This window comes from Brevundimonas sp. NPDC055812, from assembly GCF_053616535.1.
In genome coordinates, this window is record NZ_JBSHDX010000001.1 from 1 (window position 1) to 54769 (window position 54769).

Annotated in this window: 57 protein-coding genes (1 of these 57 cut by a window edge); 15 read left to right on the forward strand and 42 right to left on the reverse strand. The window is 67.9% G+C overall.

Going from position 1 to position 54769, the window contains the following annotated elements; genetic code table 11:
* Positions 1 to 168 precede the first annotated feature (168 nt).
* Together ACWGL1_RS00005 and ACWGL1_RS00010 are read right to left on the reverse strand one after the other, a co-directional pair.
* Positions 169 to 597 (reverse strand): CBS domain-containing protein, encoded by a 429-nt coding sequence (locus ACWGL1_RS00005; protein ID WP_291778386.1) that lies wholly within the window; start codon positions 595 to 597, stop codon positions 169 to 171.
* A gap of 73 nt (positions 598 to 670) precedes the next feature.
* The gene (locus tag ACWGL1_RS00010) at positions 671 to 1339 is read right to left on the reverse strand and encodes a rhomboid family intramembrane serine protease (RefSeq protein ID WP_338576240.1); all 669 of its coding nucleotides are present in this window, start codon (positions 1337 to 1339) and stop codon (positions 671 to 673) included.
* A 143-nt stretch (positions 1340 to 1482) separates the two neighbouring features.
* On the opposite strand from ACWGL1_RS00010, the gene hfaA reads away from it, so the two are divergent.
* The 4 genes from hfaA to ACWGL1_RS00030 all read left to right on the forward strand — a co-directional run bounded on the left by hfaA (position 1483) and on the right by ACWGL1_RS00030 (position 7138).
* Positions 1483 to 1893 (forward strand): holdfast anchoring protein HfaA, encoded by a 411-nt coding sequence (gene hfaA, locus ACWGL1_RS00015; RefSeq protein ID WP_291778381.1) that lies wholly within the window; start codon positions 1483 to 1485, stop codon positions 1891 to 1893.
* A complete protein-coding gene (gene hfaB / locus ACWGL1_RS00020) occupies positions 1890 to 2912 on the forward strand; it encodes a holdfast anchoring protein HfaB (RefSeq protein ID WP_452110813.1) in 1023 nt (340 codons plus the stop codon). Before hfaA ends, hfaB begins: the two co-directional genes overlap by 4 nt.
* A complete protein-coding gene (gene hfaD, locus ACWGL1_RS00025; protein WP_452110814.1) occupies positions 2839 to 4101 on the forward strand; it encodes a holdfast anchor protein HfaD in 1263 nt (420 codons plus the stop codon). The genes hfaB and hfaD overlap by 74 nt, the downstream gene beginning before the upstream one ends.
* Positions 4102 to 4258: 157 nt before the next feature.
* Positions 4259 to 7138, forward strand: coding sequence for a M16 family metallopeptidase (locus ACWGL1_RS00030; protein WP_452110815.1), 2880 nt, complete (start codon positions 4259 to 4261; stop codon positions 7136 to 7138).
* Between the two features lie 113 nt (positions 7139 to 7251).
* Here the strand turns inward: ACWGL1_RS00030 and ACWGL1_RS00035 are convergent, their stop codons facing one another.
* Together ACWGL1_RS00035 and ACWGL1_RS00040 are read right to left on the reverse strand one after the other, a co-directional pair.
* Positions 7252 to 8184 (reverse strand): hypothetical protein, encoded by a 933-nt coding sequence (locus ACWGL1_RS00035; RefSeq protein WP_338576245.1) that lies wholly within the window; start codon positions 8182 to 8184, stop codon positions 7252 to 7254.
* 168 nt (positions 8185 to 8352) lie between these two features.
* Positions 8353 to 8883: a gamma carbonic anhydrase family protein gene (locus ACWGL1_RS00040; RefSeq protein WP_452110816.1), complete on the reverse strand. Its 531-nt coding sequence runs from the start codon at positions 8881 to 8883 to the stop codon at positions 8353 to 8355.
* Between the two features lie 299 nt (positions 8884 to 9182).
* Between ACWGL1_RS00040 and ACWGL1_RS00045 the strand changes: the two genes are divergently transcribed.
* Positions 9183 to 9962 carry a PhoH family protein gene (locus ACWGL1_RS00045; protein ID WP_191744417.1) on the forward strand — a complete coding sequence of 260 codons (780 nt, stop codon included), beginning with the start codon at positions 9183 to 9185 and terminating at the stop codon, positions 9960 to 9962.
* A gap of 281 nt (positions 9963 to 10243) precedes the next feature.
* Here ACWGL1_RS00045 and dxs read toward each other — a convergent pair whose 3' ends face one another.
* The 5 genes from dxs to ACWGL1_RS00070 form a co-directional block, all read right to left on the reverse strand.
* The gene (gene dxs / locus ACWGL1_RS00050) at positions 10244 to 12154 is read right to left on the reverse strand and encodes a 1-deoxy-D-xylulose-5-phosphate synthase (RefSeq protein WP_452110817.1); all 1911 of its coding nucleotides are present in this window, start codon (positions 12152 to 12154) and stop codon (positions 10244 to 10246) included.
* A 67-nt stretch (positions 12155 to 12221) separates the two neighbouring features.
* Positions 12222 to 13127: a polyprenyl synthetase family protein gene (locus tag ACWGL1_RS00055; protein ID WP_338578630.1), complete on the reverse strand. Its 906-nt coding sequence runs from the start codon at positions 13125 to 13127 to the stop codon at positions 12222 to 12224.
* A gap of 2 nt (positions 13128 to 13129) precedes the next feature.
* Positions 13130 to 13495, reverse strand: coding sequence for a tRNA-binding protein (locus ACWGL1_RS00060; RefSeq protein WP_452110818.1), 366 nt, complete (start codon positions 13493 to 13495; stop codon positions 13130 to 13132).
* Entirely contained in the window at positions 13495 to 13752 is a 258-nt protein-coding gene (locus ACWGL1_RS00065) for an exodeoxyribonuclease VII small subunit (RefSeq protein ID WP_452110819.1), read from the reverse strand. Before ACWGL1_RS00065 ends, ACWGL1_RS00060 begins: the two co-directional genes overlap by 1 nt.
* Before the next feature lie 60 nt (positions 13753 to 13812).
* Positions 13813 to 14451, reverse strand: a complete 639-nt coding sequence (locus ACWGL1_RS00070) for a histidine phosphatase family protein (protein WP_291778351.1) — start codon at positions 14449 to 14451, stop codon at positions 13813 to 13815.
* 235 nt (positions 14452 to 14686) lie between these two features.
* Between ACWGL1_RS00070 and ACWGL1_RS00075 the strand changes: the two genes are divergently transcribed.
* Positions 14687 to 15214 carry a GNAT family N-acetyltransferase gene (locus ACWGL1_RS00075; RefSeq protein WP_338576253.1) on the forward strand — a complete coding sequence of 176 codons (528 nt, stop codon included), beginning with the start codon at positions 14687 to 14689 and terminating at the stop codon, positions 15212 to 15214.
* Positions 15215 to 15234: 20 nt separating this feature from the next.
* Positions 15235 to 16413, forward strand: a complete 1179-nt coding sequence (locus ACWGL1_RS00080; RefSeq protein WP_452110820.1) for a vWA domain-containing protein — start codon at positions 15235 to 15237, stop codon at positions 16411 to 16413.
* A gap of 43 nt (positions 16414 to 16456) precedes the next feature.
* Here the strand turns inward: ACWGL1_RS00080 and ACWGL1_RS00085 are convergent, their stop codons facing one another.
* The 18 genes from ACWGL1_RS00085 to ACWGL1_RS00170 form a co-directional block, all read right to left on the reverse strand.
* On the reverse strand, positions 16457 to 16639 hold the full coding sequence (locus tag ACWGL1_RS00085) for a CsbD family protein (RefSeq protein WP_087141890.1): 183 nt from the start codon (positions 16637 to 16639) through the stop codon (positions 16457 to 16459).
* Between the two features lie 64 nt (positions 16640 to 16703).
* Positions 16704 to 17174, reverse strand: coding sequence for an NUDIX domain-containing protein (locus tag ACWGL1_RS00090; protein WP_452110821.1), 471 nt, complete (start codon positions 17172 to 17174; stop codon positions 16704 to 16706).
* A gap of 53 nt (positions 17175 to 17227) precedes the next feature.
* On the reverse strand, positions 17228 to 18241 hold the full coding sequence (locus tag ACWGL1_RS00095) for a histidine kinase dimerization/phosphoacceptor domain -containing protein (protein WP_338576261.1): 1014 nt from the start codon (positions 18239 to 18241) through the stop codon (positions 17228 to 17230).
* Between the two features lie 34 nt (positions 18242 to 18275).
* Positions 18276 to 18674 (reverse strand): response regulator, encoded by a 399-nt coding sequence (locus tag ACWGL1_RS00100; RefSeq protein WP_291778440.1) that lies wholly within the window; start codon positions 18672 to 18674, stop codon positions 18276 to 18278.
* 20 nt (positions 18675 to 18694) lie between these two features.
* Positions 18695 to 20230: a sensor histidine kinase gene (locus ACWGL1_RS00105; protein ID WP_346485674.1), complete on the reverse strand. Its 1536-nt coding sequence runs from the start codon at positions 20228 to 20230 to the stop codon at positions 18695 to 18697.
* A 51-nt stretch (positions 20231 to 20281) separates the two neighbouring features.
* Positions 20282 to 22381 carry a flagellar biosynthesis protein FlhA gene (gene flhA, locus ACWGL1_RS00110; RefSeq protein ID WP_291778332.1) on the reverse strand — a complete coding sequence of 700 codons (2100 nt, stop codon included), beginning with the start codon at positions 22379 to 22381 and terminating at the stop codon, positions 20282 to 20284.
* Positions 22382 to 22428: 47 nt separating this feature from the next.
* Positions 22429 to 23313, reverse strand: a complete 885-nt coding sequence (gene bla, locus ACWGL1_RS00115; RefSeq protein ID WP_452110822.1) for a class A beta-lactamase — start codon at positions 23311 to 23313, stop codon at positions 22429 to 22431.
* A 4-nt stretch (positions 23314 to 23317) separates the two neighbouring features.
* A complete protein-coding gene (gene flbD, locus ACWGL1_RS00120; protein ID WP_452110823.1) occupies positions 23318 to 24730 on the reverse strand; it encodes a sigma-54-dependent transcriptional regulator FlbD in 1413 nt (470 codons plus the stop codon).
* Between the two features lie 42 nt (positions 24731 to 24772).
* Positions 24773 to 25105 carry a flagellar motor switch protein FliN gene (fliN, locus tag ACWGL1_RS00125; RefSeq protein ID WP_087141885.1) on the reverse strand — a complete coding sequence of 111 codons (333 nt, stop codon included), beginning with the start codon at positions 25103 to 25105 and terminating at the stop codon, positions 24773 to 24775.
* On the reverse strand, positions 25105 to 25779 hold the full coding sequence (locus ACWGL1_RS00130; RefSeq protein WP_291778322.1) for a FliH/SctL family protein: 675 nt from the start codon (positions 25777 to 25779) through the stop codon (positions 25105 to 25107). Before ACWGL1_RS00130 ends, fliN begins: the two co-directional genes overlap by 1 nt.
* 1 nt (position 25780) lies before the next feature.
* Positions 25781 to 26818 (reverse strand): flagellar motor switch protein FliG, encoded by a 1038-nt coding sequence (fliG, locus tag ACWGL1_RS00135; protein WP_291778319.1) that lies wholly within the window; start codon positions 26816 to 26818, stop codon positions 25781 to 25783.
* The gene (gene fliF / locus ACWGL1_RS00140; RefSeq protein ID WP_291778316.1) at positions 26818 to 28461 is read right to left on the reverse strand and encodes a flagellar basal-body MS-ring/collar protein FliF; all 1644 of its coding nucleotides are present in this window, start codon (positions 28459 to 28461) and stop codon (positions 26818 to 26820) included. The genes fliG and fliF overlap by 1 nt, the downstream gene beginning before the upstream one ends.
* A gap of 248 nt (positions 28462 to 28709) precedes the next feature.
* On the reverse strand, positions 28710 to 29798 hold the full coding sequence (locus ACWGL1_RS00145; protein WP_291778437.1) for a Glu/Leu/Phe/Val family dehydrogenase: 1089 nt from the start codon (positions 29796 to 29798) through the stop codon (positions 28710 to 28712).
* A 142-nt stretch (positions 29799 to 29940) separates the two neighbouring features.
* A complete protein-coding gene (locus ACWGL1_RS00150; protein ID WP_291778313.1) occupies positions 29941 to 31062 on the reverse strand; it encodes an acyltransferase family protein in 1122 nt (373 codons plus the stop codon).
* On the reverse strand, positions 31059 to 31724 hold the full coding sequence (locus ACWGL1_RS00155; RefSeq protein WP_452110824.1) for a glycoside hydrolase family 16 protein: 666 nt from the start codon (positions 31722 to 31724) through the stop codon (positions 31059 to 31061). The genes ACWGL1_RS00150 and ACWGL1_RS00155 overlap by 4 nt, the downstream gene beginning before the upstream one ends.
* Positions 31725 to 31788: 64 nt before the next feature.
* On the reverse strand, positions 31789 to 32682 hold the full coding sequence (locus ACWGL1_RS00160) for an alpha/beta fold hydrolase (protein ID WP_452110825.1): 894 nt from the start codon (positions 32680 to 32682) through the stop codon (positions 31789 to 31791).
* Between the two features lie 299 nt (positions 32683 to 32981).
* Positions 32982 to 33599 carry a uracil-DNA glycosylase family protein gene (locus tag ACWGL1_RS00165; RefSeq protein WP_452110826.1) on the reverse strand — a complete coding sequence of 206 codons (618 nt, stop codon included), beginning with the start codon at positions 33597 to 33599 and terminating at the stop codon, positions 32982 to 32984.
* Positions 33583 to 33903, reverse strand: coding sequence for a DUF3253 domain-containing protein (locus ACWGL1_RS00170; protein WP_004370794.1), 321 nt, complete (start codon positions 33901 to 33903; stop codon positions 33583 to 33585). Before ACWGL1_RS00170 ends, ACWGL1_RS00165 begins: the two co-directional genes overlap by 17 nt.
* Positions 33904 to 33949: 46 nt before the next feature.
* Here ACWGL1_RS00170 and ACWGL1_RS00175 point away from each other — a divergent pair, with 46 nt between their 5' ends.
* Entirely contained in the window at positions 33950 to 34387 is a 438-nt protein-coding gene (locus ACWGL1_RS00175; RefSeq protein WP_338576287.1) for a PaaI family thioesterase, read from the forward strand.
* Here ACWGL1_RS00175 and ACWGL1_RS00180 read toward each other — a convergent pair.
* From ACWGL1_RS00180 to ACWGL1_RS00195, 4 genes are all read right to left on the reverse strand, one after another.
* The gene (locus ACWGL1_RS00180; protein WP_452110827.1) at positions 34371 to 35009 is read right to left on the reverse strand and encodes a YoaK family protein; all 639 of its coding nucleotides are present in this window, start codon (positions 35007 to 35009) and stop codon (positions 34371 to 34373) included. The two genes, ACWGL1_RS00175 and ACWGL1_RS00180, sit on opposite strands and share 17 nt — an antisense overlap.
* Positions 35010 to 35016: 7 nt before the next feature.
* Positions 35017 to 35634, reverse strand: a complete 618-nt coding sequence (locus ACWGL1_RS00185; protein WP_125901494.1) for a glutathione S-transferase family protein — start codon at positions 35632 to 35634, stop codon at positions 35017 to 35019.
* A 34-nt stretch (positions 35635 to 35668) separates the two neighbouring features.
* The gene (locus tag ACWGL1_RS00190; RefSeq protein WP_312220061.1) at positions 35669 to 36940 is read right to left on the reverse strand and encodes a NupC/NupG family nucleoside CNT transporter; all 1272 of its coding nucleotides are present in this window, start codon (positions 36938 to 36940) and stop codon (positions 35669 to 35671) included.
* Positions 36941 to 37244: 304 nt separating this feature from the next.
* On the reverse strand, positions 37245 to 38123 hold the full coding sequence (locus ACWGL1_RS00195; protein WP_452110828.1) for a branched-chain amino acid aminotransferase: 879 nt from the start codon (positions 38121 to 38123) through the stop codon (positions 37245 to 37247).
* An 88-nt stretch (positions 38124 to 38211) separates the two neighbouring features.
* Here ACWGL1_RS00195 and ACWGL1_RS00200 point away from each other — a divergent pair, with 88 nt between their 5' ends.
* The 3 genes from ACWGL1_RS00200 to ACWGL1_RS00210 all read left to right on the forward strand — a co-directional run bounded on the left by ACWGL1_RS00200 (position 38212) and on the right by ACWGL1_RS00210 (position 40920).
* Entirely contained in the window at positions 38212 to 38943 is a 732-nt protein-coding gene (locus tag ACWGL1_RS00200; protein WP_291778434.1) for a response regulator, read from the forward strand.
* Positions 38944 to 38966: 23 nt separating this feature from the next.
* Positions 38967 to 40325, forward strand: a complete 1359-nt coding sequence (locus tag ACWGL1_RS00205) for an ATP-binding protein (protein WP_312218026.1) — start codon at positions 38967 to 38969, stop codon at positions 40323 to 40325.
* Positions 40326 to 40428: 103 nt separating this feature from the next.
* The gene (locus ACWGL1_RS00210) at positions 40429 to 40920 is read left to right on the forward strand and encodes a hypothetical protein (RefSeq protein ID WP_291778278.1); all 492 of its coding nucleotides are present in this window, start codon (positions 40429 to 40431) and stop codon (positions 40918 to 40920) included.
* Between the two features lie 12 nt (positions 40921 to 40932).
* Here ACWGL1_RS00210 and ACWGL1_RS00215 read toward each other — a convergent pair whose 3' ends face one another.
* The 3 genes from ACWGL1_RS00215 to ACWGL1_RS00225 all read right to left on the reverse strand — a co-directional run bounded on the left by ACWGL1_RS00215 (position 40933) and on the right by ACWGL1_RS00225 (position 42606).
* Entirely contained in the window at positions 40933 to 41736 is an 804-nt protein-coding gene (locus ACWGL1_RS00215; protein WP_291778275.1) for a pyrroline-5-carboxylate reductase family protein, read from the reverse strand.
* Entirely contained in the window at positions 41736 to 42239 is a 504-nt protein-coding gene (locus tag ACWGL1_RS00220; RefSeq protein ID WP_004370784.1) for a type III secretion system chaperone family protein, read from the reverse strand. The genes ACWGL1_RS00215 and ACWGL1_RS00220 overlap by 1 nt, the downstream gene beginning before the upstream one ends.
* Before the next feature lie 79 nt (positions 42240 to 42318).
* Positions 42319 to 42606 (reverse strand): accessory factor UbiK family protein, encoded by a 288-nt coding sequence (locus tag ACWGL1_RS00225; RefSeq protein ID WP_291778266.1) that lies wholly within the window; start codon positions 42604 to 42606, stop codon positions 42319 to 42321.
* 179 nt (positions 42607 to 42785) lie between these two features.
* On the opposite strand from ACWGL1_RS00225, the gene lgt reads away from it, so the two are divergent.
* From lgt to pgeF, 4 genes are read left to right on the forward strand one after another with little or no spacing between them, the layout of a single operon-like run.
* On the forward strand, positions 42786 to 43658 hold the full coding sequence (gene lgt / locus ACWGL1_RS00230) for a prolipoprotein diacylglyceryl transferase (protein ID WP_452110829.1): 873 nt from the start codon (positions 42786 to 42788) through the stop codon (positions 43656 to 43658).
* A 7-nt stretch (positions 43659 to 43665) separates the two neighbouring features.
* Entirely contained in the window at positions 43666 to 44739 is a 1074-nt protein-coding gene (locus tag ACWGL1_RS00235; RefSeq protein WP_452110830.1) for a class I SAM-dependent methyltransferase, read from the forward strand.
* Positions 44740 to 44752: 13 nt separating this feature from the next.
* Positions 44753 to 45022 carry a helix-hairpin-helix domain-containing protein gene (locus tag ACWGL1_RS00240; protein ID WP_291778257.1) on the forward strand — a complete coding sequence of 90 codons (270 nt, stop codon included), beginning with the start codon at positions 44753 to 44755 and terminating at the stop codon, positions 45020 to 45022.
* Positions 45019 to 45789: a peptidoglycan editing factor PgeF gene (gene pgeF, locus ACWGL1_RS00245; RefSeq protein WP_452110831.1), complete on the forward strand. Its 771-nt coding sequence runs from the start codon at positions 45019 to 45021 to the stop codon at positions 45787 to 45789. The genes ACWGL1_RS00240 and pgeF overlap by 4 nt, the downstream gene beginning before the upstream one ends.
* Before the next feature lie 176 nt (positions 45790 to 45965).
* Here pgeF and lpxC read toward each other — a convergent pair whose 3' ends face one another.
* The 8 genes from lpxC to murC form a co-directional block, all read right to left on the reverse strand.
* On the reverse strand, positions 45966 to 46865 hold the full coding sequence (gene lpxC / locus ACWGL1_RS00250; RefSeq protein ID WP_452110832.1) for a UDP-3-O-acyl-N-acetylglucosamine deacetylase: 900 nt from the start codon (positions 46863 to 46865) through the stop codon (positions 45966 to 45968).
* Positions 46866 to 47068: 203 nt separating this feature from the next.
* On the reverse strand, positions 47069 to 48664 hold the full coding sequence (ftsZ, locus tag ACWGL1_RS00255) for a cell division protein FtsZ (RefSeq protein ID WP_343831015.1): 1596 nt from the start codon (positions 48662 to 48664) through the stop codon (positions 47069 to 47071).
* 241 nt (positions 48665 to 48905) lie between these two features.
* Entirely contained in the window at positions 48906 to 50231 is a 1326-nt protein-coding gene (ftsA, locus tag ACWGL1_RS00260; RefSeq protein WP_291778244.1) for a cell division protein FtsA, read from the reverse strand.
* A gap of 27 nt (positions 50232 to 50258) precedes the next feature.
* Positions 50259 to 51098 (reverse strand): cell division protein FtsQ/DivIB, encoded by an 840-nt coding sequence (locus tag ACWGL1_RS00265; protein WP_452110833.1) that lies wholly within the window; start codon positions 51096 to 51098, stop codon positions 50259 to 50261.
* Positions 51086 to 52024 carry a D-alanine--D-alanine ligase gene (locus tag ACWGL1_RS00270; protein WP_291778237.1) on the reverse strand — a complete coding sequence of 313 codons (939 nt, stop codon included), beginning with the start codon at positions 52022 to 52024 and terminating at the stop codon, positions 51086 to 51088. The genes ACWGL1_RS00265 and ACWGL1_RS00270 overlap by 13 nt, the downstream gene beginning before the upstream one ends.
* Positions 52025 to 52141: 117 nt before the next feature.
* Positions 52142 to 53053, reverse strand: coding sequence for a UDP-N-acetylmuramate dehydrogenase (murB, locus tag ACWGL1_RS00275; protein ID WP_452110834.1), 912 nt, complete (start codon positions 53051 to 53053; stop codon positions 52142 to 52144).
* Positions 53050 to 53472: a GFA family protein gene (locus ACWGL1_RS00280; protein WP_452110835.1), complete on the reverse strand. Its 423-nt coding sequence runs from the start codon at positions 53470 to 53472 to the stop codon at positions 53050 to 53052. Before ACWGL1_RS00280 ends, murB begins: the two co-directional genes overlap by 4 nt.
* A protein-coding gene (gene murC / locus ACWGL1_RS00285) for a UDP-N-acetylmuramate--L-alanine ligase (RefSeq protein WP_452110836.1) crosses the window boundary here: on the reverse strand, positions 53469 to 54769 show its 3' portion. Its footprint extends 145 nt past the window's final position; only the last 1301 of its 1446 coding nucleotides appear in the window; the start codon falls outside the window, past its right edge; its stop codon occupies positions 53469 to 53471. The genes ACWGL1_RS00280 and murC overlap by 4 nt, the downstream gene beginning before the upstream one ends.

Sequence of the window (54769 nt, forward strand, 5' to 3'; positions counted from 1 at the left end):
CCCTCGCCCCAGACAAAACCCCGAAAAACCAGTCTCCGAAGCCCGTCGGGCCAGCCCGTCTCCGAGCGAGGCGGCGATATACGTCCCGATTTTCCCGGTGGCAATAGGCAAAGGCGGCTTTCCCGATCTATCCACAGATCGGACGCTTATGCACAGGATGGAGCCGCCCTACCCCGCCGCTATATAGGTGCGCAGGCTTTCGGCTTCCTGCGTGGCCTGGGCGATCTGGCATTTGACCACGTCTCCGATCGAGACGACGCCGGCCAGCCGCCTGTCCAACAGTACGGGCAAATGCCGGACTCGCCGGTCCGTCATGCGCGCCATCAGCGCCTCGACCGTTTCGGCCGGATCGGCGAAGACCACTTCGCTGGTCATGTAATGAGAGACGGGCCGCTTCAGCGCCTCGGGACCGTCGCGGGATATGGCCCGCACGATGTCGCGCTCGGACAAAACGCCCGCCACGCCGTCGCCTTCACAGACGATCAGCGCCCCGACCTGGCGGCGCTCCAGTTCGGCGCAGGCGTCATTCAGCGAGGCGTCAGGCGCCAGGGTGAAGACCGCGTCTCCCTTGCCCTTGAGAATCTCGGCGACCAGCATGGCGACTTCCTCCTTATGGGCAGGCCGTCGTCCGCGTGTCGCGGACCGGCCGCAAGATGGAAGACAGGTTCGCTCAGACTCCGCCGATAGGCAAATCACGGCGTGCGGCGAACCACCCGCCGATGGGGCCGATGGCGACGATGCCGAACAGGAAGCCGACCGCGTGCGCCTCCCAGGCGATGCGGGCGCCGTCCGCGCCGGGCGCCAGACCGATCAGACCCACAATGAGATTCACCGCCATCCAGGCCGCCGAGGCCCGCAACACCATGGGGTGGAACAGAGGCAGGACGCGTCCATGCCCGCCCATCAGCCGGGTCGCGGCGCCGATCAGACCGAAAACCGCGCCCGAAGCCCCGACCAGCGGCGCCATGCTATGCGGATGCACCAGCCCATAGCCCAGCGCCGCCACGGCGCCCGCCGCTATATAGAAGAGAATGAAGACCAGCGGCCCCGGCCCGCGCTCCATCAGCCGGCCGACCGGCGCGCCGAAGGCCAGGGCGCCCACCGCATTCATGGTCACATGGGCCCAGCCGCCGTGCAGCAGCATGGAGGTGAACAGGCCCGCCCACTGTCCGCGCCACAGGTCCGCAGGGACGAAGGCCATGGAGAGTCCCTGATCGGGAAGCCGCTCCTGCAGATAGAAGAGCACCGGCATGGAAGCTGCGATCAGCAGGGGCAGGAAGGGCGCGTTGAAGATCTTTTCACGCGGCGGCCGCGGCGAACGGGCGTCAGATTGGGACATTCGCCCTTGATGGGGCCAGTCGCATCCGATCTCAAGACGCCGTTTTGCGCCAATACGACACTGAAATCGTATGGCACGGTCATTGCGTGAGCCGTTCCAGAAGATTTCGGGAGCGCCTTATGTCGTCTCATAGCCTGACACTCATGACCGTAGCGGCCGCCGCCGTGCTGGCGGCCCTGCCCGCCGGTTCGGCTGTCGCACAGTCGACCGGCTCGGCCGGCGCAGGCCAGTTCCAGGCCGGCTACGGCGCCTCGCGCTACACCACGGCGCAGGCCAGTCGCGGCACCACCCGCGACGCCAACGGCAACCGCCTGGTCGTCGACGGCATCATCCAGCAGAACGGCAGCGCCTATTCACGCAGCGACAGCAGCTCCTCGTCCAGCCATTTCAGCGGCGGCGTCGGCTCCGGCACGAACATCGGCGGCTCCACCGCCATCGGCAACAACCTGAATGTGGTCGTCCAGGGCAACCGCAACACGGTCGTCGTCAACTCCACCCAGACCAACACCGGCGACATCAACGCCGGCACCACCCTGAACGGGCCGCGTCCATGAAGATCTCCGCCATCCGCCGTTCGCCCGTCCGAGCCCTGGGCTGCGTCGCCGCCGCCGCCGCCCTGCTGGGCGGTTGCGTCAGCACCACCGCCGGTCCGTCGGGCCAGTACGCCAAGCCGATCGGCAACGCGCCGGTGACGTCGAACCCGACGCCCTATTCGACCGCGCTGTACTGCCTGGCCGACTATGCGCGCCGCTACAACCTGCCCTCGCCGCGCATGGCCGTGGGTCGGATCAGCGACTACACCGGTTCCATCTCCTCGGACGGCGGTCGCCAGATCACCCAGGGCGCGTCCCTGATGGCCAACACCGCCCTGGCCAAGGCCGGCGCCCGCATCGTCGAGCGCTATGACACCTCGGTGTCCGAGCTTGAGCTGCGCTACGCCAACAACAAGCTGATCGGCGACGACGTGCCGAACGGCGCGCCCCAGGACGCCGCCTTCCGCCGCATCCTGGCCGGCCAGGTGCCGGGCTCCGACTTCTATGTGGTCGGCGGCATCACCGAGGTGAACTACAACATCCGCTCGGGCGGCTTCGACGTCGCCGGCGGCGAGGTGGAGCAGAACGGCGGCTCGGGCCTGATCACCGGGAAGGTGTTCGTGATGAACGTCGCGATCGACCTGCGCCTGGTGCAGACCACCACCCTGGAGGTCGTGGACGTCGTCTCCTATCAGAAGCAGATCGTCGGCCGCGAAGTGTCGGCGGGCGTGTTCGACTTCCTGAACGGCAACGTCTTCGACATCTCGGCCGGGTCCAGCGGCCTGGAGCCGGTCCAGCTGGCGGTTCGCGCCCTGGTCGAACGCGCCACGGTCGAGTTCATGGCCAACCTCTACGGCGCCCCCGGCCCGGAAATCTGCCTCAACCCCGCCAACGACCCGCTGGCCGACAGCCCTGTGGGCCCGACCGGCGGCTACTATCCCGCTTACGCAAACACGGACACGAACAATGGCCAAACTCGCGCCGACCCGTCTCGCTGGCACGATCGCCGCGACAGCGCTGTGCGTCGCGGCGGCCGCTGAGGCCCCCTTCGCTCAAGCTCAAGCCCAGGATCGCGGTCTGGTCCTGAATGAACAGCTCAACCTAGGCGACGTCATCAGCGGTCAGCGCCTGAACGTCGTCAACGTCAGCGACAACGTCGCCGTGTCGAACGCCGCCATGGGCAACGCCCTGTCCGGCAGCGCCGACGGCCGCGCCGCCGACATCCGCTCGACCCAGGACATGCAGGGCGCCGCCGTGGCGGACACTTCCCTGACGCTGCGCGGCGACACGGGCTATGTGAACAGCGTGACCCAGGCGCGCGGCAACTATCTGGCCGGAACCGCCGTCAACACCGGCATCGACGTCGACGCCGGCCAGAATCTGAACGGCGACGTCACGGCGCGCAGCCAGATCGTGGAGACTGGCGCGCGGCTGAACTACGGCGGTCACGTCTCGGCCGACGCCATCGGCAACACCGTCGCCCTGGGCGCCGGCGGCACCGGCGAGCAGCGCGGCGCCGTCACCGGCCGCACGAACCAGAATTCGACCGGCGAGATCTACGCCGAGAACGAAGCCCGCTTCACCTACGCCCCGGCCCCCGCCGTCTTCAGCAGCCAGGCGTCGGCCAATGCGGTGCAGGCGACCTCGACGCCGAACTCGCACCAGGAGCTGGCGGTCAGCCAGAACGCCTCGGGCGCCGGCGTCACCGCCTGGACCGGCGTGTGGGCGGGCAACGCCTGGGACATCGCCGGACGCAGCCGCGCCGCCTCCAACCAGGCCGCCTTCTATAACCAGGGCGGTTCGCTGGTCGTGGACGTGGATCAGCAGAACTCGGCCGAGGTGCTGTCGCGAACCGAGCTCAGCTCCTATGACTTCGGCGCCGCCTATTCGACGGCCGAGGCCGTGGGCAACGAGGTCCATGCCGGCAACAACGACATCTACGTCAACATCAACAACACCCAGTTGAACACCGGCGGCGTCACCGCCAGCGCCGGCTTCACGGGTCAGAACGGTTATGACGCCTATGTCGGAGCCAATGCGGCGGGCAACGCTGTCACCGGCTTCGCCTGCTCGACCTGCGGCGGCGATCTGAACGCGCGCAACAGCCAGACCAACATGGGCGACGTGCGGGCCACGGCGACCACCACCATCAACGGCTGGGGCCGCAACGTCGTCGCCGGCGCCAACGCCGTCGGCAATACGGCGAGCTTCTACGTCACCCGCCCCTGAACCAAGGTCCCGGATTAACTTTCGGTAACTTGAGGCAGTCAAGTTCGTTTGTCACCGTAAACAGGCGCGAAGCTGAAGAAGCTTCGCGCCTGTCATCACGTGCAGGGCCGCAATCAGTCCCGGGGGCCGCCCGCTCGCACGTCGCGGAGACTACCGAATGCGATCCCCTCGTCGCCTGCTTCTGCTTGCCGCGTCCAGCCTCGCCCTGATGGGCGGCGCGGCGCTTCCCGCTATCGCCCTGACGCCGCCCTCGGCCGTCGCGGCGCAGGACGCGCAGCCCTCCAAACCCTGGGCCCAGGCGGCCAGCGACATTCCCGCCGACCCGGCCGTGCGCTTCGGCGTCCTGCCCAACGGGATGCGCTACGCCATCATGAGGAACGCCACCCCGCCGGGCCAGGCATCGCTGCGCCTGCGGATCGCGGCCGGCTCCCTGATGGAGAATGAAGACCAGCTGGGTCTGGCCCACTTCATGGAGCACATGGCCTTCAACGGCACGACGAACGTGCCGGAGAATGAGTTGCTGCGGATTCTGGAACGCCTGGGCCTGGCCTTCGGCGCCGACACCAACGCCTTCACCAGCTTCGACCAGACCGCCTATACGCTGGAGCTGCCGCGCACCAACGACGAGACCGTCGACACCTCGCTGCGGATCATGCGCGAACAGGTTTCCGAAGCCCTGATGAAGGCCGAGGACATCGACGCCGAGCGCGGCGTGATCGAGGGCGAAGAGCGGCTGCGCAACACCCCCGCCCTGCGCTCCCTGAAGGCGCAGATCGCCCTGCTGGCGCCGGGCCAGCGGCTGTCGAACCGCCTGCCCATCGGCGATCTCAGCATCATCCGCAGCGCCCCGCGCGAGCGCTTCGTCGAGTTCTACGAAGCCTATTACCGCCCCGAACGCGCCACCATGGTGGCGGTCGGCGACTTCGATGTCGATCAGATGGAAGCCAAGATCAAGGCGACCTTCTCGGACTGGACCCCCAAGGCCGCCGACGGTCCCGAGCCCGATCTGGGACAGGTGGCCCCGCGCCAGCCCGAGACCCGCATCCTGGTCGAGCCGGGCGTGCAGTCCTCGGTCCAGCTGAACTGGATCCGCAACCCGGACCTTGATCCCGACACGGCTTCGGAACGTCGCGACGCCCTGCTGCAGAACCTGGGCATGGCCGTGCTGAACCGCCGCCTGGGCGAACTGGCCCGCGCTGACAACCCGCCCTTCATCGGCGCCGGCGGCGGCCAGGCGACCCTGTTCAAGACCCTGGACCTCGGCAGCGTCTCGGCCGCCTTCAACCCCGGCGGCATCCAGCGCGCGCTGGAAACCATCGAGCAGGAACAGCGCCGCTTGGTTCAGTTCGGCGTCTCGCAGGTCGAACTGGATCGCGAGATCGCCAACACCCGCACGGCGCTGGAAAACGCCGTCCAGGCGGCCGCGACGCGCAGCACCCCGGCCCTGGCCAACGCCCTGCTGGGCGCTGTCAATGACGACCGCGTCTTCTCCTCGCCCGCCGCCAACCTCGCCCTGTTCGAAGCCGCAGTGAAGGATCTCAAGGCGGAACAGGTCAGCGCCGAGGTCAAGCGCGCCTTTGAAGGCCAAGGCCCCCTGGCCCTGGTCATCACGCCCGAGCCGATCGAGGGCGGCGAGGCCGGCGTCACCGCCCTGCTGGAGGCCAGCCGCGCCACGCCGGTGACCGCTCCGGCCGAACAGGCGGCGCTGGAATGGCCCTACGCCGACTTCGGCGCCGCCGCCACGCCCGCCTCGACCACCGAGGTCGCCGCCGTCGGCGCCACCGTCGTCACCTTCCCCAACGGCGTGCGCCTCACCGTCAAGCCGACGGCCTTCAAGGACCAGCAGGTCCTGATCTCGGTCCGCACCGGCATCGGCGAGATGGGCCTGCCGACCGACCGCTTCACGTCGCAGTCCCTGGCCCCGATGGTCTTCACCGCAGGCGGTCTGGGCAAGCTGACGGCGGACGAGCTGAACCGCGTCCTGACCGGCAAGATCTATGGCGCCGGTTTCGCTATCGACGGCGACGCCTATCAGTTGTCGGGCGCCACTCGCCCGGCCGACCTGCAGCTGCAGATGCAGGTGCTGGCCGCCTATCTGACCGATCCGGGCCTGCGCCCCGCGCCGTTCGAGCAGATCAAGGCCGTCCTGCCGCAGTTCATGGCCCAGCAGATGGCCACGCCCAGCGGCGCCTTCAGCCTTCAGGCTAGCGGCCTGCTGGCCAGCGGCGACAAGCGCGAATCCATGCCCTCGCCGGAGGAGATCGCCGCGTTCACCTTGGACGAACTGAAGCAGGGCGTGGTTCAGGGCCTGGCCTCCGGCCCGATCGACATCGTCATGGTCGGCGACGTCAAGGTGGAGGACGCGGTCGCCTCGGTCGCCTCGACCTTCGCCGCCCTGCCCGCGCGCGCCCCGGCGGCCCAGCCGATAGCCGGTTCGGACCAGCGTCGCTTCCCGGCGCCGACGGCCGAGCCGATCCGCCTGACCCACGCCGGTCCGGCAGAACAGGGCCTGGCCTATATCGCCTGGCCGACCACCGACGCCGTCGCCGACCGCACCGAGTCCCGCAAGGCCGCCATCCTAGCAGAGGTGCTGAAGCTGCGCGTCCTGGACGAAATCCGCGAGAAGCAGGCCCTGGCCTATTCGCCCAGCGTCCGCGCCGCGGCGTCCGACGTGTTCAAGGGCTACGGCTCCATCTCGATCACGGCCGATACGGCGCCCGAGAAGTTCGGCGCCTTCTTCACGGCCGTCGACGCCATCATCACCGACCTGCGCGACACGCCGGTCAGCGAGGACGAGCTGAACCGCGCCCGCCTGCCGGTGATCGAGTCCCTGCGCCGCAGCCAGGCCGGGAACGAATACTGGCTCGGCCAACTGGAGGATCTGGCCGCTAGGCCCGCCTCCCTGGAGCAGATCCAGACGCACATCAGCGATCTGGAATCCTTCACCGCCGCCGACATCCAGGCGGCCGCGCGCCAGTATCTCAAGCCCGATACGGCGTGGAAGGCCGAGGTCGTCTCGGTCAACGCCGCGCAGTAACGAAGAAAGGGCCCCGTTCCGCAAGGAACGGGGCCCAGTCGTTTAGGCCTATCGACGGAGAGTCGATGCCTGACCCTAGACGCCGGCGTCTGTCGCCAGGCTGAACAGCCGGTTCAGAAAACCCGGCCGCCGACCCCGCCGTCCATCATGATCATTCCGGTGGAGGCGGCGCCCTCGACCATTTCCTCGCGATACTCGGTGTAGGTCTCTTCGCGGATCATGGTCAGGACCTTCACGCCGGCCCCGTAGCGGCGCAGCAGCGAACGCTCGTTGCAGTCGCGCGCCGCCTTCTCGGGACGGCATTCCAGACGACCGCCCGCACCGTGCCACAGCGCCTCACGCTTGTTGCACAGCAGGGTCTCGCCCGGCGCGCCTTCCGCCTCGCTGACCGTCCACTGCAGCTTGGTGCCCGCCAGGCAGCGGTACAGTTCGCCGTCATAGCTGTTGCTGACGTCCCGGCCCGGAATGACCTGGGACGCCGGGTGCGGCACATTGCGGTCGTCGATGCAGACGGCCTGCAGCACGACCTGCTTCTCGATGCGGCGCGACGCGGTGAAGGGCACCTGCACCGCCTGCATCCCGCCCTGGACGTTCAGCCCCTGGATCGTGGTGGGATAGGGCTGATCCACGTTGAAATAGGCCCCGCCCCCGCCGGCGACGATGACGGTCGAAGCCGCGCGCGATCCCGCCCAGGCGCGCGCCGAGGCGTTGGCGCTGGCGTTCGCATTGACGTTGACGTTGACATTCACATTGCCGCCGCCCGAACCGCAGCACGTCGGAGGCGGAGGCGGCAGGCAGCCCCCGCCGCCACAAGGCGGCGTCACCGGCGGACGCGGCGGCAGGCAGCCGCTGGGACCGCATCCGCCGCCGCCCGGCGGGGTCACCGGCGGGGTGATCGGCGGCGAAGGCGGCAAGATCGGGGGGTTCGGCGGCGGAGGCGGCAGGCAGCTCGAAGGCCCGCACTGCGCCGCAGCCGTGTCCGCGAGCGCCATCAGCCCCATGAAGGCCACGGCGCCCGCCAGCATTTTCGTAATCCCTATCCGCATGGGATCGGACTCCTGCATTGATCGTCGGCAGGACCGATGCAAGCGCCGGGCCGTTTCAGGCGTCCGACATTGGGCGGTTTCATCCCCTCCGACGCGAGTTTGCGCCGTTCCGGCTCGCCCATCCCCAGGGCTGTCCCATTGTGAGCCGTGCCATTGTGGTGCGACGGCTCAGCCGATCGGCTTAAGGCCCGTCACATAGCGCCGCCAGTTCTGGACATAGTGCTGCGCCGACATCCGGAGGCCTTCGATCTGACCTTCCTCCAATTCCCGCACCACCTTGCCCGGTTGGCCCATGACCAGGCTGTTGTCGGGAATGACCTTGCCTTCAGTGATCAGGGCGTTGGCGCCGATCAGGCAGTTCTTCCCGATGCGCGCTCCGTTCAGAACGACCGCGCCGATGCCGATCAGGCTGTTGTCGCCGATCTCGCAGCCGTGCAGCATGACCTTGTGCCCCACCGTCACCCCCGCGCCGATAGTGAGCGGAGAACCGATGTCGGTGTGCAGGATGCCGCCGTCCTGAATATTGCTGTCGGCGCCGATGATGATGGGATCGTTGTCGCCCCGCACCACGGCGTTGAACCAGACGCTGGCGCCCGGATGCAGAATCACATTCCCTAGAACAGTCGCGCTGGGCGCGATCCAGTATTCGCCCTCGGGCGGAAGCTGGGGCTTGCTGTCTTCCAGACTGTAAACACTCATCCGTACACCGCCTATCCTTATCGAAATGAAGGCTTTAACCCTTCAGAAACCACGTTAGCATCAGTCTGTTGATGCGATTCGGACGGCCCCATTCGCCCCCGGATCCGAAGCCGGATCAAGCCCGGTCCGGTCAGACGCTGGAGAATACGCTTGGCGTGTTCACGACCCGTCCGGGGACGACGACGCACCTGCTGCGGCGAAGACCCTGCGACCGTTCGGGACGGCTGCGCGACTTCGGCCCCCACCTCCCCCACCGACGACCAAGGCGAGACCCAGCCGGGCTCGCCTTTTTTCATGCCCTGGAGGCGTCCATGAGCAAACGATCGGCCATCAAGCGTCAGCTGCGCGAAGGCGTGCTGGATTCGCCCGAATTCATTCAGGACGCCAAGGTGCGGCGATTGCCCGCCCGCGTCGGCGGCTGGTCGCCCCTGCCCTCGAACGACGAGCGGGACCAGGGCTATCTCAAGACGCTGAAGCCCAAGTCCGACGGCCAGGCCGAACTGATGGAGGCCGTCGACCACGCCAATCTGGTGCTGGCGCTGGGCCCGGCGGGCACGGGCAAGACCTATCTGGCCGTCGCCAAGGCGGTCGAGGCGCTGGAGGCGGGCAAGGTCGGCCGCATCGTCCTGAGCCGCCCGGCGGTCGAGGCCGGGGAATCGATCGGCTTCCTGCCCGGCGACATGGAGGACAAGCTGGCCCCCTACCTGCGGCCGCTCTACGACGCCCTGTCGGATCGCCTCAGCATGAAGCGGGTCAAGGCGCTGATGGCCGAGGGCCTGATCGAGATCGCCCCCATCGGCTATATGCGCGGCCGCACGCTGAACAACGCCTTCATCGTCGTGGATGAGGCGCAGAACTGCACCTACGTCCAGCTGAAGATGCTGCTGACCCGACTGGGCTGGCACTCGACCATGGTCGTGACGGGCGACCCGCACCAGTCGGACCTGCTGCCCGGCGTGTCGGGCCTGTCGGATATCGCCGACAGACTTGAGGCCGTGCCCGAAATCGCCGTCGTCCGACTGGCCGAACGCGACATCGTGCGCCATCCGCTGGTGGCCAGCATGATCGGAGTGCTGTGACCCCTTTCCGCCTCTGGTGAGAGAAGGAAAAAATAGAGTCCAATTCGTCTGAATCGTCTGAAATCCCCTCTCGGCCCCGCGCGCAGTCTAGCACAGGCGCCGAGGGGGGCTGGTCGATTGTGATCCAGCGACACCGTGCATCATCCGCTGGTGGCGGGCGAAGCCTGACGGATGAGGGGCTGCGCGACACTCGCCGCGCAACTCCTCATCGGATTTCGGAGAAACCCCTCATCCGGCCCTGACGGGCCACCTTCTCCCACAAGGGGAGAAGGAAGATCGGTTTACGCTCGCACAGCCCGGCTGGCGTCGACGCCCAGGGCGGTCACGGCGGCGGCGGCGATGTGTTCGGCGTTCAGGCCGGCCTGGGCGTACATGGCCTCGGGCTTGTCCTGATCCTGGAAGACGTCGGGCAGGTGCAGTGTGCGGATCTTCAGGCCCGCATCCAGCGCCCCCTTCTCGGCCAGAAGCTGCAGCACGAAGGCGCCGAAGCCGCCCATGGCGCCCTCTTCAACTGTAATCAGAGCCTCATGCTCGCGCGCCAGACGCAGGATCAGATCGGCGTCCAGCGGCTTGGCGAAGCGAGCGTCGGCGACAGTGGCCGAGACGCCGCGCGCGGCCAGCATGTCGGCGGCCTTCAGCGATTCCTGCAGGCGGGTGCCCAGCGACAGGATGGCGACCGAGGTGCCTTCGCGGACGATGCGGCCCTTGCCGATCTCCAGCGGGGCGGCCAGTTCGGGGATGTCGACGCCCACGCCCTCGCCGCGCGGATAGCGGAAGGCGCTGGGGCGGTCGTCGATGGCCAGCGAGGTCGAGATCATCGCCGCCAGTTCGGCCTCGTCCGAGGCGGCCATCAGCACCATGCCCGGCAGCGCGCCCATATAGCCGATGTCGAAGGAACCGGCGTGGGTCGCGCCGTCGGCCCCGACCAGACCGGCCCGGTCCATGGCGAAGCGCACCGGCAGGGACTGGATCGCCACGTCGTGGACGACCTGATCGTAGCCGCGTTGCAGGAAGGTCGAATAGAGGGCGCAGACCGGCTTCATCCCATCGGCGGCCAGGCCGGCGGCGAAGGTGACCGCGTGCTGCTCGGCGATGCCGACGTCGAAGGTGCGGTCCGGGAAGGCCTGACCGAACAGGTCCAGCCCCGTGCCGGACGGCATGGCGGCGGTGATGGCCATGATGGTCGGATCGGCTTCAGCGTGCTTGATCAGCTCGGTCCCGAAGACCTTAGTGTAGCTGGGGGCGTTGGAGACGGACTTGGCCTGCTTGCCCGACACCACGTCGAACTTGACCACCGCGTGCAGCTTGTCGGCGCTGCTCTCGGCCGGGGCGTAACCCTTGCCCTTCTGGGTGACGACGTGGACCAGGACCGGGCGGTCGGTGATGGCCGCCGCATTCTTCAGAATGGGGACCAGATTCTCCATGTCGTGGCCGTCGATCGGCCCGACGTAGTAGAAGCCCAGTTCCTCGAACAGGGTGCCTCCCACGATCATGCCGCGGGCGTATTCCTCGGCCTTGCGCGCGGCATCGCGGAACGGGCGCGGCATGTGGTCGACGAACTTCTTCCCGACCTTGCGGATGTTCTGATAGGCGCCGCCCGAGACCTGCTTGGCCAGATAGGCGCTCATGCCGCCGACCGGCGGGGCGATCGACATGTCGTTGTCGTTCAGGATGACCATCAGCTGGCCGCTGGTGGCCTCGGCGGCGTTGTTCATCGCCTCATAGGCCATGCCCGCCGACATGGAGCCGTCGCCGATGACGGCCACGACGCGGTTGTTCCCGCCCTTGGCGTCGCGCGCGGCGGCGAAGCCCAGCGCCGCCGAGATGGAGGTCGAGGCGTGGGCCGCGCCGAACGGGTCGTATTCGCTCTCGGAGCGCTTGGTGAAGCCCGACAGGCCGCCGCCCTGACGCAGGGTGCGCATCCGGTCGCGCCGTCCGGTCAGGATCTTGTGCGGGTAGCACTGATGGCCGACGTCCCAGATCAGGATGTCGTCCGGCGTCTCGAAGACGTGGTGCAGGGCGACCGTCAGCTCGACCACGCCCAGACCGGCGCCCAGGTGCCCGCCGGTGACGGACACGGCGTCGATGGTCTCGGCCCGCACCTCGTCCGCCAGCTGTTTCAGCTGGGGAATGTCGAAGCCCCGCGTGTCGGCGGGAAACTTGACGGTGTCGAGAAGCGGGGTGTTGGGCATGGGGATCGGGGGCCTTCAGACGACGGAGCGTCAAACAGTAACCCGCTGAGGGCGGGCGCGTTTCCTATCAGGACCGGCGTTTAAGCACAAAGTCCACGCTGGCCTTGAGGATTTCGGCCTCATGACCGAACAGGTCAAGGTGCGAGCGGGCCTGATCGGCCAGATGCGCGACCCTCTGTCGCGCCGCGTCGACGCCCAGCAGGGTGACGAAGTTGGTCTTGCCTAGCGCCGCGTCCTTGCCGCCCGCCGCCTTGCCCATCTCTTCGGCCGAGCCTTCGGCGTCCAGAACGTCGTCCACGATCTGATAGGCCAGGCCGATGTCGTGGGCGAAGCTGGTCAGGGCGTGCCAGGCGGCCTCATTGGCGTCGGCGACGATCAGCGGAATCTCGAAGGCGTAGGCGAACAGGGCGCCGGTCTTCAGACGCTGCATCCGGGCCACCCCGCCCAGATCGTCGCGGACCCCCATCAGGTCGATCATCTGGCCGCCGGCCATGCCCCGCGCACCGGAGGCGAAGGACAGGCGCCGCGCCAGTTCGCACCGCACGGCCGGGTCGTCATGCGTCTCCTCGTCCAGGATGATGTCGAAGGCCGCCGTCTGCAGGGCGTCGCCGGCCAGGATGGCGGTCGCCTCGTCATAGGCGATGTGCAGGGTCGGACGGCCGCGCCGCACATCGTCGTCGTCCATCGCCGGCAGGTCGTCATGCACCAGTGAATAGGCGTGGACGCATTCCAGGGCGCAGGCGGCGCGCAGAACGGCGCACTCCTCGACCTCCAGCATCCGCCCCGCCTCGATGGCGAAGAAGGGACGCAGCCGCTTGCCCGGTCCGAGCGCGGCATAGCGCATGGCCTCGGTCAGCCGGGCCTCGGGCCCGTCGGCGCGCGGCAGAAGGCGGTCCAGGGCGACGGTGACCACATCGGCGATCTCGGCCACCCGGTCGATGACGGCCTGCTCGGGCGAATTGGCGGCGAGCATGGTCAAAACAGCCTCCCGCCCAGCGGCAGGTCGCGGTCGACGCCGACCAGAACGACATTCCCTTCGGCGTCGGGGAAGCCGAGCGTCAGCACCTCGGACATCACCGGCCCGATCTGGCGCGGCGGGAAGTTGACCACGGCGGCGACCTTGCGGCCGTCCAACTGGTCCAGGGTGTAGTGATGGGTGATCTGGGCCGAGGATTTCCTGACGCCGATCGCGTCGCCGAAATCGATGGTCAGCTTGTAGGCGGGCTTGCGCGCCTCCGGAAAAGGCTCGGCCTTGATGATCCGGCCCACGCGGACATCGACCTTCATGAAGTCGTCGAAGCCGATCTGCGGCGCGATGGTCGCGATGTCGGAGGCGGACATCAGCCGAACTCGTCCGGTTCGACGCCCTTGGCCTGGCCGTCGGCGCCGACGACGATCTTCTCGACCCGCAGTTGGGCGGCCTTCAGCCGCGCCTCGCAATGGGCCTTCAGCCGTGCGCCCTCTTCATACAGGGCGATGGATTCCTCGAGCGGCGCCTGACCCGATTCCAGGCGCGAAACGATGCCCTCCAGACGCGACAGGGCGTCCTCGAAGCTGAGATCGGCGGGCACGGCGGGGGAGGCGGATGCGTCGGTCATGATGGGCGCAACCTAGAGAGGCGCGCGCGCCGCTTCAACGGCCTTCCTGAGGCCGCGACGTCAGCGCTTCACGAAACGGCGCTGGGACCAATATTTGAAGCCCTGATTGTGCGCCAGACGCCAGCCGTGCGCCTTCAGCCGCTGGCCGACCATGTGGTTGAAATAGCCGTGCGCCAGCACCAGGACATCGTGGCCCTCCGAGGCGCGAGCGATCAGGACGCGCGCAGCCTGATCGGCGCGGACCTCGGCCTCTGCGCGGGTTTCCTGGCCCTCGTGGTGGTTGAAGGCGTGCCACCAGACGCGGGAGATCACGCCCCAGTAGCGCGGCGACAGCTTGATCCAGGACGGAAAGCGCGGCGGCGGCAGGGGGGCCTCGATGAACAGGGCGTCGACCAGCACGTCGCGGCCCGGCGCCACGGCCTTGGCGGTTTCCTGGGCGCGCGGGCGGGTGGAGGCGTAGATGGCCCCCGCCCCTTCGGCGGCGGTCAGCAGGGTCTGCGGCGGCGTCTGTCCCGCGCGAAGCCCGCCGATCTCATAGCGCCCCCACCAGTCGCGATACTGGTCCGAAGTAATCATGCATTTGCGCGACAGGGCCGGCTCGCCGTGACGGGCCAGGGTGATCGCGCCGAAACGGACGCCCGCCTCGACGGCCTGAACGGCCGCGACCGGCGTCTGAACTGCGGATTCGGAATGAGTCATGAGCGCAGGAGAAGTCATAGCATGGGATCAGCCTGTGAAACCAAGGCCTTGGCGTCCCTATACCTCCCCGATTCCAGCATTGGCGCACGCCGCGAACGACGCACATTGGACAAGGGTGGTAGCTCTCGTCGCGCGGCCCTGCAACCACGCAAAGATGACGAGGCCGTATTGGACGGGGGGCCTGGCGTCGAGGCGCGCCTTCTCCCGGCCCTCTCGCGGCGCTATGGGTCGGCCGATGAGCGCTCCCGTGATCCGCCCCGCCCGCCCCGAAGACGCCGCCGCCCTGGCCGTGCTGGGGCGCCAGACCTTCATCGACACCTTCGTCACCGGCTTCGGCATTCCCTATCCGGCCGCCGACCTGACCGCCTTCCTGGACGCCGGCTTCAACACCGAGACGCTCACCGCCAAACTGGCCGAGCCCGGCGCCGCCTGGTGGGTGGCCGAGCGCGACGGAGAGCTGCTGGCCTTCGCCAACGCCGGGCCGAACACCCTGCCCCACCCCGACGGCCGGGCCAGCCACGCCGAGCTGCGCCGCCTATACGTCGGCAAGCCGGCGCAGGGCCTCGGCCTGGGCACGAAGCTGCTGAAGATCGCGCTGGAGTGGATGGAAGCCCACACCGACGGCCCCCTGTGGATCGGCGTCTGGAGCGGCAATGAGAAGGCCCAGAAGCTCTACGCCGCCTACGGCTTCGAGAAGGCGGGCGAGTATCAGTACCCGGTCGGCGCCTGGATGGACGACGAGTTCATCTTGCGGCGCGGCTAGGCCGGGGCCAGTCTGAGCCCATGCTCCTGCCCTTCTTCACCGCCCTGCGCGAGGCCAAGGTGCCTGTGTCGCTCAAGGAATGGCTCCATCTGATGGAGGCCATGGACAAGGGCGTGGCCGGGCGCGACGTGGAGGCTTTCTACCACCTGTCACGCGCCGTCCTGATCAAGGACGAGAAGCACTACGACCGCTTCGATCAGGTCTTCGGCAAGGTGTTCAAGGGGCTGGAGGGCGTCAGCCCCGGCGAGGAGATCACCGCCGACATCCCCGAGGACTGGCTGCGGCTGCTGACCGAAAAATACCTGACCGACGAAGAGAAGGCGCAAGTTGAGGCGCTGGGCGGTTTCGACAAGCTGATGGAGACGCTGAAGCAGCGTCTGGAAGAACAGAAGGAGCGCCATCAGGGCGGCAACCGCTGGATCGGCACGGGCGGCACCAGCCCCTTCGGCCACGGCGGCTTCAACCCCGAGGGCGTCCGCATCGGCGGCCCCGGCCGCCACGGCCGCGCGGTCAAGGTCTGGGAAAAGCGCGAATACAGGAACCTGGACGACACGGTCGAACTGGGCACGCGCAACATCAAGGTGGCCCTGCGCCGCCTGCGTCGCTTCGCCCGCGAAGGCGCGGCCGAGGAACTGGACATCGACGGCACCATCGACGGCACGGCGCGTCAGGGCTGGCTGGACATCCACATGCGGCCCGAGCGGCGCAATACGATCAAGGTGCTGCTGTTCCTCGACGTCGGCGGCTCGATGGACGGCCATGTCCAGCTGTGTGAAGAGCTGTTCTCGGCCGCGCGGACCGAGTTCAAGAACCTGGAGTTCTTCTACTTCCACAACTGCCTCTACGAAGGCGTGTGGAAGGACAACCGCCGCCGCCACAGCGAGCGCATCCCGACCTGGGATCTGATCCACAAATACCCCGGCGACTGGCGCGCCATCTTCGTCGGCGACGCGACCATGTCGCCCTATGAGGTGACCATGCCCGGCGGCTCGGTCGAGCACTGGAACGAAGAGGCGGGCGCCGTCTGGCTGAAACGCGCCCGCGAACAGTGGGACAAGTCGGTCTGGCTGAACCCCGTCCCCGAACGGCACTGGAGCTACACCCCCTCGGTCAGCCTGATCGGCGAGGTGATGGAGCACCGCATGTTCCCCCTGACGCTGGATGGGCTGGAACGGGCGATGCGGACCCTGGCGCGGTAGAGGCCGCCGCCGAATCCTGGCGACGGCCGAGACCGGATCTCGATCAGCCCTTGTCGCCCTTCAGCGCGTCCTTGACGCCGCCGACGGCGTTCTGGACCTTGCCCGCCACCTGATCGGCGCGGCCTTCGGCCTTCAGCTTTTCGTCGCCGGTCAGCTTGCCGGCGGCTTCCTTGAGCTTGCCGCCGATGTTCTTGGCGGCGCCTTCGATGCGATCGTGGTCGGGCATGGGGAGCTCCCTGTGTAACGAGCCGCCGGGAGCGGCGGCCCTCAGGGAAAACAACCCTTTCTGCTCAGCCAGGTTCCGAGGCGGCGGCGTGACGATCGCGCAGCCAGCGGGCGACGGCCCAGCTGTGGGCCTCATGGCGCAGGCTGAACAGGGCGCGCATAGGCTCCAGCCAGACCAGTTCATGGTCGGCTTCCTGCTTGGTCGAGGGATCGGCGCCGGTCACGCTGACGATCCAGACGCCGCCGACGTTGTTGACCGGCGTGCCGTCCGACCTGAGGAAATACTGCGCCGCCTCGGTCAGGCGGTCGACCGGCTGGATGATCAGGCCCGTCTCCTCGGCGAACTCGCGCACCAGCGCCTGCTGCTCCGTCTCTTCGCCGTCCAGGGCGCCGCCGGGCAGGTCGAAGTAGGCCTGTCCGTCGCCGCGATCCACGCGCACGCAGGCCAGGCGGCCGTCACGCTCGGCGATGCCGAAGACAGCGGGGCGGTGGATGTAGTCGAGACCGGGGCGGGCTGTGCCGAACTGAAGCTTCATCTCGCCGAGACTAAACCCGCCGCGACGCCGGACGAAACCCCCAAAAGCGTCGCCTAGAGGTCAAACGCCAGGCGAGCGCGCACGCCGTGGTGGGAGGGATCGACCTCGATCGCCGAGCGCAGGCCGCCGGCCATGGCCGAGATGATCTTGGAGCCCAGACCCGTGCCCTTGGGCTGGCCGTCGCCCAGGCCCGGCCCGTCGTCCTCGACCGTCAGCAGGGCGCGGCGTCCGTCCTCCATCCGCTCCAGGATCACCCGAATCTCGCCCGCCGCGCCGGGCTCATAGGCGTATTTCACGGCGTTGGTGACCAGTTCGGTGACGATGACGCCCAGGGAGACGGCCTGGTCGGTCGTCACCTGCAGCGCCTCGGCGCGCAGGGCCAGTCGCGGTCCATCGTCGTCGGGGCCGATGGACTTGCCCAATTCCTCGACCAGGCCGGCGAGATATTCGTCCATCTGCACCCGCTCGACATCGGCCGAGGTGTAGAGGCGGCGATGGACATGGGCCACGGCCTCGATGCGGACCTGGGCCTCGCGCAGGGCGTCGCGCGCCCCCTCGTCGACAAGCTGGCGCAGCTGCAGGGAGATGAAGCTGGACACCAGTTGCAGGGAGTTGCCGACGCGGTGGTTGACCTCGCGAAGCAGGGCTTCGGCGCGGTCGCGCGCCTGGCGGACTTCCTCATGCGCCTCTTCGTTCTCGCGCTCCAGGCGGCGGCGCAGCAAGGCGTCCTCGACAGCCGAACGCAGAAGGGCGGTGAAGTCCTCGGACACGTCCTTGATGACGTAGTCGGCGGCCCCCGCGCGCAGGGCGGCCACGGCGATGCGGCCGTCCTGGGCCCCCGTGACATAGACCACCGGCGGCGGCGTCGGCAGGGCCAGAATGTCCGGCAGGACGTCCAGCCCTTCGCGGCCGGGCATATAGTGATCCAGGGCGCAGACGTCGAACTGGCCGGCCTTCAGCGTCTCATAGCCGGTGTCGGCGTCGGGCGCGCAGGTGACCTCATAGCCGTGGCGGCCCAGCTCCTTCTGGACCAGCCGCGACAACCCCCGGTCGTCGTCGATGTACAAGAGACGGATTGAAGCCCCCGGTTCCGTCACGGCGTCAGATCTCGGGCGCCTGCATGACGGACAGGAACAGACCCAGCTGGCGGATGGCGCCCGCAAAGGCCTCATAGTCGACAGGCTTGGTGATGTAGACGTTGCAGCCCAGATCGTAGCAGCGCTGGATCTCGACCTTGTCGTCCGTGGTGGTCAGAACGACCACAGGCGCGCGTCTCAGGTTGTCGTCGGACTTCACCTTTTCCAGGATATCCGTGCCCGACATGTCCGGCAGATTCAGGTCCAGCAGGATCAGGACCGGCCCGTTGTGGCGGACCTCTTCGCTGAACAGATAGTCCAGGGCCGCCTCGCCGTGATCGAAATGAACGATGTCGTTGGCGATGTTCGCCCGCCGGATGTTCTTTTCAATGAGCTTGGCGTGCCCATGGTCGTCCTCGACCATGACGATCTTCACCGAGTGGCTCACAGGCGATCTCCTTGGTAGTCACCCAGCATAGCCAGACGTTTCGGAAATTTCAGGTAAAAAGTCGACCCTTGGCCCAATTCTGATTCGATTTCGATCGAACCGCCCAGACGCCGCACGATGTTGCGCACGAAGGCCAGGCCCAGACCTTCGCCCGGCTTGTCCTGCTTGCCCGAGCGGCGGAAGAGCTCGAAGATACGCTCGTGATCCTTGGGCGACACGCCCCGGCCGTTGTCGATGATGCGGTATTCCACCCAGCCGTCGGGCGTCTCCTGCCCCTGGACCTCGATACGGATGGGACGGTCGGGCTGCTGATACTTCACCGCATTGTCGATCAGGTTGCCGAAGATCTGCTCGACCGCCAGACGATCGCTCTCCAGCGGCGGCAGGGGGCCGACCACGATTTCGCCGCCCGTTTCGGCGACCTGATGGTGGACGGTGTCGGCGATGGTCTGGGCCACGCCGGTCATGTCCAGCCGTTCAGGCGCCAGGGCGCGCCGTCCCTCGCGCGACAGGCGCAGGATGGCGTTGATCAGCCGGTCCATCTTGGCCGTCGAGGTGCGGATGAAGCCCACGGCCTCGGGCGCGTCCTCGCGCACCGCTCGCAGGACGTCGGGGTCCGTCAGACCGGGGTGCGCCGCGTCGACCGCCGTCAGTTGCTCATCCACCATCCTTGAGACCTGCTCGAGTTCGGAGGTGTAGCCCATGACGTTGACCAGGGGCGCGCGCAGATCGTGGCTGACGATATAGGCGAAGCGCTGGATTTCCTCGTTGGCGCGGGTCAGTTCGGCGGTGCGATCGCGGACCTCGTTCTCCAGACCCGCGTTGACGCGATCGAGCTCGAAATGCGCAGCCTCGATCTCGGCCACATAGCGCCGCACCAGCCAGACGCTGATCCCCGCCAGCACCAGGATCAGCACCCCGGCCAGGGCGTTGACCGCCACGGTCACGGCCTGGGCCCATTCCGACTGGTGGGTGCGCTCGGCCAGGCGGCGCGCCTCGATGGCGTCGATCGCCGCCAGTTCGACCCGCATGGCGTCCATCAGCGTCTTGCCCTGGCCGCCGCGAATACGCGCGACGGCCTCGCCGATGCGGCCCGTCCGGGTCTGGTTGATGGTTTCGTCCATCAGCGCCAGACGCTCGCGAGCCATCTGCTTGACCTTGGCCACGCGTGCGGAGGACTCGGGATCGTTCTGGACCAGGGTCTCGAGCCGTTCGAGCACCGCAGGCAGCTTGGCGACGGCGTTGTCGTGCACGCCCAGATACTCGGCCCGCGCCGTCAGCATGAAACCGCGCTGCCCGGTCTCGGCGTCGGTCAGCAGCATCACCGTGTCCTTGGCCGCCAGGCGCACCTGCTGGCTGTGGTCGACGGTGTCGTTGTAGTTGGAGGTGCGCTGGATCATCACCAGCGTCGCCGTATTGACGGCCAGCAGCAGCAGCAGCGCCAGGGCCAGAAGGGCGATGATCGAGCGACTGAGGGTCGGGGTGCGCAGGAAGATTCCGAAGGTGCGCAGAGCCGGCCGGAAACGTTTCATATCCCGAACCTTATTCGCCGCCGAAGCCGTGTCCAGCCCCTACCGCAGGGTCTAGACCGAACCGACCGTCCGGAGCCGGGCCTTGGGATGAATTTCGTTCTGGCTCATCACCACCGTCTGGCCGCGGAAGCGTTCGATGATGGAGCGGACGTAGGGGCGGACCTGCGGCCCGGTCAGCAGGACCGGGTTCTCGCCCGTCATGGCGGCGCGCTCGAACACCTCGCGCACGGCGCGGATGAAGTCCTGAAGGCGGCTGGGCGCCATGGCCAGCTGCTTGTCCTCGCCCGGACCGACCAGGCTCTCGGCGAAGGCCTGCTCCCACTCGGGCGACAGGGTGACGATGGGCAGGGCGCCGTCGTCGGCCTTGTGCTGCCAGCACAGCTGGCGCGCCAGGCGGCTGCGGACGTGTTCGACCAGGGTGGCGACGCTGGTGGTGTGCGGCGCGGCCTCGGCCAGGCCTTCGAGGATGGCGGGCAGGTCGCGGATCGACACCTTCTCGCGCAGCAGGGCCTGAAGAACGCGTTGCAGAGTCGTGACCGTGACGACCGAAGGGATCAGTTCCTCGACCAGCTTCTGCTCTTCGCCCTTCAGCTCCTTCAGCAGTTTCTGCACCTCGGCGTAGGAGAGCAGCTCGGCCATGTTCTCCTTGAGGATTTCAGTCAGGTGCGTCGTCAGCACCGTCGAGGGGTCGACGATGGTGTAGCCGCGGAAGGTCGCCTCTTCGCGCAGGCTTTCGTCGATCCATGTCGCGGGCAGGCCGAAGGCGGGCTCGCGCGTGTGTTCGCCCGGCAGTTCGACCTGGCGGCCCGCCGGGTCCATGGCCATCAGGGAGGCTAGGCGCACCTCGCCCGATCCGGCGTCCATCTCCTTGATGCGGATGGCGTAGCCCTGATTGGGCAGGCGCATGTTGTCGAGGATGCGCACGCTGGGCATGACGAAGCCGTATTCCTGGGCGAGCGAACGGCGCAGGGCGCGGATCTGGTCCGTCAGGCGCCGCCCTTCCAGATCGTTGATCAGGGCCAGCAGGGCGTAACCCAGCTCGATCTTCACCTCGTCGATGGTCAGGGCGGTGGAGATCGGCTCCTCCACGTCCTCCTTCGGCTTCAGATCGACCGGCTCGGCGGGCGGCGGTTTCAGCCGGTCGCGGCCCAGCTTCCACGCCATGAAGCCCGTGGCCAGCGCCAGCGCTGCGAAGGGCAGCAGCGGCATTCCCGGGATCAGGCCGATCAGCCCCGCCGTGCCGGACACCACGCCCAGCGACACCGGGTTGGTCGCCAGCTGGGCGGCGAAGGCCTTGTCGGCCGAGCCCTCGACCCCCGCCTTGGTCACCAGGAAGCCGGCGGCGACCGAGACGATGATGGCCGGAATCTGCGTCACCAGGCCGTCGCCGACGGTCAGCTGCACATAGGTGTTGGCCGCGTCCATGGCGGGCATGCCGTGCTGCAGCACGCCGATCAGCAGGCCGCCGATGACGTTGATGAAGGTGATGATCAGGCCCGCCACGGCGTCGCCGCGCACGAATTTCGAGGCGCCGTCCATGGCGCCGAAGAAGGTCGATTCCTGCTCCAGCTCCTTGCGGCGCAGCTTGGCCTGATCCTCGTTGATCAGCCCCGCCGAGAGGTCGGCGTCGATGGCCATCTGCTTGCCCGGCATGGAGTCCAGGGTGAAGCGGGCCGAGACCTCGGCGATACGGGTCGCGCCCTTGGTGATGACGACGAAGTTCACCACCAGCAGGATGGCGAAGATGATGACGCCGATGATGAAGTTGCCCCCCATCATCAGCTCGCCGAAGGCCTGGATGATCTTGCCCGCGCTGTCGTGGCCTTCCTGGCCGTTGCTGAGGATCAGCCGCGTCGAGGCCAGGTTCAGCCCCAGCCGATACAGGGTCGAGACCAGCAGCACCGTAGGGAAGATGGCGAAGTCCAGCGGCCGCTTCATCATCACGGCCGTCATCAGGATCAGCACGCTGGACACCAGCGAGATCGCCAGCAGTAGATCCAGAAGCATCTTCGGGATCGGCACGATCAGCAGCATGATGACGGCGATGACGCCGACCGCCATGCCGACCTCGCCGCGCATCAGCCAGCCGAGGGCCTCGCGCCCCGTGGGGCGCGCCAGCCCGTCCTTCATCAGGATCGGCGCATCAGCCATGACGACGTGCGAAGGTCATGCCGCCTGATGACAGGATTCGGCGGCCGTCAGCCATGCCCCAGCGCCTTGAGCGCCTGCCGGGTCGCGTCGGCGATCACCGCCTCGCGCTGGGCGTCGGTCGAATCCTTCGTGGCGTGGAAATAGACGGCGATGGCGATAGGCTCGCCGTCGGTCGGATACAGCACGCCGATATCATTAACCGGACCGTCGCCGCCCGTGCCGGTCTTGTGCGCTACGGTCCAACCCAGAGGAACGCCAGCCTTCAGGCGCGCCTGCCCCGTCGGCGACGCCACCATCCATTCCAGAAGCAACCGCTTGAAAGCCGATTCAAGCGGCGAGGCCTCCGACAGGATCAGCCGCTGGATATTGCGGGCCGACTGTCCAGGCCGGATGGTGTCCTTGTCGCCGTCCGCCCGGTTCAGTTCCGGCTCCAGCCGATCCACGCGGGTCGTCTCATCGCCGATGCCGCGATAGAAGGCGCGCAAGGCGTCCAGCCCGCCCATTTCGCGGATCAGGATGTTGGCGGCGGGATTGTCGCTGACTTCAACCGCGCCCTTCATCAACTGCTCGATGGTCAGGGTCGAGCCGACCGCCGGCTCCGTGACCGGGGCATGGCTGATCATGTCGGCCTGCGTCACCGGAATCGCCCGGTCCAGCCGCTCCTGCCCCGCCTGAACACGCAACAGCGTGGCGGCGGCCAGATACATCTTGAAGGTCGAGCAATAGACAAACCGCTCGTCGCCGCGCCAGTCGGCGCGCTTGCCTTCGGTCAGGACCGAGACGCCCAGACGGCCGCCGTGGCGGGCCTCCAGCGCCGACAGGTCGAGATCGAGCACGACCGGTTCGACGGCCGCTGGCTCCGTCGCTCGCGTACAGGCGCCCAGGGCGAGGGCGCCCGCGCCGATCAGCAGGGTGCGACGGTCAGCGCGCATCGAATCAGCCCGCCGCGCCGTAGGCGGCCGCGACGCCCGACTGGGGCGCCGGGATCGGCGTGCCCTGGTCAGCGTATTCGTTCAGCTTGTTGCGCAGGGTGCGGATGGAGATGCCCAGGATGGTCGCCGCATGGGTGCGGTTGCCCAGGCAGTGGCTGAGCGTGTCCAGGATCAGGGTCTTCTCCATCTCGGCCACGGTCTGGCCGACGAAGCTGCGGGTCACGGCGTCGGCGACCTGTGCCGCCTGACCGGCCACGCCGGCGTCATAGGTCGAAGCGGCGGGCGTCGAGGCCCCCTCGCTCCCACCCAGCAGCGGGCGGCCGTCCGGCAGGCGAATGGCGTCGACGTCGATCTCGGCCCCCGTCGCCAGCAGGACGGCGCGGTGCATGGCGTTTTCCAGCTCGCGCACGTTGCCGGGCCAGCGGTGGGCGACCAGGGCGCGCCTGGCCTCGCCGCCGATGGCGCGCGGCGGCACGCCGTTGGCGGCGGCGTATTTCTTGACGAAGTGGTCGGCCAGCACGGCGATGTCGCCGGGGCGCTCGCGCAAGGAAGGCAGGCGCAGGTTCACGACGTTGAGGCGATACAGCAGGTCTTCGCGGAACGTCCCCTCGGCCACAGCCTTGGCCAGATCGCGGTTGGAGGTGGCGATGATGCGAATGTTGACGGACACCGGCTTGGCCCCGCCGACGCGGTCGATCACCCGTTCCTGAATGGCGCGCAGCAGCTTGGCCTGAAGCCGGGCGTCCATCTCGCTGATTTCGTCTAGAAGAAGCGTGCCGCCGTCAGCTTCCTCGAACTTGCCGATGCGGCGGGCCACGGCGCCGGTGAAGGCGCCCTTCTCGTGACCGAACAGCTCGGATTCCAGCAGGTTGTCGGGAATGGCGGCGCAGTTGACGCTGATGAAGGCCTTGTCCGCCCGGCGCGAGTTCGTGTGCAGATAGCGGGCCATCACCTCCTTGCCGACGCCGCTTTCGCCGGTGATCAGGATGGAGGCTTCCGAACGCGCCACCTGATCGGCCAGCTGGATGACCGACTTCATCGCCGGGTCGGCCGAGATCATCGGCCGCTCGTCGTCCGCCACCGCCGACAGGACGGCGGCGATCAGGTCCGCCTCGGGCGGCAGGGGGATGAACTCCTTGGCTCCGGCGCGGATGGCGTCGGCCGCCTCGCGCGCGTCGGCGTCGACGCCGCAGGCCACGACCGGCACATGAATGCGCTCGGCGTCGTTGGCGGCGATCAGGGCGGCGATGTCGATGCGGTAATCGACCATCAGCAGGTCAGCGCCCTGCCCCCGGCGCAGCTGCTCGGTCGCCTGATCGGCGCGCTCGACGTGCTGGACCTTGGCGCCGTGCGCCATGGCCATCTTCACCGCCGTCGCCAGCTGGCCGCTGAGCCGGCCCACCACCAGAAGACGCATCGCCCTACTCCTTCAAATCCTTGTCCGTGACGGGGCGGCCGATCAGGCGCCCTTGTCCTCGGTCTTGATGATTTCCGTCATGGTCACGCCCAGGCGGTCCTCGACGACGACGACCTCGCCGCGCGCCACCAGCCGATTGTTGACGAAGATGTCGATCGCCTCGCCGACCTTGCGGTCCAGTTCCAGCACCGAGCCCTTGTTCAGCTTCAGCAGCTGGGCCACCGACATGTGCGCCTTGCCCAGCACCGCCGAGATGTTGACCGGCACGTCAAAGACGGGCGCCAGGTCGACGGCGGATTTCTCGCCGCCCTCGTCAGCCAGATTGAGGGCGGTGGATTCGCCGAATTCCTCGAGCGAGAGATCGTCGGTGGCCATCAGAAGCCCCTCCTGTCATGGGCGCCGCCTTCAAGAGGCGGCTCGGCGTGGCCGGCTTCGGCGGCCAGGGCGGCGTCGAGGGCGGCGGCCACACGGCCCTCCGCCTCGGCCGGATCGAACTCGGCGCGGCCGTCGGCCCATTCCAGGGCGAAGGCGGCGGCGGGCCGATGCGGCTCGTCGCGGAACACCACCAGCCCCGAGAAGCCCGCCTGAGCGCACAAGGCCTCGATCTGGGCGCGGCCGTCGTCATCCAGACCCGAGGCGCGGACCAGCAGACGCGGCGTGGCGTCCATCTCCTGACCCAGGGCCTCGATGGCGGCCTCCAGCGGACGACGCGGGAAGCGTTCGAAAGCGGCCGAACCGATCACACGCGCAGCCGCCAGGGCCAGTTCGGCGGATTCGCGCCGGTGCGCCTCGGCCACGCCGCGCAGGGCGGTCGCGGCCTGGGACACCGTCTGCGCCACGATCGACAGGGCGTCGGCGCGCAGGGCTTCGACCTCGTTCAACGCCTGCTGTCGGGCCTCAAGCCGCGCCTGGGCGATCAGGGCGTCGACCTCGGCCGGGGCGAAGGACCGCTTGGTCGGCTGCCAGGTCGAGGCGCGCAGCACGGCGCCGTCGGCCCCGAACTCGGTGTCGAAGGCGAAAGGGACGGCGTTGGAAGGGAGGGCGCTCATGTCAGTAGATCAACTCGTCGTCGCCGCCCTGGCCGGCCAGCATGATGTCGCCGCGCGCCGCCAGATCCTTGGCCACCTGGACCATGGCCATCTGGGCGTTGTCGACGTCCTTGAGGCGGACAGGCCCCATGGATTCCATGTCCTCGCGCATGATCTTCGAGGCGCGCTCGGACATGTTGGAGAAGAACATTTCGCGTAAGGAATCCGAGGCGCCCTTCAGCGCCAAGCCCAGCTGGTCCTTCTCGACCGCGCGCAGCAGGGTCTGCACCCCGCCGGGATCGAGACGCGACAGATCCTCGAACACGAACATCAGGGCGCGGATGCGCTCGGCCGCGTCGCGGTTGCGTTCCTCCAGGGCGCCGATGAAACGGGCCTCGGTCTGGCGGTCGAAACTGTTGAAGATGTCGGCCATCAGCTCATGGCTGTCGCGCTTGGACGTGCGCGCCAGGTTGGACATGAACTCGCTGCGCAGGGTCTGTTCGATCTTGTCGAGGATGTCGCGCTGCACCGGCTCCATGCGCAGCATCCGCTGGACGCATTCCAGGGCGAAGTCCTCGGGCAGGGCCGTCAGCACGCGCGAGGCGTGGTCCGGCTTGATCTTGGACAGGACCACCGCGACCGTCTGCGGGTATTCGTTCTTCAGATAGTTGGCGAGCACGGCCTCGTTCACATTGCCGAGCTTGTCCCACATGGTGCGGCCGGCGGGACCGCGGATCTCCTCCATCAGGGCCTCGACCCGGTCGGAAGGCATGAAGGAGGCCAGCAGGCGCTGCGTCTGCTCGTAGGAGCCCATCAGCGAGCCCGAGCCGCCGATGCCGGAGACGAACTCGACCAGAACCTCTTCGACCACGGCGGCGGTGACGCTGCCCAGACCCGCCATGGCCTGGGAGACCTCCTTGATCTCCTCGTCGTCGAGCTGCTGCCACAGGGCCGTGTGCTCTTCGCCCAGAGACAGAAGAACGACGGCGGCCTTCTCAGGCCCCGTCAGCTTCTTGGCGTCATCGACCGCCGCGCCCTTTGAAACCAGCCGCGCCGCCATCAGGTTTCATGCATCCAGGCGCGCAGGATCGCCGTGGATTCCTCTGGGTGGCTGTCGACGAAATCGGCGACCTTCTTGATGGACGAGGCCTTCACCTGCCCCTCGATGCGGGCGATGTCGATGCGCTGTTCCATGTCGCTGGGTCCGGCCAGCATGGGCGCGCCGCCCGGCAGGGTTCCGCCGACAAGCTGGGTGTCCAGCGCCGTGACGGGAATGCCGCCGGCGCCGGCCAGGGCGGGCGCGCCTGCGCGCCCCTGCCCCGAAGCCGTCTTCAGCAGCGGGCGCAGGACGAAGAAGATCAGCAGCAGGCCCGTGACCAGCAGGACCAGCAGCTCGACCCCGCGCATGATGTCGTTCTTGTCGAAGGCGAACAGCGACGAACCCTGCGCCTCGCCCGGCGCAGCCGAGGGCTCGCGGTTGAAGCGGACGTTGACGACCTCCAGCTTGTCGCCGCGCGCCTCGTCGATGCCGACGGCGGCGGCGACCAGGGCCTTGATCTGCTGCACCTCCTCTTCGGTGCGGGCCGCGTAGGTCGGTTCGCCCCCGCCCTCGGCGGCGGGGGTGTATTTGCCGTCGACCGCCACCGAGACAGACAGCTTCCGGACCTCGCCCGGCTCCTTCACCGTCGTCGTGGTGGTGTTGGAGATTTCATAGTTGGTCGTCTCAGTGTTCTCGGCGCGGGTCGAACCGAGCGGCGTCGCATTGGGCGCCTCTCCGCCGGGGATGTTGTTGGTGGCGGTGACGCCGCCGTCCTGCTGGCCGGTCGTATCCTGCGACTGGCTGCCGTTGGTCGAGGTCGAGCGGACGACCTGGCCATCCGGATCGAAACGCTGCTCCTGGGTGGTCGAGCGGCTATGGTCGATGTCGGCCGTCACCTGCACGCGCGCGGCGCCGACGCCGACGACGCCCTCGACGATGTCCTTGATGCGGGCCTGCATCTGGGCCTCGGTCGAGGCCTTGGCCGCTTCGGCGGTGGCCGAGGTGAAGCCGGTGTCCTCGGACCCGGCCGCCAGGGTGCGGTTGGCCTGGTCCGTCACCGTGACCTTGTCCGGCTTCAGGTTCGGCACGGACGAGGCGACGACGTTGCGGATGGCCCGCACCTGATCGGCCGTCAGATCGCGGCCCGACAGCCCCACCACCACGGCGGCGGTCGGATCGATGGCGGCGGCCTGGAACATCTCGCGCCGAGGCATGGTGATGTGGACGCGGGCCGAGGAAATGCCGCGCATCGACATGATGGTGCGCGCCAGTTCGCCCTGCAGGGCGCGCTGTTCGTTCAGGTTCTGCTGGAACTCGGTCTGACCCAGCACCGACTGGTTGTCGAAGATTTCGTAGCCGACGCTGCCCGAGGTCACGAGCCCCTTGCCCGCCAGCATCAGGCGCGCCGCGCCCACCTCGTCGCGGCTGACGAAGATGGTCGAGCCGTCGCCCCTGGAGGAATATTTGATACTGGCCTGATCCAGGGCCGCGCCGATCTCGGCCGCCTCGCGCAGGTCGAGGTTGGAATAGAGCAAGGCGTCCGGCGCCTGGCCCACGCGCAGCATGACGGCGACCAGGACGGCGGCCACGCCTGCGGCCACGCCCAGGATGGCGGCCAGGCGTCCGACGCCGAACTTCTTCAAAGCTTCCGTGAAGCCGCCCACGCGCAACCGCCCCTGCACACGCGGGACGAACCGAACCCGCTAGGCAGAAACTGCCGCCTGGATGGTAAATGCGGCGTTAAGAGGCGTTAAAGAGATGGGAATCCGGAGCCCCCTCTCCCGACGCGAGAGGGATAACTCGCGCGCAAAAGAAAAAGGGGCTGCGGGACCATCACGCCCCGCACCCCCTTCGGCGCCCCCCGGCGCCCGCCCGCCTCCTCAAGGAAGGCAGGCTGTCTTGTCGAAGACCCTTAGACCTTCTGGGCTTCGGCCTTCTTGTCGGCCGCGGCCTTGATGCGAGCCTCGGCGATGGCGTCGGCGATCAGGTGGGTCGGCTTGTTCTCGGAGACCGAACGCTCGAGGATTTCCTCGAACGTCTCCATCAGGCGCGACAGCTTGCCTTCGACCCACGAGGCGTCATAGGCGCCGCCGGTCTGGCGGGCGTTCATTTCCGAGGCGACGTTGATGATGCCGCCGCCGTTGATGACGTAGTCCGGCGAATACAGGATGCCGCGCTTGAACAATTCGTCGCCGATGTCGGCGGTGGCCAGCTGGTTGTTGGCGGCGCCGCACACGGCCTTGACCTTGAGGCGGTCCAGCGTCTGCGGGTTCAACGTCGCGCCCAGGGCGCACGGGGCGTAGATGTCGGCGGCGACGTCATAGATGGCGTCCGGGGCGACGATCTCGGCGCCCGTCCTGGCGGCGACGGCCTCCAGGTTGGCCTGGTTGACGTCGGTGATGATCAGCTTGGCGCCGGCCTTGTGCAGCTTCTCGGCCAGATAGGCGCCGACGTGGCCCACGCCCTGGATGGCGACGGTCAGGCCGGTCATGTCGTCCTGTTTGAATAGGCGCCGCGCCACGACCAGGTTCGAGCGGAACACGCCCTCGGCCGTGACCGGGCTCGGGTCGCCCGAGGCTTCCGGGCCGTCCTTCAGGCCCAGGACGTATTCGGTGACCTTGCGCGCTTCGGCGATGTCCTCGACCGAGGTGCCGACGTCTTCGGCGGCGTAGTAGTGGCCGCCCAGGCCGTTCAGATAGCGGCCGAAGGCATGGAACAGCTCAGGCGACTTCTGGGTGCGGCTGTCGCCGATGATAACCGACTTGCCGCCGCCCATCTCCAGGTCCGCGACGGCGTTCTTGTAGCTCATGCCCTTGGACAGGCGCAGCACGTCTTCCAGCGCCTCGGCGGCGGTGGCGTAGTTCCACATGCGAGTGCCGCCCACGGCCGGACCGCGCGCGGTCGAGTGCACCGCAACAATCGCCTTCAGGCCGGTTTTCTCATCATAGAAGGCGTGGACGCCTTCATGGTTCGAGAAAGAAGGAGAATCAAACAGCGTCATGCCCATGACAGGCCTTTCCTGGGGTATTTTTTGTGCGCATGGACATACGCGCCCCTCCGACAAACGGCAAGCATCACCGTGCCGGCGCCGCCAGTTCCGGGCCGACTGCGGCTTCAGGCCCCGATTTCCGTGTTTCCTGCGTTCAGCCTTCGGCCAGGGCGGGTCGTTTCGGACGTTCAAACCGAGCCATCACCCACCGCCGCGCCGGAGTCTCGAACAGCTTCCAGCATAGCCAGCTGGCGACCAGAACCCCCGCCAGCCAGATCAGGCCGATCAGGGGCGACGGCGCCAGGAAGGGGATTCGCTTCAGCACCACGCTGGTCGCCTCCAGCAGGGAGCCGTGCAGCAGGTAGATGGAGTAGGAGGCCCCGCCCAACACCACGCCGGGACCGACGCTCAGAATGCGCGGAGCTGAGACCGCCGTCATCCACACGACCGCCGGGAAGACGCAGGCCAGGAGCAGCAACTCGACGCCGAGGACTGTGAAGGATCGCCCCAGCACCACATAGACCGCTGCGGCCGCGACCAGGGCCAAGGCGCCCCAGGCCAGCAGGGGGCGCGCGGTCGTCTTCGCCGCATTGTCTCGCGCCAGGAAGACGCGCGCCGTCATCATGCCCAGGCAGAAGCCGGTCAGGGCGCGCAGGCCTCCGACATGGAAATTCGCCAATTGCCACCCCCCGTCCACCGATCCCATCGACCAGGTCGCCGCCGCCAGCGCCAGGAAGGCGACAGCTCCGACCACGAGCAGGAACCGCAACCCCGCCTTCGCCCAGAAAACGAAGAGCACGGACATGACCATTTCCCAGAAGATCGACCAGCCGAGGTCGACATAGGGGAACAGCACCTGGGCGTCGTGCAGACCCGAGGTGTCGAGCACCGCCGGGATCATCAGCAGACCGCTGATCAGCGCATAGACCGAGGCGCCCGCCTCGGCGCCCAGATTTCCGTTCGCCGCCAACCACAGGGTCGTCAGGGCGAACCCCATCAGCGTCGCCAGCACATAGAGGGGATAGAGCCGAGCGATCCGCCGCAGCATGAAGGCTCCTGCGCCCATCGGCCGCTGCGCGCCGGGCAGCAGGACATGGGCGTAGCGATAATAGAGAACAAACCCGCTCAGCACGAAGAAGAAGTCCACCGCCACATACGCGTGCGGCGCCAGGGCGCTGAGCCCGAACAGCGGCGTCGCATGCATCAGGCAAACGGCCAGGGCGGCCAGTCCGCGCAGACTATCGAGAGCGGGCAGATGGGGGCGAGAAACGGTCATGCTTCCGGCGGAAAATAATTGGCCCCTATAATAATCACCTCGACCGTGTCCGTAGTCGCTGGCGGCCCGAAAGCCCAGAGATTCATGTGAACCGGCATCGCATACTGCGCAATACGCTGCAACGGATCAGAAGGGGCGAATACATAGTCCGCAATGGGGTATCGATTGTCGTCGAAGTGCCCATGCGTCGACTGGAAATGAATCTGGGTCGATGACCATTTATATCGATGGGTGGTCCAGGTTCCCGTCAAATCAAGAGGGTAGGATTCACCCGATTGCCCCAATGTCGCATTTACGGGCCAAATCGTATAATAAAGTCGATCTGCAGTAGCATTACCCCACTGAGCGATTTCGATATCGATCTCATTAGTCCCATTCTCACCTACGTCAGGCGTGGGGTACTGAAAAAGACCAAGGACAATATTCTTGTCCAAGCTCCCCAGAGGCGCATCGATTTTGAATTGAAAAGTCCCAAAATCAAAACGATCTTTAGTAAATACTTCTGCCGCGTACCACTTACCGTTTTCAAATGTCAGTTTGAGATGAAGATATCCATTTTCGTCGACAAACGCGTTATCTTCCTTCCAATTATTGTTACCTGGATCACCAACACCATCTGAACGGACATACCAGTCCACGCCCATAAACTGTATAATCTTCATTGCATCCTCCGAGAGGACTTGATTAAGATCACCGATATATAAACGTCGATTTAAAATTCGATTGCTAGTGCGAAGCTGAAATGGCTTCAGACATTAAACTAGGCAGCACGGGCGGCGCGCCGGACGGCAGCGGACGGGCCGGATCGCGCAGCCAGGCTTCGATGTCGGCGAAGACGGTCTCGGCCTGAAGGTCGCGGTTCAGGATGTGCCAGCCGTCGGCGTAGTAGCCCGTCGTCAGGTTCGGCCGCTCGCCCGCCTGTTCCAGGGCGCGGCGCATGGGGCGTTTGGTGATGATCTGATCGTGGGCGCCGTAGAGCAGCAGGGTCGGCGTCTCGATCTTCCCCAGACGACGCGTCGCCGTCTCCATCAGATCGACCAGGCCGTACAGGGAATCGAACCGCGTCGACAGGATCGACAGGGGATCGCGGCCGTTGCGGATCAGCTCCAGCGTATTGTCCGAGGCGCGGATGTCGCGCACGGCGAAGGACGGCGGCTCGACCCGCTTGGCCCCCATCAGGCGCGCGGCGGTCCATAGCCCTGCGCGGTTGAAGGCGCTCTGGCTGGACCAACCCCAGACGCCGGGCGCCAGCAGCACCACCCGATCGGCGTCGGGCGGCGCGTCGGAGCCGAAGGCGGCGATGGCCGAGGAGCCGCCCATGCTCTCGCCCGCCACCACGATCAGTGCGTTCGGCCGTTCGGCCCGGACCAGGGCGACGATGGTGCGCAGGTCCTGGCTGGTCAGGCTTTCAGCCGCGAACTCGCCCCGGTTCGGGGCCAGGCCGAAGCCGCGCTGGTCATAGGCCCAGGTCTCGATGCCCCGCGTCGCCCACCACGGCCCGGCGAAGCGGAAGGAGGCGTAGTGGTCGTTGAAGCCGTGCAGGGCGACGATGACCGCCCACGGCGCCTGGCCTTCCGGGCTCCAGCGCAGATAGGGCAGCCGCGCCCCGTCCTGCACCACGAAGGCGCCTCGGCCCAGGGTTCCCGCCTCGATGCGCGGCCCGTTGAACCCGTTGGGCGGCGTCAGCGGCGGCTGAACGTGAGGCGTGGCGCAGGCGGCGAGGGCGAGAGAAAGAAGGGCGGCGGCGATCCATCGCCCTTCTCCCCTCGGGGGAGAAGGTGGGCGCCGGAGGCGCTCGGATGAGGGGGCTGTGTCAGCAAACGCGGCGGTCGATGATGAGGCTGGGACCGACCGCCCCCTCATCCGTCTCGCTCCGCGAGCCACCTTCTCCCACAAGGGGAGAAGGGAAAAGCGATGGGTCACGCCAATATCTCCGCTGTCCGCCGACGAAGGTAGGGCAGAACCTCGGCCTCGAACCAGGGGTTCTTCTTCAGCCAGGCCGTGTTGCGCCAGGACGGATGGGGCAGGGGCAGGACAGAGGGCGCATAGTCGCGCCAGGCGCGGACCGTCTCGGTCATGTTCGCCTTGGTTCGATCGCCCAGGGCCCAGGTCTGGGCGTAGCCGCCGACCAGCAGGGTCAACTCGACCTTCGGCAGCTCCGCCAGTAGGCGCGCCCGCCACAGATCGGCGCAGCGGCGCGGCGGGGGATAGTCGCCGCCTTTCGGATCGGTGCCGGGAAAGCAGAAGGCCTGGGCCGCGACGCCGATGCGCGGGTCGCCGTAGAAGGTTGCCTCGTCCACGCCCATCCAGTCACGCAGACGAACCCCGGACGGATCGGTGAACGGCAGGCCGCTTTCATGCACGCGCCGCCCCGGCGCCTGGCCGCAGATCAACAGCCGGGTTTCGGGCGTGACCATGACCACCGGACGCGGCGTATGCGGCAGCAGTCCCAGGCACGCGCGGCAGGCGCGGATTTCGGCCAGGACGTCGTCGAGCGCCGTCTGCGGGCCGGCGTCCGGATCAATCGAAGTCGTCATCCGACGCTTCGACCGGCGGCAGGGCCGCGAGGGCCGCGGCCGTCTCGGCCTCGGTCGGGAGGCGCAGACGGATCACGCCGCGGAAGTTGTTGGGATCGACCGCCTTGCCCTTCTTGGTGATGGTCAGCCGGCCCTGACGCATCAGGCCCAGCGCCGTCGCCTTCACCTTGGGCAGCATCCGCTGCCACTGCTCGGGTTGCAGCTCCTTGGCCACATCGGCCGGTTCGATGCTCTTGCCGCCGACGTTCTTGGGATCGGCCTTGGCCAGTTTTTCGAAAATGGCCGCTTCGATTGGATCGCTCATGCGCGCTATATGCGGCAGCGCGAGATCAGAAAGAAGGCGTAATCGCATGGTCGGCAAGATCACCATCACCGAAGGCGAGTTCGCGGGATGGGAGACCTATGAGGTCTCCGGCGCCACCTTCGACTCCACAGTCGGCCCCTTCTATCGCAAGCCGGACCCCGACGGCTCCATGCGTTGCGCCTTCCGCGCCGAGCAGAAGCACATGAATTTCGGCGGACGGATGCACGGCGGCTGCCTGATGACCTTCGCCGACATCGCCATGTTCCAGATCGCCTATCAGGAAATGGAGGGCGCCTCGGGCGTGACGGTGCAGCTGGATTCGACCTTCATCGACGGCGCCTACGTCGGCGAACTGATCGAGGCGACGGGCGAGGTGTCCAAGGCGGGCAAGAGCCTGATCTTCGTGCGCGGCCAGATCGTCACCGGCGAGCGCCTGCTGATGACCTTCTCCGGCGTGATCCGGAAGTTCACGCCGCGCGGTTGAACCTCATCTTCAGCGCCAGAACCATGGCGAGCGCGGCCGCCGGCCACAGGGCGATCAGCCCCAGGCGGCCATAGACCGCCGCCCCCGTCAGCGCGCCCCCGGCCAGGCCCGCCCAGAGCGCCATATAGGGCCGGAACGCCCAGGGATCGCCGCCGCGCAGGGCGGCGGCCAGGGCGTGCCCCGTCTTGACCAGGGTGCCGGTCATATAGGTCAGGCTGACCCCGACCTCGCCGTCGCGCAGAAAGACCGAGTTCTCGACCGCCATGGCCAGGACCATCAGGCTGATCGCCAGGGGCGCGAGCCCGGCTCCGGCCGCCAGGGCGGCGCCGGCCAGCAGCGCCGCCTCCAGCGCCAGCACCCGACTGCGCGAGCGCGCGCCCTCCCCGCCCGCGACCAGGGCGCCGAGCATGGCGCCCAGAATGAACAGCAGGAGCACCCCTCCCACCGCGCCCGCAGCCAGCCACCGCCCTTCGGCCAGGCTGACGGCCAGACGCGTGATGTTGCCGCTCATGAAGGAGACGAACACCCCGCCCAGATGCAGGAAGCCAAGGCTGTCGACATAGCCCGCCAGGGCGGCCAGCAGCAGGGCCAGCCAGCGGTCCGGCGCAGTCAGAGTGCGCAAGGTCGGATCACATCCCCGCCGCCGCCGCCGGACGAGCGCGACAGGCCTCCAGCCAGCGGGCCAGATGCGTCAGCTCCTCGGGCGGGCGGTATTTGACGAGACGGGCGAAATCCAGCCCCACCGCCCCGACGATGTCGGCGATGGTGAAGCGGTCGGCGGCGATGAACTCATGATCCGCCAGATGCCGATCCAGCGTCTTCATGAAGCGTTCGGCGCCCAGGCGGTTGTATTCGGCGACCTGGGGCTGAGGCGCCTCCAGCGCGGCCAGGGCCGGATGGGTGAAGCGCACGTTCAGCATCATCGGATTGGCCAGATACATCTCGCACCGCCGCATCCACATCTCGATGATGGCCTGCTCCTTCGGATCGCGGCCGAACAGGTTCGGCTCGGGGTGCAGCGCCTCCAGATAGCGGCAGATGGCGATGGATTCGGTCAGGCAGGTCCCGTCGTCCAGCTCCAGCGCCGGGACATGCGGCACGCCGAACTTGGCGCGATAGGCCGGTGTGCGGTGCTCGCCCGCCAGAAGCTCGATCTCGACCCGCTCGACGTCGGTCACGCCCTTTTCCGCCATGACCCAGCGGACGCGCCGCGGATTAGGCGCGCGGCGGCTTTCATAGAGCTTCATCAAAGGGTCCCTTCGGCTGCCCTGCGCGACGCTACTAGGCGAAGACGGCGGCGGGCAAGGCCCCGACGATGCAGGCGGTCATCAGGGTCGCCAGGAAGCCGGCGAACAGCGCCTTCCACACCAGCCCCAGCACCTCTTCGCGCCGCTCGGGCATCAGCACCGACAGACCGGTGACGGTGATCCCGACCGAGCCGATGTTGGCGAAACCGCACAGGGCATAGGTCATCAGCATCCGGGTGCGCTCGCTCATCTCGGCGGCCGGAACCTTGCCCAGTTCGATGAAGGCGACGAACTCGGTCAGGGTCAGCTTGACCCCCAACAGCCAGCCCGCCTTGTGGGCGTCGGCCCATTCCACGCCGGTCAGCCAGGCCACGGGCGCGAACAGCACGCCCAGGATGCGCTCGACCGTCAGCGGTTCGCCGGCGATGACGAAGCCGCCCAGGATGATGTTGGCCAGGGCCACCAGGGCCACGAAGACGATCAGCACGGCCGAGATGTTCAGCACCACCATCAGGCCGTCGGACGTGCCCTTGACGATGGCGTCGACGGCGCTGTCGTATTTCAGGGCCGAGTTGTAGTCGGCCACGGCTCCGCCCTCGCCGGGCTTTTCAGGGATGATGACGCGCGCCAGCATGACCCCCGCCGGGGCCGAGACGATCGAGGCCACCAGCACGTGTCCCGCAGCATTGGACAGGACCGGCGACAGAATGGTCGCATAGGCCACCATGGTCGAACCGGCGACGGTGGCCAGGCCGACCACCATCATCAGGAAGACTTCCGAACGGGTCAGCTTGTCCAGATAGGCGCGGATGACGATGGGGCTTTCGATCATGCCCAGAAAGACGTTGGCCGCCACCGCCAGCGCCGAGGCGCCGCCCAGCCCCATGGTCCGCTGAAACAGGAAGCCGAAGCCGAGGGTGATCCACTTCAGGATCTTCCAGTGCCACAACAGGGCCGACAGGGCCGAGATCACCAGGATCAGCGGCAGCACGTTGAAGGCGAAGGTGAACAGCGCGCCCTCATTGGCCACGGCGTAGGGCTGATCCCCGCCCGCCAGGAAGCCGAAGACGAACCTGGTGCCCTCTTCGGTCGCCAGTTCCAGCCCCTTCACCGCATTGTTGATGCCGTCCAGCACCACCTGCGAACCGGGGATGGCGAAGGTCGCCAGCACCAGAGCCGCCTGCACCAGCACGGCGCCGATCGCCAGCCGCCACGGAAAGGCGCGGCGGTTCTCGGAGATCGCCCAGCAGAGGGCGACGATGACGACCAGCCCGAACAGGCTCTGGAGGTTCAGGAGGCTGAACATGAAATAAGCGGCTCCGCGACCGGCGCTATGGGAGCCGGTTTCTCAAATGCGCATCAACGCCAGGAGAGACCGGCTGGCAAGGGGCAATGGAAAGACCCTCTCCCGACGGGAGAGGGCTTGAGCGCACGAGAGCGTAGCGATCGTTCTGGCGCGAAAGGGTGAGGGTTCTCGAGTGAAGTCGGCCGAAAGGCCGTCGCGCGACGGCTCACGCCGACGGATAGGACAAGCCCCTCACCCTTTCGCCTGCGCCAATCGCCTTCGGCTCTTGGAGGCTCAAGCCCTCTCCCGTCGGAAGAGGGAAACCTTACAACTGGCCGCGCACCAGCTTGCCGTAGTCGTCCATCAGACCCAGCGACAGTTCGCCCGGCGTGAAGCGATAGTCGCCGACCTGCCCCACCGGGGTGACTTCGGCGGCCGAGCCGGTCAGGAAGCACTCGGAGAAGCCGGCCAGCTCTTCCGGCAGGATGTCGCGCACCACGACCTCGGTCCCGCGCGCCTGGGCCATTTCGATCACCGTCTGGCGGGTGATGCCGTCCAGGATGTGGTCGACGCGCGGCGTGTGCAGGGCGCCGTCCTTGACGAAGAAGACGTTGGCGCCGGTCGCCTCGGCCACATAGCCGCGCCAGTCGAGCATCAGGGCGTCGGCGTAGCCGCGCTTCTCGGCGGCCGTCTTGGACATGGTGCAGATCATGTAGAGGCCCGCCGCCTTGGCCGTGGACGGCGCCGTGGACGGGTCGGGGCGGCGCCATTTGGCCCACTCCAGGGCGATGCCCTTCTTCTTGACCTCGGGGTCGAAATAGCTGGGCCATTCCCAGGCGGCGATGGCCAGGTGGACCTTGCTGTTCCTGGCCGAAACGCTCAGCTGCTCGGCGCCCAGATAGGCGACAGGGCGGATATAGCAGTCGATCAGGCCGTTGCGCGCGCAGGTTTCCTTGCAGGCGGCGTCGATCTCGGCCACGCTATAGGGAATCTCGAAGTCGATCAGTTCGGCCGAACGCTTCAGGCGCTGGCTATGGGCTGTCAGCTTGAAGATTTCACCGCCATACATACGCTCACCCTCGAACACCGACGAGCCGTAGTGAAGGCCATGGGTCAGAACGTGCGTTTTCGCCTCCCGCCAGGGGACGAACTCGCCGTCAAACCAGATCCAGCCGTCACGATCGTCGAAAGGAACGAAGGCCATTGAAGAACGTCTCCCGCGCAACGAAATCGGTTAGACGCCTGTCGCGCGCCAGCGTCAACGGCGCATCGCGAGGAGAGTCGCAATGAGCATGATCGAGCCTCGCGCCAACGGCCGCTCCGGCCCTGTCGCCCCCGCCGGCAGCGGGCGGCACGTCCTGGTCGTCGACGACGACGACCGCATCCGCGAACTGCTCAAGGAGTTCCTGAGCCGCGAGGGCTATCGCGTCACCGGCGCCGCCCACGCGGGCGCGGCGCGTCGGCTGGTCGAGCTGATCGAGTTCGATCTGATCGTGCTGGACGTCATGATGCCGGGCGAGAGCGGGTTCGACCTGACGACCTGGATCCGCAGCCAGGCGGCCCTGTCCAAGACGCCCGTGCTGCTGTTGACGGCCAAGGGCGACCCGGACGACCGGATCGAGGGTCTGTCGCGCGGCGCCGACGACTATATGTCCAAACCCTTCGACCCGCGTGAGCTGGCGTTGCGGATCGAGGCCATCCTGCGCCGCACCGGCGGCAAGCTGATGACGCCCAAGGAGATCCGCATGGGTCCCGCCGTCTTCGACATGGAGCGGCTGGAGCTGACGCGCGACGGCGAACCCCAGCGCCTGACCGAGGCGGAGGCGCAGTTGCTGAAGACCCTGGCCATCCACGCCCATTCGCCCGTCGAGCGCATGACCCTGTCGCCGGACACGGCCGACATCACCGGCCGAGCCGTGGACGTGCAGGTGACGCGCCTGCGCCGCAAGCTGGAGGCGGACCCCAAGAATCCGCGCTATCTCCAGACCGTGCGTGGCGTCGGCTATATGCTGGCGCCGGACTGACGACAGGAAACGGAACGCCCTCCATGCGGCTGATGCCGTTCAACGTCTGGACGCGGTGGATCAAGCGTCGGCTGCCGACCTCGCTCTGGGGCCGGTCGCTGCTGATCATCGTCCTGCCGGTGCTGATCATGCAGGCGGCGGTGACCTGGGCCTTCTTCGACGCCCACTGGCAGGCGGTGACGGCGCGCCTGTCCGAGGGTCTGGCGGGCGACGTGGCCTGGGCGGCCGAGAGCTATCGGGACGATCCCTCGGCCCGGAACCTGGCGCTGATCTCCGAGCGCGCCGAACGGTCGATGCAACTGTCCATCGCCTTCCAGCCCGCCGCCTCCCTGCCCGACGAGGAGCGACGCGGGGCCCTGGGCCTGGTCGACCGGACGCTGGAGAAGGCCCTGGCTTCGCGGCTGGATCAGCCCTTCTGGTTCGACACCACCCGGTATCCAGCCTATGTCGACATCCGCGTGCAGGAAGCCGACGGCGTCCTGCGCATCATCGCCCCGCGCGAACGGGCCGTGGCGACCCAGGCCCATATCTTCGTCCTGTGGCTGATGATCGCCACCGTCCTGCTGCTGGGCGTGGCGGTGCTGTTCATCCGCAACCAGGTCCGCGCCATCGAGCGCCTGGCTCACGCCGCCGAAGCCTTCGGCCGGGGCGAGAGCGTGCCGCGCTTCAAGCCGCACGGCGCGCGCGAGGTGCGGGCCGCCGCCAGCGCCTTTCTGGACATGCGTTCGCGCATCCAGCGTCATATCGACCAGCGCACCGCCCTGCTGGCCTCCGTCAGCCATGATCTGCGCACCCCCCTGACCCGTCTGCGGCTCGAACTGGCCCTGGCCCCGCCCTTCAAGCGCGCCGAGGCGATGAAGGGCGACCTGGACGAGATGGAGCACATGATCGACGAATACCTGGCCTTCGCGCGCGGCGAGGCGGGCGAGGCGGCTCAGACGATCTCGGTGCCGGAAATGCTGCGCCGCGCCGCCGAGGACGCTCGCCGCTCGGGCGCCGTGGCCGAGGTCGAGGCGCCCGACGACCTGAACATGCTGGCCCGGCCGCTGGCCTTCCGTCGGGCGATCAACAACCTGGTCGGCAACGCCGCGTCGCACGGTGAAAAGGTGCGGCTGTCGGCCCGCCCCCTGCCCTCCGGCGGTCTTGAGATTCTGGTCGAGGACGACGGCCCCGGCATCCCCGACGACATGCACGAGGAGGCCTTCCGTCCCTTCTCTCGCCTGGACGCCTCGCGTAACCAGAACCGCAAGGGGGTGGGCCTGGGTCTGGCCGTGGCCCGCGACGTGGCGCGCAGCCACGGCGGAGACATCACCCTGGGCCGCAGCGACCTGGGCGGGCTGAAGGCGTCCATCCGGCTGCCGGCCGATCGCCGCGCCGCCTAGACCGATTTCGCGCGGGAACTTTGGCCCTCGCCCCTAGCGGAACCGTAAAATCATCGCCATCTTGTTCCCTGTTCCAGGGGGGCCTGGAATCAGGAGTCCGAATATGCGTCGTATTGCTTTCCTTGCGCCGCTCGCCGCCGCCCTCGCCGTTTCCGGCGTCGCAGCAGCTCAGCCTTCGGCCGTCGTCGTGACGGTCAGCCCCGACTTCGCCAAGACCGCCCAGGAACTGGGCGACCGCGACGTCCAGCAACAGGTCAGCGACCTGACCCGCACCGTCGAACGCGTGCTGACGGATCGTCACGCCCTGGATGGCGCTCGCGTGGAACTGGTCATCACAGACCTGAAGCCCAATCGCCCGACCATGCAGCAACTGGGCGACAAGCCCGGTCTGGACGGCATGCGCAGCCTGTCGATCGGCGGCGCAGCGGTGGAAGGCTCGGTGACCATGGCCTCGGGCGAGGTCCAGCCGGTCAAGTTCGACTACTACACCCCGACCCTGGCCGATGCGCGCGGTTCCACCACCTGGACCGACGCCCAGCGCGCCTATGACCGCCTGGCCCGCAACCTGGCCGAAGGACGTTTCGTCAAACGCTGAGGCGCTTGACGATCAGCCGCTGAGTTCCGTGGACTTGGCGACCGCCGCCTTCACGGCGCTCTCGACAGAACGGTCGAGGGCGCCGTTTTCATTGAGGGCGATCAGACCGGCCTGGGTCACGCCGCCCGGCGAGGCCACGCGGTCGATCAGGGCGTTCAACGCCTCGTCGCCCTCCACGCCCGCCGCTGCCGAACGCAGGGTGGCGCGCGCCAGACGCGCCGCCGCCTCGGGCGACAGCCCCTCGGCTTCCCCGGCCTCGGCCAGGGCGCGGGTGAAGGCGAAGAAATAGGCAGGGCCGCAGCCGGACACCGCCGTCGCCGCGTGCATCAGGGCTTCGTCGTCCAGCAGCACCGTCTCGGCGATCGGCTCGAACAGCGAGCGCCCGACGCTCAAAGCCTCCGCGTCGGCCGACCACAACGTGGCTACGCCGCGCGCCTGAGCCACGCCGGTCGTCGGCATGACGCGCACGACCGGGCGGCCGTCGTAGCCCTCAGAGATCGTCTCGCCGCGCACCCCGGCCATGACCGAGACGATCACGGCGTCCGGCGCGAGATGCGGCAGCACCGCCTGCGCGGCCTCCAGCCATTTGGCGGGCTTGACGCCGATGACGAAGGCGCGGGCGTCGGCCAGTTCCTCCAGCGGCGGATTGATCCGCGCGCCCCTGGCCCGCGCCGCCTCGGCGACCGGCTTTTCAGACGGCGTCAGAATGATCAGATCGGCCGGATCGACGGCGCCCGTCGCCAACCAGCCTTCCAGAATGGCCGAGCCCAGGCGCCCGACGCCCTGAAGCACGACCGGACGTCCGGAACCGCTCATCAGGCGTTGCCCACAGTCTCGAACAGGCAGGCGTCGATCGCCTCCTTCGGCTTCTTGGAGCCGCGCACCATGAAGTCGAAGGCCGGATAATAACGGTCCGCCGCCTCGACCGCCGCGTCGATCATGGAGGCGGCCTGGGCCAGGGTCGGGCGCTCGGTGTGCGGCAAGGCCAGGGCGTGGCGGAAGACGATCTCGCCCTCGTCCGGCCAGATCTCGAAATGGCCCAGCCAGGTGCGCTGATTGATCATGGAGACCAGTTCATAGGCCGCCGCGCGGCGCGTCTTGGCCACCCGCAGGTCCAGCGCCAGGCACAGCTGAAGGCAGTCGCCCTCGGGCCGCCAGGCGAACCACAGCTCATAGTCCTTCCAGTCACCGGCCAGGGCGAAGGCCAGATCGCCCTCGTCCGTGCGGTCGAACGGCAGGTTCTCCGCCGTCAGGACGTGTTCGACCACATCCAGCGGATCAAAGGGCAGGTCGACCTCTTCGGGTCTCACAGCATCCATCAGGCGTTCAACTTCTTCAGCAGCGGCAGCGACTCAAGTGGGCGCTTTCGAGGACGGTAGGCGTGTTCGCAGATTCGGCTCAACCGGCTGAATCCGGGGTCGAGGCGGCGTCTGTGGACGATCCCTTGGCGGCCTTCTTCGAAGCGGGGGCAGCGGCCTTCAGCGCCGCGATCTCGGCGCGCAGGGCAGCGATTTCGTCCTTCAGCACGTCGAACTCGTCGCGGCGCACCAGATCCATCTCGGCGACGAAGCGGTCGGCCTGGGCGCGCCAGGCGGCTTTGGCCTCTTCGCCCGCGGCCTGGGCCAGGCCCATGGCGCCGGTGGTCAGCTTGGCGAACTCATCAAGGAGGGGATTGCGCGTCTGCATGGCGGCCTCTTGAGAACTCCCGGACCATCGGTCCGAACGTGGTTAACGGTGCATTGATTTGGGTAAACCAAACCTTACCTGCCTGCGGCCTATAGACTGCTTCGCGGGAAAAGCGCGCGACGAATGCAGTCCCGCTTGCTAGACGATGGTCAACTTCTGAAGGCGCAGACGGAGGCCCCGTGCCCTTTCCCGAATTCGACCCCGTCCTGATCCATCTCGGCCCCCTGCCCATCCGCTGGTACGCCCTGGCCTATGTCGCCGGCATCGTCCTGGGCTGGTGGTACGCCTCACGCCTGGCCAAGACCGAGCGGCTGTGGGCGCCGGGCCGGTCGCCCGTCGGCGGACAGCAGCTGGACGACCTGGTGCTGTGGATCACGCTGGGCGTCATCCTGGGCGGGCGTTTCGGCTACGCCCTCTTCTACAAGCCGGCGATGTTCGCCCAGTTGTTCACCGGCGACAGCTGGGGCGAGCGACTGGAGCTGCTGCAGTTGTGGACCGGCGGCATGAGCTTCCACGGCGGCTTCCTGGGCGTCGTCATCGCCATCACCCTCTACGCCAATCGCCAGAAGGTGAACCCGCTCAGCCTGGGCGACCTGATCGCCCCGGTCGCGCCGCTGGGTCTGTTCTTCGGCCGCATCGCCAACTTCATCAACGGCGAGCTGTGGGGCCGCGAGACGACGGTTCCCTGGGCCATCCGCTTCTGCAACGAACGCATCCAGCAGATGTACGGCTTCTGCCCCGCCGGCAACGAGCCGCGCCATCCCAGCCAGCTGTATGAGGCGGGCCTGGAAGGGCTGTTGCTGTTCATCGTCCTGTCGCTGGCGATCTGGAAGTGGCGGATGTTCAAGCGCCCCGGCTTCGTCACCGGCCTGTTCCTGCTGGGCTACGGCGTCTGTCGCGCCGCGCTGGAGAACGTGCGTCAGCCCGACGCCGGGCTGGAGAACCTGCCGCTGGGCCTGACCATGGGCATGATCCTGTCGATCCCGATGATGCTGGTCGGCGCCTGGCTGATCTGGCGGGCGCTGAAGAAGCCGGCCGTCACGGAGGCGTAAGACCATCATGGCGGAGACGCTCAAGGAGCGCCTGGTCCGCGAGATCGTGCTGACCGGGCCGATGACGGTCGCGGACTACGTCACCCGCTGTTTGCACGACCCCAAGAGCGGTTATTACGCCACGCGCCCCGCGCTGGGCGAGCGGGGCGACTTCATCACCGCCCCAATGATCAGCCAGATGTTCGGCGAACTGATCGGCCTGTGGGCGATCGAGACCTGGACCCGCCTTGGCGCGCCCGAGCGGGTGCGGCTGGTCGAGGTCGGGCCCGGCGACGGCACCCTGATGTCCGATGTGCTGCGCGCCGCGCGGCTGGTCCCCGGCTTCCTGCAGGCGGTCGACCTGATCCTGATCGAGCCCAGCGCGCCGCTGCGCGCCGAACAGGCCCGACGCCTGGCCGACGCCGACGCGCATCCGCGCTGGCTCAGCGCCCTGAACAAGGTCGAGACCGACGCCCCGGTCATCCTGATCGCCAATGAGGTGCTGGACTGCCTGCCCGCGCGCCAGTTCATCAAGACCGAAGGCGGCTGGGCCGAGCGCCGCATCGGCGTCACCGACGACAATGAACTGACCTTCGGCCTGACCGCCATCGCCGATGGCTTCGAGACGCCCGGCTTCGACGTCGAACCGGGCCAGATCATCGAGATTTCGGAACAGCAGGCCGCCTTCGGCCGCGATCTGGCCAGCCTGATCCGCGCCGCATCCGGCGCCGCCCTGCTGATCGACTACGGCCGCAGCAAACCCGAGGCGGGCGACACGCTCCAGGCCCTGCGGCGGCATCAAAAGGTCGATCCCCTGTCCACGCCGGGCGAGGCCGACCTGACGCAATGGGCCGACTTCCCCCTGGTGCTGGAGGCCGCCGTGCGCGGCGGCGCCGACGTCACCGGCTGCGTCGGTCAGGGCGCCTTCCTCAAGGCGTTGGGGATCGAAGCCCGCGCCCAGCGGTTGATGCAGGGACGCCCCGAAGCCGCCCCGGTCATCCAGCGCCAGCTGGACCGCCTGACCGCGCCGGATCAGATGGGCGAGTTGTTCAAGGCGACGGCGATCTTCTCGCCCCATTCACTGGCCCTGCCGGGCTTCTGACGCGGCGCGCCCGATGATGGAGACTGATGCGGCCATGACCTTCACCGAGCATGAGCGCCAGATCCTGCTGGCGACCAAGGGCGTCGGCCCCAAGGTGATCCAGCGGCTGGAGGAACTGAGCGTCGGCGGCTTCGCCCGTCTGGCCCAGGCCGACGCGGCCGTCGTCTGCGCCGGAGCCGCCGCCAGCGTCGGCTCGACCTGCTGGAAGAACAGCCCCCAGGCCCGCAAGGCCGTTCAGGCCGCCATCGACGCCGCCCGTTTCGAACTGGAGGGGGCCGAATGAGCCTGAACCCCATCACCCATCCGCTGCTGACCAGGGCCGGGGTGCGCCACGGCTTCTTCACCCGCGCGGGCGGCGTATCGGACGGCATCTACGCCGGACTGAACGCAGGCGTCGGCTCCAAGGACGACCCGGCCCGCGTCGCCGAGAACCGCCGCCGCGTCGCCGAATGGATGGGCGGCGCCGCCGACGACCTGTGCGGCTGCTATCAGGTTCATTCCGCTGTCGCCCGCGTGGCCGAAAGCGGCTGGGCCGGAGAACGCCCCGAGGGCGACGCCGTGGTCGCGGGCGTGAAGGGGCCCGTGCTGACCGTCCTGACCGCCGACTGCGCCCCTGTGCTGTTCGCCGACGCCGAGGCGGGCGTCATCGGCGCCGCCCACGCGGGCTGGAAGGGCGCCCTGGGCGGCGTCATCCACTCGACTGTCGCGGCCATGCAGGCCCTGGGGGCCGAGCCCTCGCGCATCGTCGCCGTCGTCGGCCCATGCATCGCCCAAGGCTCCTACGAGGTCGGCGCCGACTATCAGGACCGCTTCGCCCACCACGACCCCGGCAGCGAACGCTTCTTCGCCCCCGGCGCAGCGGACGACAAACGCCAGTTCGACCTGCCCGGCTTCGTCCTGTGGCGGCTGGAGCAGGCGGGCGTCGGCGAAGCCGCCTGGACCGGCGACGACACGCGCGTGGATGCGGATCGTTTCTACTCCAACCGCCGCGCCTATCTGGCGGGCGAACCAGACTTCGGACGGTTGATCAGCGCGATTACGCTAAGCTGACCCTTCTCCCCTTGTGGGAGAAGGTGGGCGCCGGAGGCGCTCGGATGAGGGGTGTCAGCGCGGCATCTAAAAATTAGCGAGGACGGCGACGCGACAATCTGGATGCCAGGGCGTCACCACCCCTCATCCGTCAGGCTCCGCCTGCTACCTTCTCCCTCAAGGGGAGAAGGAAGAATTCAGCCCGCCATCGCCATGTCGGGCACGCGAACCGTCTCGCGCCAGGCATCCGGCTGGGCCAGCAGGGCGCGGACCAGCTTGTTGTTCAGGGCGTGGCCCGCCTTGACGCCTTCGTATCGGCCCAGCAGCGGTGCGCCGAGCACATACAGGTCGCCGATGGCGTCCAGCGCCTTGTGGCGCACGAACTCGCGCTCCATGCGCAGGCCGCCGGGGTTCAGGATCTGGTCGCCGTCGATCACCACGGCGTTCTCCAGCGAACCGCCGCGAGCCAGCCCGGCCTGACGCAGGGCCTCGACCTCATGGGCGAAGCCGAAGGTGCGGGCCGCCATGATGTCCGAGCGGAAGGTCGCCTCGTCGACGACGAAGTCCACTACCTGATTGCCGATGACCGGCGTGGGGAAGTCGATCTCGAAGCGCATCTCATAGCGGTCGCAGGGCAGAAGGACGGCGGACTTGTCGCCCTCCTCCACCCGGATCGGCTTCAGGATCTCGATATAGGTCTGGGGCGCTTCCTGACGGCGGAAGCCCGCGCGGTCCAGCAGTTGCACGAACTGCAGCGCCGAGCCGTCCAGGATCGGCAGCTCCGGCCCGTCCACCTCGATCACGGCGTTGGAGACGCCCAGCGCAGCCAGCGCCGCCATCAGGTGCTCGATGGTCGACAGGCGCACGCCCGCCGCATTTTCGATCATGGTGTTCAGGCGCGCGTCCACGACCGCCTCGCCCGAGACGGGGATGCGGTTGTCGCGGTCGGTCACGTCGGTACGCACGAAGACAATGCCGTGGCCAGGCGCAGCCGGGCGCACGACCAGACGCACGCGGCGGCCGGTGTGCACGCCGACGCCGGCGCAGATGGCCGGGGCGACGATGGTCTGTTCGTACTGGTCGTTGCGGACCGTCACTCGGATACTCTCTGTTGCGCGACCCGCCCCGACGGGACGGTCTTCGCCTCGCCTGTCGTTTACGCCTCAGGGCTCAAGCCCGAAATGAAAGTCGAGTTTCGGATTGTTTCGGTTCGGCGACAGCTCGACGCCTTGCGCCCACACGCAAAAACGCCCCGGAGGTCGGCTCCGGGGCGTTTCAGTATCAGGGCTTTCTGGGCCGATCAGTTCGCGAGACGGCGGAGAAAGGAAGGGATCTCCAGGTCGTCATCCTCGGACTGGCCCACCTGCGGATCCTGCTGCTGAGGCTGCATCGACTGCGTCTGGCGCAACTGTTGGGTCGTGCGGTTCGACGACGGCGGGGGCGCATAGGACTGTTGTTGTTGAGGCTGCTGACGCTTGCGGCCGAACAGGCTCCAGCCGCTGCGACGATGATCGCGCTCGTCGTAGAAGGGCTCCTCGGCGGGCTCTTCATGACGGGCGGCCGGGCGCTGGGCCGGTTGTTGCGGCGCAGGCTGCTGACGCTGCGGGGCGCGGTCGAAATAGAGGTCGCCCTGCTCCGAAGACGCCGCAGGCTGGGCGCGGCCGGCGCCCTGCTCATATTCCTCGACCCACGGATCGACGATCGGCTCCAGGTTGCGCGGCGCGTCGTGGATGACCGGTTCGGGCTTGGCCTCGATCTTCGGCTCGGGCGCGCGTGCGGCCGGGGCTTCATAGGTCGGAGTCGGCGCCGGCTGCGACGCGGCTTCACGCACCGGGTCGATGCGGACTTCCGGCTGACGCGGCGCAGCGGCCGACAGACCGCCCGGGCGACCGCCGAAGGCCTGGCCCTGCGGCTCGATCTGCTGGATGACGGCTTCATCCATGCCGGTGGCGACGACCGAGACGCGGATCTTGCCGTCCAGCGCCGGGTCGAAGGCGGCGCCGAAGATGATGTTGGCGTCGCCGTCCACTTCGCCGGCGATGGCGTTGGCGGCCTCGTCGACCTCCAGCAGGGTCATGTCCATGCCGCCGGTGATGTTCACCAGCACGGCCTTGGCCCCCTTCAGGCTGGTCTCGTCCAGCAGCGGATTGGCGATGGCGTTCTGGGCCGCCAGCAGGGCGCGGTCGTCGCCCGTCGCCTCGCCCGTGCCCATCATGGCCTTGCCCATCTCGCTCATCACGGCGCGGACGTCGGCGAAGTCGAGGTTGATCAGGCCCGGCAGGATCATCAGGTCGGTGATCGAACGCACGCCCGAGTGCAGCACCTGGTCGGCCATGCCGAAGGCGTCGGAGAAGGTGGTGCGTTCGTTGGCGACGCGGAACAGGTTCTGGTTCGGGATGACGATCAGGGTGTCGACGTAGCGCTGCAGCTCGGCCACGCCGGCGTCGGCTAGGCGCATCCGGTGGCGGCCTTCGAAGGTGAAGGGCTTGGTCACCACGCCGACAGTCAGGATGCCGCGATCACGCGCGCATTTGGCGATGACCGGGGCCGCGCCGGTGCCGGTGCCGCCGCCCATGCCGCAGGTGATGAAGACCATGTGCGCGCCTTCCAGGTGCGCGTGGATCTCGTCCGCGCTCTCCTCGGCGGCGTTCATGCCGACTTCGGGGTGGGCGCCCGCGCCCAGCCCTTGGGTGATCGTCTCGCCCAGCTGGATGCGACGGTCGGTCTTGGCGAAGCTCAGATGCTGGGCGTCGGTGTTGGCGACGACGAACTCCACGCCCTCAAGGCCGGAGTCGATCATGTTGTTGACGGCGTTGCCGCCCGCTCCGCCTACGCCGAAGACGACGATGCGGGGCTTCAATTCCGTGGCTTCCGGCCTGACCAGCGAGAGAGACATTATAAAATTCCGACCTAAGGACCCTGCCCTTCGTCCCCGATGCGAACTCCCCGCCGAATCGCATTGGTTATGAGCGCGTTAAGGAAAACCCTGTCTGCGTTAACGAAGAGTTACCATGATTAACGTGAGTCGGCGAAGGCGGCAGGCCCTACAGCAAGCTAGGCCGCAGTTTTTTATAGATTACCGCCGTCTTTCGCTGCGCGTTCCGTCCCACGTCGCCTGCGTCCGCTCTATAGGGGACCTATAGATTATCCCGCAACCATCCGGCCGCACGGGCCACCATGCCGCCGCGATGCACCTTGGGCGCGTCGGCGGCGGTGATCTGGCGGGACATCAGCTTGCGGGCGGAGACGGCCTCGCGTGGGCCGTAAGCGGCGCGTAGCAGGACGCCGGCGGCCGAGCAGAAGGCCGGGCCGGCGGCGGCGTCGGCCAGGTGGGGCGCGCGTTGCGGGCGACCCAGACGGACCGGGCGGTCGAAGACGCGCACGGCCAGTTCGCGCACGCCGTTCAGTTGGCTGGCGCCGCCGGTCAGGACGAGGCCCGCGCCGGGTTCGAGGCCCATGCCGGCGTGTTTCAGGCGGTCGCGCAGCAGCTCCAGCGTCTCTTCGACGCGCGGAGCGATGACGGTCTTGAGCATGGCGCGCGGGACGATGACCGGACCGGCCGAGGCGTCCTCGCCGCGCGGCGGAGCTTCCAGCATTTCGCGGTCTTCATTGGCCGAAGCCATGGCCGAGCCGTGCAGAGTCTTAAGCCGTTCGGCGCCGACACGCGAGGTCGACAGGCCGCGGGCGATGTCAGCGGTCACATGGTCACCGCCGACGTTCAGGCTTTCGATATGCAGCAGTGAGCGCCCGCCCCAGACCGCCGCCGAGGTCGAGCCGCCGCCCATGTCGATGCACAGGGCGCCCAGCTCCATCTCGTCCTCTTCCAGCGCGGCGAGGGAGGAAACGACCGGCGCGGCGGCCACGCCCTGCAGGTCCAGGTGGGCCAGTTCGAGGCAGTGGCTGAGGGCGTTGAACGAGCCCTCGGACATGGAGACGACCAGCAGGTCCAGCCCCAGCGAGCCGCCGCGCATCGAGCGCGGGTCATGGACGCCGCGCGCCCCGTCCACCGACCAGGCGATGGGCAGGACATGGATCGGACGACGGTTGGGCAGGCGGATCTGCGCCAGGGCCATGCCGATTGCGCGGGCCAGATCCGCGTCGCTAATCGGGTGTGAGCCGAGCGAGACGCGCGCCTGCACCCGGTGGCTGGCCATCTGGCCGATGGCCGTGGTGACGACGACGCCGGAGACAGGAGCGCCCGCCGCGCGCTCGGCGCGTTCGACGGCGTGGCCGATGGCTTGCGCCGTCTCGTCCATGTTGACGATGGCCCCGCCCTTGACGCCGCGCGACTGGACGTGGCCGGCCCCGGCGACGCGGATGGTGCGGTCGGCGTGGCGCACGCCGTCCGGCTTCATGATGAAGCAGGCGACCTTGGCTTGGCCGAGATCGAGCGCGGCCACGACCGGCGCGCGCGGCGCGCCCCTGCCCTGTTCCGGCTTCATGTCTCGGCTGCGTCCAACCATGGGGTCGTGTCCTAAGGGGTCAGAGGGTCAAACAGCGCCTTCGGAAGGGCGAACGGCCACTTCTTCCGGCGTGCGAAGGTCGATGCGGGCGAAGCCCAGGTCCAGCAGGCGTTCGCGCTGGTCCAGGGCGTCGAGGCGGATGAGGGCGGATTCCTGATCCACGGCGGGCAGCTGGATCAGGGCGCCGTCCTTGAGGCGCAAGTCCCAGCGGCGTTCGTCCACGCGGACCAGGGCGTCGACCTTGGCCATCAGGCGCGGGCGCTGGGCCAGCAGGGGCAGGACGTCGGAGGCGGCCTGATCCGCGCCCTTTCCCACCACCAGCGGCAGTCGGGGATAGCGGCCCGCGTCGGCGCCGGGAATGACGATCCCTTGCGCGTCGATGACGTGCGCCTTGCCGCCCACCTGCCAGACGGCGAGGCGGTCGTGTTCCTTGATGTCGACGATCAGGGTGTCGGGCAACAGGCGCACCACGCGCGCCTCCTTGACCCAGCCGACCGACTGCACCCGCTCGCGCACGGCGGCCAGATCGAGGCTGACGATAGGCTGATCGGCGTGGACGCCGATGGCGGCGCGCACGGCGGCGGCGGCCTCGGGCGAGGCGCCGGCGACATGGATCTGGCGCACCTTCAGACCCATGCCGGTCGTCACGGCGTCAAAGCGTTCGGAGACGGCCGTCGAGATGCGCTCGGCTCTCGCGCCCGTGGCCAGGACGGCCGCCAGTATGCCGACGCCCACCACCAGGGTCGCCGCCACAACGCGCGGCGACATGTCCAGACGGCCGATCTCGGCCGCGCGGCCGGACGAAGCGCCGCGCGCGCCGCCCTTGGCCGAAGACTGTCGCCGACCGCCGCGCACTACCGCGGGCATGAGGCGTCCTCCACCATCCAACGAACCAGTTCGCGATAATCCATACCGACAAAGGCCGCCTGCTCGGGAACGAGCGAGGTCGGGGTCATGCCGGGCTGGGTGTTCACCTCCAACAGAACGAGAACGTCGTTAACATCGTCATAACGGAAGTCAGCGCGAGACACGCCTCGGCACCCCATGGCCGCGTGGGCCAGCTCGGCCTGACGTAAAGCCTTGTCAAAAACGTGCGGCGGCAACTCGGCGGGCAGGACGTGGCGCGAGCCGCCGGGCGCGTATTTGGCCTCGTAGTCGTAGAAGCCCTTGGTCGGGGTGATGTCGGTGATGGTCAGGGCGCGCGGGCCGGACGCCTCGCCCACGACGGCGACCGCCAGCTCCTTGCCGGGGATGAAGGGTTCGACCATGACCTGGTCGCCATAGGCCCAGTCTTCGGCGCCGACCTCGGCGACGGGACGGTTGGCGCCCTCGCGCACCAGGAAGACGCCGACGGAAGAGCCCTCGGCGTTCGGCTTGACCACATAGGGCGGGTCGATGACGTGGCGGCTGGCGACCTCGTGCCGGTCGAACAGGCCGCCGCCCGGCACGATGACGCCCGCCGCGTGCAGAACGGCCTTGGACTTGTCCTTGTCCATCGCCAGGGCCGAGGCCAGGACGCCGGAATGGGTATAGGGCAGTTTGAGCGTCTCGAGGATGCCCTGGACGCAGCCGTCCTCGCCCCATTTGCCGTGCAGGGCGTTGAAGACGACGTCCGGCTTCAACGCCGTCAGCACCTGGGCGAGATCGCGCCCGGCGTCGACGCGCGTGACCTTGGCCGCCTGCCCTTCCAGGGCGTCCGCGCAGCCGCGTCCAGAGGACAGCGAGACCTCGCGTTCCGAAGACAGGCCGCCCATCAGGACAGCGACATGGAGGGTGTTCAGGGGCGCACGCATGACCACATCCGAAGACTAGCCCGCCCCTATGCCCTGAATACGGTTAACCGGTTGGAAACGATACGGGGTCGTGGAAGGAAATTCGTCACCTTTCGCCCCTCTCCCAATGGGAGAGGGTTATTTCCGCCCGATCCGGCGGATTTCCCAGTTCAACTGTACGCCTGTCTTTTCCAGCACGTCGGCGCGGACGGCTTCGCCCAGACCCTCGATGTCGGCCGCCGTGGCCTCGCCGGGGTTGATCATGAAGTTGGAGTGCAGTTCGCTGAACTTGGCCCCCCCGCCGGTCACGGCGTGCAGCTTGCCGCGCCAGCCCGCCTCATCGACCAACTTCCACGAGGAATGGCCGTCCGGGTTCTTGAAGGTCGAGCCGCCGGTCTTCTCGCGGATCGGCTGAGTCTTCTCGCGGCGTTCAGTGATTTCCTGAATACGGGCGGCGACGGCCTCGGGCGCGTCGGGCGTCCCGCGCCAGGTCGCCTCGATCCAGATGATGTCGGCCGGGGCGTTGGAATGGCGATAGGTATAGCCGAAATCGGCCAGGGTCAGCTCGACCCGCTCGCCCTTGCGGTTCAGGCCCCAGGCCGAGACCAGCACGTCCTTGGTCTCCGAACCGTAGCAGCCCGCGTTCATCGTCAGGGCGCCGCCGATCGAGCCGGGGATGCCCGCATAGAACTCCAGCCCGGCGATGCCCGCCTTGGCCGAGGCGCGCGCCACCATGCTGTCCAGCGCGCCTGCGCCCGCAGTGACTGTGACGCCGTCGGTCGTCACCTGCCCCCAGGCGCGGCCGGCCAGACGGATCACCACCCCCTCGACCCCGCCGTCGCGCACGATCAGGTTCGAGCCGACGCCGATCACGGTGACGGGTACGTCCTGGGGCAGGGCCTTCAGAAAGTCGGCCAGATCGTCGGCGTCCGCCGGAATGAACAGGGCGTCCGCCGCCCCGCCCACGCGGAACCAGGTGTAGGGGCCCAGCGGCTCGTTCAGCAGCAGCTTGCCGCGCACGGCGGGGAGATTATCGCGCCAGTCAGTCATTCGTGGTCCTGCCCCGGAAAGGCCTCGCCTGTCCGCCGCTGCGGCAGGCCGTCGTTGAGGGTCAGCCATGCGAGCTTCGACTGGACGCCGCAGTGTCCGGTCGCCGGCACGCGATCGGGGGCGTCGAGGCTGCCCAAGGATACACCGATCGTGTCGCCGTCTGAGGCGTCATAGGTCAGGGAGGCCCCGCAGGTCTGGCAAAACCCACGCTGCACGCTGGGCGAAGACGCATAGGTCGCGGGCGATTGCGTCAGCCAGCGGAAGGCCTCGCGCTTCACATCGGCAAAGGCGCCGAACACGGCGCCGACCGCCTTCTGGCAATCCCGACAATGGCAAAGCTCCGCACGCTCGGGCGCCGCCGACAGGACGTAGCGGGCCTGGCCGCAATGGCATCCTCCGGTGAGAGCGAACTCGCTCAACCCAGCGCCTCCAGCTGCGCCGGCAGGGCGTAGGCCCAGCTGGTGATATCGCCCGCGCCCAGCAGGACGACCAGATCGCCCGGCTTCGCCTCTTCGCGGATGACGCGCGGCAGGGCGGCGGCGTTCTCCAGCGCGGCGACGTGACGGTGGCCGTAGCGGCGGACCCCCTCGACCAGGGCGTGCTTGTCGACGCCTTCGATCGGCTGTTCGCCCGCCGGATAGACATCGGCGACCAGCACGCTGTCCGCGTCCGAGAAACAGGTCGAGAAGTCCTGCATCAGATCGCGCAGGCGGGTGTAGCGATGCGGCTGGACCACGGCGATGACGCGGCCGGGATTGTCGGCGTTGTGGACGACCTGACGCGCGGCCTTCAGCACGGCGGCGATCTCGACCGGGTGGTGGCCATAGTCGTCGATGACGCGCACGCCGTGGGCCACGCCCGTGGTGGTGAAGCGGCGCTTGACCCCGCCGAACCCGGCCAGACCGGCGCGGATGGCGTCCTCGTCCACCCCGATCTCGCGCGCCACGGCGATGGCGGCCAGGGCGTTGGAGACGTTGTGCCAGCCCGCCATCGGCAGATGCAGGTTCTCGATGCGCGCGGGCTCGCCCAGGGCGGCCATGCCCTGCCCCTGGATCACCACGTCGAAGCGTGATCCGTCCGGGTCCATGCGCACATTGTCGGCGCGGACCATGGCCTGCGGATTGAGGCCATAGGTGACCAGACGACGGTTATCGATCTGGGCCGCCAGCTTCTGCACCTCGGGGTGATCCAGACAGACCACGCCGAAGCCGTAGAAGGGAATGTCCTTGATGAAGTCGCAGAAGGCCTTCTTCACCGCATCGAAGTCGCCGTAGTGGTCCAGATGCTCCGGGTCGATGTTGGTGATGATCGCAACCGTGCATTTCAGGCGCAGGAAGGAGCCGTCGCTCTCGTCGGCCTCGACCACCATCCAGTCGCCGCCGCCGACCTTGGCGTTGGTGCCATAGGCGTTGATGATGCCGCCGTTGACCACCGTCGGATCCAGCGACCCGGCGTCCAGCAGGGCCGCGACCATCGAGGTCGTCGTCGTCTTGCCGTGGGTGCCGCCGACGCCGATCGAGAACTGCAGCCGCATCAGCTCGGCCAGCATTTCAGCCCGGCGCACCAGAGGGATGCGGCGTTCGCGGGCCACCATCAGCTCAGGGTTGGTCGGCTGAACCGCCGTAGAATAGACCACCGCCGACACGCCCTCGGTCACATGGGCGGCGTCGTGGCCGATGTAGATGCGGGCCCCCAGCTTCTCCAGCCGTTCGGTGT

Coding starts and splice junctions, on each gene's coding strand:
- ACWGL1_RS00005 (WP_291778386.1), bottom strand. CDS start 597: ATGCTGGTCGCCGAGATTCTCAAGGGCAAGGGAGACGCGGTCTTCACC.
- ACWGL1_RS00010 (WP_338576240.1), bottom strand. CDS start 1,339: ATGTCCCAATCTGACGCCCGTTCGCCGCGGCCGCCGCGTGAAAAGATC.
- hfaA (WP_291778381.1), top strand. CDS start 1,483: ATGACCGTAGCGGCCGCCGCCGTGCTGGCGGCCCTGCCCGCCGGTTCG.
- hfaB (WP_452110813.1), top strand. CDS start 1,890: ATGAAGATCTCCGCCATCCGCCGTTCGCCCGTCCGAGCCCTGGGCTGC.
- hfaD (WP_452110814.1), top strand. CDS start 2,839: ATGGCCAAACTCGCGCCGACCCGTCTCGCTGGCACGATCGCCGCGACA.
- ACWGL1_RS00030 (WP_452110815.1), top strand. CDS start 4,259: ATGCGATCCCCTCGTCGCCTGCTTCTGCTTGCCGCGTCCAGCCTCGCC.
- ACWGL1_RS00035 (WP_338576245.1), bottom strand. CDS start 8,184: ATGCGGATAGGGATTACGAAAATGCTGGCGGGCGCCGTGGCCTTCATG.
- ACWGL1_RS00040 (WP_452110816.1), bottom strand. CDS start 8,883: ATGAGTGTTTACAGTCTGGAAGACAGCAAGCCCCAGCTTCCGCCCGAG.
- dxs (WP_452110817.1), bottom strand. CDS start 12,154: ATGCCCAACACCCCGCTTCTCGACACCGTCAAGTTTCCCGCCGACACG.
- ACWGL1_RS00055 (WP_338578630.1), bottom strand. CDS start 13,127: ATGCTCGCCGCCAATTCGCCCGAGCAGGCCGTCATCGACCGGGTGGCC.
- ACWGL1_RS00060 (WP_452110818.1), bottom strand. CDS start 13,495: ATGTCCGCCTCCGACATCGCGACCATCGCGCCGCAGATCGGCTTCGAC.
- ACWGL1_RS00065 (WP_452110819.1), bottom strand. CDS start 13,752: ATGACCGACGCATCCGCCTCCCCCGCCGTGCCCGCCGATCTCAGCTTC.
- ACWGL1_RS00070 (WP_291778351.1), bottom strand. CDS start 14,451: ATGACTCATTCCGAATCCGCAGTTCAGACGCCGGTCGCGGCCGTTCAG.
- ACWGL1_RS00075 (WP_338576253.1), top strand. CDS start 14,687: ATGAGCGCTCCCGTGATCCGCCCCGCCCGCCCCGAAGACGCCGCCGCC.
- ACWGL1_RS00080 (WP_452110820.1), top strand. CDS start 15,235: ATGCTCCTGCCCTTCTTCACCGCCCTGCGCGAGGCCAAGGTGCCTGTG.
- ACWGL1_RS00085 (WP_087141890.1), bottom strand. CDS start 16,639: ATGCCCGACCACGATCGCATCGAAGGCGCCGCCAAGAACATCGGCGGC.
- ACWGL1_RS00090 (WP_452110821.1), bottom strand. CDS start 17,174: ATGAAGCTTCAGTTCGGCACAGCCCGCCCCGGTCTCGACTACATCCAC.
- ACWGL1_RS00100 (WP_291778440.1), bottom strand. CDS start 18,674: ATGGTCGAGGACGACCATGGGCACGCCAAGCTCATTGAAAAGAACATC.
- ACWGL1_RS00105 (WP_346485674.1), bottom strand. CDS start 20,230: ATGAAACGTTTCCGGCCGGCTCTGCGCACCTTCGGAATCTTCCTGCGC.
- flhA (WP_291778332.1), bottom strand. CDS start 22,381: ATGGCTGATGCGCCGATCCTGATGAAGGACGGGCTGGCGCGCCCCACG.
- bla (WP_452110822.1), bottom strand. CDS start 23,313: ATGCGCGCTGACCGTCGCACCCTGCTGATCGGCGCGGGCGCCCTCGCC.
- flbD (WP_452110823.1), bottom strand. CDS start 24,730: ATGCGTCTTCTGGTGGTGGGCCGGCTCAGCGGCCAGCTGGCGACGGCG.
- fliN (WP_087141885.1), bottom strand. CDS start 25,105: ATGGCCACCGACGATCTCTCGCTCGAGGAATTCGGCGAATCCACCGCC.
- ACWGL1_RS00130 (WP_291778322.1), bottom strand. CDS start 25,779: ATGAGCGCCCTCCCTTCCAACGCCGTCCCTTTCGCCTTCGACACCGAG.
- fliG (WP_291778319.1), bottom strand. CDS start 26,818: ATGGCGGCGCGGCTGGTTTCAAAGGGCGCGGCGGTCGATGACGCCAAG.
- ACWGL1_RS00145 (WP_291778437.1), bottom strand. CDS start 29,798: ATGACGCTGTTTGATTCTCCTTCTTTCTCGAACCATGAAGGCGTCCAC.
- ACWGL1_RS00150 (WP_291778313.1), bottom strand. CDS start 31,062: ATGACCGTTTCTCGCCCCCATCTGCCCGCTCTCGATAGTCTGCGCGGA.
- ACWGL1_RS00155 (WP_452110824.1), bottom strand. CDS start 31,724: ATGAAGATTATACAGTTTATGGGCGTGGACTGGTATGTCCGTTCAGAT.
- ACWGL1_RS00165 (WP_452110826.1), bottom strand. CDS start 33,599: ATGACGACTTCGATTGATCCGGACGCCGGCCCGCAGACGGCGCTCGAC.
- ACWGL1_RS00170 (WP_004370794.1), bottom strand. CDS start 33,903: ATGAGCGATCCAATCGAAGCGGCCATTTTCGAAAAACTGGCCAAGGCC.
- ACWGL1_RS00175 (WP_338576287.1), top strand. CDS start 33,950: ATGGTCGGCAAGATCACCATCACCGAAGGCGAGTTCGCGGGATGGGAG.
- ACWGL1_RS00185 (WP_125901494.1), bottom strand. CDS start 35,634: ATGAAGCTCTATGAAAGCCGCCGCGCGCCTAATCCGCGGCGCGTCCGC.
- ACWGL1_RS00190 (WP_312220061.1), bottom strand. CDS start 36,940: ATGTTCAGCCTCCTGAACCTCCAGAGCCTGTTCGGGCTGGTCGTCATC.
- ACWGL1_RS00195 (WP_452110828.1), bottom strand. CDS start 38,123: ATGGCCTTCGTTCCTTTCGACGATCGTGACGGCTGGATCTGGTTTGAC.
- ACWGL1_RS00200 (WP_291778434.1), top strand. CDS start 38,212: ATGATCGAGCCTCGCGCCAACGGCCGCTCCGGCCCTGTCGCCCCCGCC.
- ACWGL1_RS00205 (WP_312218026.1), top strand. CDS start 38,967: ATGCGGCTGATGCCGTTCAACGTCTGGACGCGGTGGATCAAGCGTCGG.
- ACWGL1_RS00210 (WP_291778278.1), top strand. CDS start 40,429: ATGCGTCGTATTGCTTTCCTTGCGCCGCTCGCCGCCGCCCTCGCCGTT.
- ACWGL1_RS00215 (WP_291778275.1), bottom strand. CDS start 41,736: ATGAGCGGTTCCGGACGTCCGGTCGTGCTTCAGGGCGTCGGGCGCCTG.
- ACWGL1_RS00220 (WP_004370784.1), bottom strand. CDS start 42,239: ATGGATGCTGTGAGACCCGAAGAGGTCGACCTGCCCTTTGATCCGCTG.
- ACWGL1_RS00225 (WP_291778266.1), bottom strand. CDS start 42,606: ATGCAGACGCGCAATCCCCTCCTTGATGAGTTCGCCAAGCTGACCACC.
- ACWGL1_RS00235 (WP_452110830.1), top strand. CDS start 43,666: ATGGCGGAGACGCTCAAGGAGCGCCTGGTCCGCGAGATCGTGCTGACC.
- ACWGL1_RS00240 (WP_291778257.1), top strand. CDS start 44,753: ATGATGGAGACTGATGCGGCCATGACCTTCACCGAGCATGAGCGCCAG.
- pgeF (WP_452110831.1), top strand. CDS start 45,019: ATGAGCCTGAACCCCATCACCCATCCGCTGCTGACCAGGGCCGGGGTG.
- ftsZ (WP_343831015.1), bottom strand. CDS start 48,664: ATGTCTCTCTCGCTGGTCAGGCCGGAAGCCACGGAATTGAAGCCCCGC.
- ftsA (WP_291778244.1), bottom strand. CDS start 50,231: ATGGTTGGACGCAGCCGAGACATGAAGCCGGAACAGGGCAGGGGCGCG.
- ACWGL1_RS00265 (WP_452110833.1), bottom strand. CDS start 51,098: ATGCCCGCGGTAGTGCGCGGCGGTCGGCGACAGTCTTCGGCCAAGGGC.
- ACWGL1_RS00270 (WP_291778237.1), bottom strand. CDS start 52,024: ATGCGTGCGCCCCTGAACACCCTCCATGTCGCTGTCCTGATGGGCGGC.
- murB (WP_452110834.1), bottom strand. CDS start 53,053: ATGACTGACTGGCGCGATAATCTCCCCGCCGTGCGCGGCAAGCTGCTG.